The sequence below is a fragment of the Spirosoma flavus genome, assembly GCF_054778555.1.
In genome coordinates, this window is record NZ_BAAGZL010000001.1 from 2,018,503 (window position 1) to 2,076,173 (window position 57,671).

Here is a 57,671-nt window from a genome sequence, read left to right on the forward strand (position 1 = left end):
CGACAAACCAGTTTTTGATAACCCGGAATGGCAATTTCGGTCAGTTCGGGGCGGGTTTCGTTCCAGTTCAGAAACCAGTTATATATGTCAACGGGTGGCGTTTCGCTTTCTTTCAGGTCGTAGAATTCCTCGCTGGTGAGCGAAATGAGCAACTTATCTTCCACTTCCTTGCGCGTCCGAAACCGGGCCGTTAGCTTGCTATCGTCGTATCGCTCGAAATTGACCATGCCCAGGTCACGTACCACAAACTCGGTCATGTTGACGCTTCGGTTGCCGAAAAACAGGTATTTCACCATCATGCCTTCGGCCTCGAAATTCATTTTCACAACTGTTTCATGCGTGGTCAGCGACGTAACAACTTCGCCAAAATCAAGCTCCTGCATGGCATATTTCACAACGCCTTCTTTTTTCTCTTTGGCTAACGGCCTGATTTCTTCGGGTTCCAGCGGCAGCAGTTCCAGCAGTTCAGGCTTCGTGAATACGCTCAGCGCATCGACGCCAAAGGCTTCGTGCCGGGGCGATAGTCGATCAATAAACCCGGCTGAAACCAACGTATCGACAGCCGCCGGTAAGTCAGTTATTTCGTTATACTGTAGTTTATTAATCCGAAAAAAGAGTCCTTTGCGATTGCTGAATCGTACGTACAGACATTGTGCGTCGAGGCTAAGCGCTTCGAATCGACGCACAAAATCCCATTCGGCGTCGTTTAATAAACCACCGTACAGTCGTTTGACAAAATCCAGTACGTAGCGGAAATTGTCGAGATAATAACGGGGAGTAAGTATAACTTTCTGTCGTCCGACCATACTTAATGAACAAAAAAACAAGCGTTTATGTCCCCCAACGACGTATTAAACGAGCTTCATAAACAAGGCATTTTAGACACTAAACAGCAAGCTCAAATCGCCGATATTGAGCAGAAAAAGCCGTTTTCGCTGCATTGGGAGCTTCGATCGATGCTCTACATCGGCATCCTGCTGTTCAGTGGTGGTGTGGGACTTCTGGTTTACGATAACTTCGATCAGATTGGGCACGGCGCCTTACTGGTTGCCATTGCCGTAGCCTGTGCCGGATGCTTCTACTTCGCCTGGCGAAACCGCCCCGACTGGACACCTTCCGAAAGCAAAAGCCGGTCAACATTCGGCGATTACGCACTAATTCTAGGCTGTCTCCTTTTTCTGACGCTGGAAGGCTACGCACAGTATGCCTACAACGTATTCGGCACGCGCTACGGACTGGTAACCCTGCTGCCTGCTTTGTTGTTTTTGCCGCTGGCATATCGTTTCGATCACCGGGGCGTATTGGGTATGGCGTTGACTGCTCTGATTTCGTGGGTGGGCGTAACGGTCAGACCGCTGGAGCTGTATTTCAAAACCAACTTTTTCGATCAGGGAACCGTCTTTTCAGCCATTGGTTTGTCGCTCATTTTGCTTGGTACGGCCTTCTTGCTGGAGCGCCGACGTATCAAACCGCATTTCACATATACGTACCTGACCATCGCAGGCAATCTGCTCATGGTAGCAATGTTGGGCGGGCTTTTCAATTTTGACGGAATACGACTTGGTTTTGCGGCCGGAATAGCCGTTGCCTGCGTTGCCCTTGACCGCTATGCCCGACGCGAAAAATCCTTTCTGTTTTTGCTGATGAGCGTTGTGTATGGCTACATCGCTGTTACGTACCTGTTTATTCATTACATTGATCCTCAAGACGATGGAGCCTATTACTGGTATTTTATCCTGACCGGCATTGGCGTTGTTTACTACCTGATGACGCAATTGCCGAAACGTGGAAAATCGTGATTCGCCAACGTAGCGAGCCCTAACTTTTCGCCTTTTCTATGAAAGCTTATAATGAAAAATGGATTTATAATCGCTCAATTCTCGAACAGGCTGAGCGGTGGCACCGGCAAGGTTTGTTGACTGACGAGCAAGTGGCACAGCTGCAGAAAGAATATCCGGTGGAGTTCAGACAGACGAATGGGTTTATCGAAATCGGTCTATTTCTGTTTACGACCGTTGCGATTCTGGCCTGTTACATGTTTCCCGCCAACGTTTTCTGGAACGACATTAAGAGTAAGTATGGCTACGCTATTTTCAATATTGTGTCGGGCATTGCGGTGGGCGTTATCGGTCAGATGCTCATTAACAGGCGATTGCTTTATCGAAATGGTATCGACAACGCTTTTGCCGCTACGTTGGCCGGTCTCCTGGCGTTCGGTCTGAATCAGCTTATGCCTGACGAGTGGTCAGTTGCTACGCACTGTTTTGCTACGTTGCCACTGTTGCTGCTGATACTTTGGTACTATGGCGATACGTTGATTGCCTTCTTTACGCTGGCCGTATTTTATGCTGCTATTTTCGATAGTCTGCTAAAATACAACTGGGGCAAAGACGCGTTGCCTTTCGTGATGATGGCCGTCTCAGGATTGCTCTATGTGCTTGTGAGACAGTATTTTCGCCGTTACCCAAAAGAGACGTACTACGTCGATCCGCTGAACCTGATGCAATGGATAGCCTTAATGATGCTGGCTGCCAGTAGTAATTATTTTGTCGTTCGTGAACTGAACGGGGTATTGCTAGGCCCACACCTACGTAGCGGTACGTTAGCAACCCCCGAAATTTCGCTGTCGGGTCTGTTCTGGGTACTGACTTTTTTGATTCCGGGTATTTATCTGGCGGAAGGATTGAAGAAACGAGACCGAATGCTGGTTATTCTGGGGGCGCTTGGCCTGATTGCGGCTGTCGTTACGTTGCATGAATACGTAGCGCTGGTGCCGCTCAACGTAGCCATGACCATCGGCGGACTTATTCTGATCGGTCTTGCCGTAGCTGGAATTCGCTATTTACAAAAACCAAAACATGGCTTCACCGACGCGCCAGATGAAGATTCGCCTAACGAGTTTCTGACCAACGTAGCAACCGTGGCCGCCGTTCATGCTACGGGAGTTGCTCAACAAACGCACAAAAATGACCTGCGTTTTGGGGGCGGTGATTTCGGCGGTGGAGGCAGTGAAGGGAAGTACTGATGTGTATAAAATTGATTATTTTTGTGTATAACCTATCAGTGAGCTATGCGAACAAATATTGATATAAATGATGAGTTGATCCAGGAAGCGATGGAAATCAGCCATACAAAAACGAAGAAAGCTACTGTTGAGCTGGCTTTACATGAATACATCAAAATGATGCGTCGCAGAGACCTGCTTAACTTAAGGGGAAAAGTCCAATGGGAAGGCGATTTGGATCAAATGCGTACGGATGATACTCCAAATGGATGGGACAAATAATTGTTGATACGTCTGTATGGATTGATTTCTTACGGGATATACAAAATGCAAAAACTGACTTAGTAGCTGAAAATGTAGGAATAAAAGACTGGCTATGTATTTCACCCACAATTTTACAGGAAGTACTACAAGGTGTGGCTACAGACAGTCAGTTTGAGCGGATAAAAGAGAATTTGCTTGCCTGCAGGGTATTACAAATCAACCCCGTTGAAGCTGCTGTTGGCGCGGCTGAATTGTATAGAACGCTACGTAAAAAAGGCGTTACGATTCGAAAGCCGAATGACTGCCTAATAGCTTATTACGCCATTTTCTATAACGTACCGATTCTACACAGTGATGCCGATTTTGATCAGATTGCCCGCTTCACGGCCTTACGTATCGCAGGAGAATAGACACTACGTTGCTGAAATGTTCTAAACTTTGATAAGGCTTACAACATCCATCTGCTGAAAAACCGCTAAGTTTGGCCCCGCAAACCAACGACCAAACGTAGTCGCATGAAAACCGTAGATTCCTACAATTTCGCTGGAAAAAAAGCCCTCGTTCGGGTAGATTTCAACGTACCGCTCGATAAAGACTTCAACATCACCGACGATACCCGCATCAAGGCTACCATCCCAACCGTCATGAAAATTGTGAATGATGGTGGATCGGCCATTCTGATGTCGCACCTGGGTCGGCCGAAGGGTGGACCCGAAGAAAAATATTCGCTGAAACATTTATTACCCGCGCTCAAGGAAGCGTTTGGGCGTGACATAAAATTCGCGGACGATTGTATTGGTCAGTCGGCTACCGATCTGGCTGCCAGCCTGCAACCCGGTGAAATTCTGCTGCTCGAGAATCTGCGTTTTTACAAGGAAGAAGAAAAAGGCGACGTAGCGTTTGCCGAAAAACTGGCTAAACTAGGCGATGTATGGGTAAACGATGCCTTCGGAACGGCTCACCGTGCACACGCTAGTACGGCCGTTATGGGGCAATTCTTCGACGACCGCGTGGCTGGTTACGTCATGCAGGCCGAACTCGACAATGCCAAAAAGATACTGGAAAATGCCGAACGTCCTTTTACGGCTATTATGGGCGGAGCCAAAATTTCCGACAAAATCCTGATCATCGAAAAACTGCTCGATAAGGTCGACAACCTCATTATCGGTGGTGGCATGACGTATACATTTACCAAAGCGCAGGGCGGTCAAATCGGTAAATCGCTGCTCGAAGCCGACAAACAGGATTTAGCGCTCGAGCTGTTGAAAAAAGCAGAAGAAAAAGGCGTAAAAATTTACATGCCGCTCGATAATGTCTGCGCCGACGGCTTCTCGAACGATGCTAATCAACAGGTTGTCAAGACAGGCGAAATTCCTGATGGTTGGGAGGGGCTCGACATTGGCCCCGAAACGATCAAGTTGTTTACTGACGTAGTACTGCAATCGAAAACGATTCTCTGGAACGGCCCGATGGGTGTGTTCGAGTTCGAAAATTTCGCCAAAGGGACCGACGCCATCGCGGAAGCGGTAGTAAAAGCCACTGAAGAAAATGGTGCTTTCTCGCTCATCGGCGGTGGGGATTCAGCATCGGCCATTAATCAGGCTGGTTATGGTGATCGTGTCAGCTACGTATCGACCGGCGGTGGTGCCTTGCTCGAATATATGGAAGGAAAAACGTTGCCTGGAGTAGCCGCGCTGCAATAGAGACTGGTCCGCCGTTGCGGGGCATGCCTTGTCTCTACAATTGACTTAACCCCGCTCGTGCTTTGTTATCTACGCTGTTTTTGTATTCGTGGTGCTTAAAACTCAGGGCTTTCTGGAAAAACGATCGGGCGCGGGCTCGGTCGTTTTTTTGTTTATAAATATAGCCCAGTTGTAAGGCCGCTGTGGCCCCGAACGAGAGTTGGTTTGGTTCGCTTAGGGATAGGGCACGATTTAGATAGGGAATAGCGACATCCGGATCGTTTCGGCGTTGATAGATGCGTCCCAGTCGGTAATTATATTCCGCTTTTTCGACGGCTTCCGGAAATTTCGCTTCACTAAATGGACGTAAGTACGCCAGTGCACTGTCGGTAAAACCACCATCGGAAGCTAGTCGGGCGCGCATCAGCACTTTCTGATTGGGCGAAGTGCCCCGTTTCAGATAAGCCTCAGCAAATTTCTGAGCTGCTTTATCCGACTCGACCGTAGTACGTCCTGTGCTCAATACCTTCTGCAAAAAAGGCCTTGACTGGCCATCGGATTGATTGTCCAGCCAGTGGCAGAGGAATAGTTTATAGTACGTGTCTTTCACGAAATTCCGGCCTTTGTAATTGGTCAGGAAAAGCTGAAAGTGTCTCGTTGCCGTTACGTACTCACCTTTTTGCAGATAAATATCACCCAGTATATTTTCTATAATTGGTAGGGATTGATACGTATTTCCAGCAGGGCGTTTAGTTAAGTAGTTGAGCGCCTGTTCACTATGCCCGTTTTTCTGCTCGATAGTTGCACCGAAGAAGTGCAGGAGCAGATTGTCGGGGTGGTCATGAACGAGCCGTTTTAAGGCCTGACTATCGACATCCGTAAACGTTACTACGTAGGCACGTACCATCAGATCAATCAGCCGGGCTTCCAGGCCGAACGTAGCATCTTTTTGGGCACGTAGTAACTCCTGCTGTCCCTGACTCACACTGCCATGCAAGCCAAGCAATCGCGCTACCCAGGTATAATTATCTGGAACTGAACCGATCATGACATGAAGCGTTCCCAGCGATTTATACGTTGGCAGGAAATCTGGAAAACGTTTCTGGTTCTCGGCCAGTAGTTTGTACGCGCGGATAACGTCCCAACTAGCGCTGATTTCCTTACCAAACTTTAGTTTGGCGAAAGCCCAGTGAAGGCGGACTTCAGCCTGCAACACCCGTTTCCAGGGCGAAGTATCGTCCAGCGCTTTCAGGGCGTCGAGTCGCTCATCCTCTCGTTCACTAAGGCTGGCAAAGGCTTTATCGTCATCGGACGTAACGAGCGTGAGCATATCGACGTAATTATCCAGAAAAATACGGATGCCATTACTCGCCTGCTCAGCCGACAGAGTCTGTTGAGCCGACTGTATTTTCAGCTTTTGCAGATCGGTGTAGGCACGTAACTGCTCTGAGGTCCAGGCAAAATCCTGCGCGGAAGCCAACAGTGGGATCAGCCATACTATAAACAAAAGCACCGGGTTGCGGCCCGGTGCTTTTCTGAAGATATATCTCATACGTAACGTATTGCTTACCGACCACGGCCAACCGGAGCTGGCTCGGGAACACCTTCGACATCAGCGAAAATCCGGCCACAATGTTCGCAGACGATGATCTTCTTTTTATCTTTAATATCGGCCTGACGCTGAGGAGGTACTACGTTAAAGCAACCGCCACAGGCACCACGCTTCACCATCACAACGGCCAGGCCGTTGAGTGCGTTACCACGGATTTTATTATATGAATTCAACAGGCGAGGCTCGATCGTAGCAGCCTGTTCTTCCCGCTGTCTGATAAACTCTTTTTCTTCTTCCTGACTCTCCGACGTAATTTGATCGAGTTCCTGTTTTTTCGCTTTCAGGTCTTCTTTTCGTTCGTTGAGAGCCGCCTGCGTCGTTTTGATTTCTTCTTCCTTGCCCCGAACGCGGAAGGAAGCTTCGTTAGCCCGTTTTTCAACCAGTTCGATTTCAAGCGATTGCAGTTCAATTTCTTTCGAAATAGCGTCGAACTCGCGATTGTTCCGCACGTTCATCTGCTGATCTTTGTACTTGGTAATCAGCTTTTCGGCGTCTTTTTTAGCTACCCGATTGCGTTCGATATCTTCTTCAAGAGACTTGATTTCACTCTGAAATTTGCCAATCCGTGTTTCAAAGCCAGCGATATCGTCTTCCAGGTCGCGGACTTCTTCGGGCAGACCTCCACGAATTTTTATGAGTTCGTCTAATTGAGAATCAATGGATTGCAGTTTCAGAAGAGCGTCTAATTTTTGCGCAATCGTAAGTTCCATTCGGAGAATTGTTAGTGCTATATGAAGTAACGGACTGGATTCGTGTCCGTTTCAGATAAAATTACCGCAAAAGTAGTGAATTTTTTTGCCAAATGCTGATAAAAAAGCTCTTTCGTAAAGACTTCGCTCTCATAATGACCAATATCGCAGATACAAATACGCCCGTCGGCGTCGAAAAACTCGTGGTATTTGTAGTCAGCGGTAACGAAAATGTCGGCTCCGGCACGTATCGCATCAGGTAGGAGAAAGCTCCCAACGCCCCCACAAACAGCCACGCGTTTGATCGGCCGGTCGGGTAAATCGGTGTGTCGAATCAGATTCAGTCGCATGCTTTCTTTCAGATACGAAAGCCACTGATTACTTTCCATCGGCTCTGCCAGTTCACCCACGGCGCCCGAGCCAACTTCCTGATTCTGATTGTCTAACGTAGTGAGGTAGTACGCAACTTCTTCGTAAGGATGGGCTTTTCTAAGGGCAGTTAATACGTTGTTTTGCTGATACGTTGGAATAATAACTTCGATTCGATTTTCAGGCTCTTCATGGTATTCTCCCACTTCACCAATAACCGGATTTGCTCCTTCACTGGGTTGATACGTTCCGGTACCATTTACCCGAAAACTGCAATTTTTATAGTCGCCAATCTGACCGGCACCAGTTGCATAGAGCGCGTCCAGCACACGCTGCGTATCAGCTACGGGAACGAACGTAACGAGCTTGCTCAACACCTGCGTTTTGGGTGCCAGAATTCGAATATTCTGAAGTTTCAGTTTTTCGGCAATCTTGAAATTTACGCCACCCGCTACGTTGTCCAGGTTGGTGTGAGCCGCATAAATCGCTACGTTGTTTCGGATGGCTTTAATAATGGTACGTTCTACGTAGGTTTTGCCATTCAGTTTTTTTAACCCTTTAAAAACGATTGGATGGTGGGCCACCACTACGTTGCAACCCTTGGCAATGGCCTCATCGACAACGGCTTCGGTGGCGTCGAGCGAAATCAGAACGCCTTTAATTTCATCATTCGGATCACCGATGATTAAACCAGCGTTGTCATAAGATTCCTGATAAGCGAGGGGCGCAAAGGCTTCGAGATAAGCCGTAAGTTGACGTATTTGAACCATAGTAATTGCAGTCGAACCGCAAAGATAGCTTATGTAAGGTCATCACCTCTTTCGCTACGTTATCTGATCAATGTCTACGGTCTTAGGTTTGCGGGTTAGTAAGTGAATAATTACCCATGCGGTCAGATACGTAAATCCGCAGATGGTGAACAGGATGTTGTAGCCTCCGCCCAGATTTCCAACGGCTTTATACGAATCGAGCAGGCTACCGACCAGCATCGGGAAGAGAATGCCACCAACGGCGCCAGCCATTCCGGCAATACCGGCAGCCGAACTGACGGCTTGTTTGGGAAATAAATCGGAAGCCATCGTAAACACGTTGGTTGCCCAGGCTTGGTGAACGGCAACTGCCAGACTGATCAAGCCAACGGCTACCCAGACATCGGTAACAAACTGAATCAGGATGACAGACAGCTCAATTATAGCAAAGGCAAACAGCACTGTTTTACGAGCTTTCAGCGTCGGCCAGCCACGTTTGATGAGCCACGACGACAGGTACCCTCCGCCAATGCTACCGACGGTAGTTGCCAGATAGATCAGCATGAGTTCAAGGCTGGGCTTTTTCAAATCGAGTTTGAACATGGACGAAAAATAGGAGGGGAGCCAGAACAGAAAAAACCAATAGATTGGGTCGATGAGCCCTTTGCCCGTAATGAGTGCCCAGGTTTGCGGCAACGTAAACAATTTGAACCAGTTAACGCTGGTTTTAACTTCGGGTTCGGTTTCCTGATCGCTGGTAATGTATGCGTATTCTTCGGACGTCAATCGTTGTTGGCGAGTCGGTACGTCGTAAAAAATGACCCAGAAAATCAGCCAGACGAAGCCCAACGCACCCGTTATCCAGAAAACTTCCTGCCAGCCATAATTACTTAAAATCCAGGGTACAATCAAAAGTGCGGCCACTACGCCAACACTTGTTCCGGCGTTGAAAAGCCCTGTTGCCAGCGCCCGCTCTTTTTTGGGAAACCACTCCGCAACGGTCTTCACGGCGGCCGGATAGTTACCTGCTTCGCCTAATCCTAATCCTACCCGAGCAATACCAAAGCCAATCGCACTACGGGCGACGGCATGGAGCATACCCGCTACGCTCCAGAAAATAATTGTCAGAGAATAGCCGACTTTGGTGCCGACTTTATCAATGAACCAGCCCAGCAGCAACAATCCAGCCGCGTAAGCCGCCTGAAACGCCATAACAATGCGGGCAAAATCGGTTTCGCTCCAGCCAAATTCGACTTCCAGAATGGGTTTCAATAAGCCAATAATCTGGCGGTCAAGGTAGTTGATGGTTGTTGCCAGAAACAGTAGTACAACAATGACCCAACGGTAGTTACGGATTTTCAAAACGGTACGGGTTTAGGTATTAAAAGGCCCTGACAGGCTCCGGCTGTCAGAGTCGCGATAGCGACTAACTAAATACCATCCGGCAATTCCGACAGCCGGAGCCTGTCGGGGCCTACTGCCTCCTCAATTACTACGTAGCTGGTGGACAAATTCCTGAAAGTGTGCTGTCAATCCAGCCCAGTCTTTTTTGCTAATGAGGTTCTTGTCAAATAGATGACTCCCGATCCCCAATCCATCCGCACCAGCTTTCAGGAAATCAGTCATGTTCTTAAGGTCGACTCCGCCCGTTGGGACTAGTTTTATCTGGTTGAGCGGGGCTTTCAAATCTTTGATATAACCCGGGCCTAAGGTCGTCGTCGGAAAAACTTTTACCATACTGGCGCCTAATTTCCAGGCTTTGTAGACTTCAGAAGGTGTGAACGCACCTGGAAAAATTGGTACGTTAGCCTTCACGCAGGATTTGATCACTTTTTTGTCGAGAATGGGCGTAACGATGAATTGTGCCCCGGCGTCAAGGGCTTTCTTAAGGTCGTCTTTCGTACAAACGGTGCCCGCGCCGATGTTCAATCCTTCCGCGTAATGCTCCCGCGCGTAACGTATCACTTCCTCAGCGCCCGGCGTATTCATAGTTATCTCAATGGTTGTGAGGCCAGATTCCCGGTAGATTGGAAGAATCTGCTGGATGTCGTCAACTGCTACGTTACGGATGATACCCACAATGGGCATTTGGGTGAACAATTCCCATGAAAAAGAAGATTGATTCATTTTGCGGGCACTTTGGCGGTCTGGTTCTGGAATAAATTGATTTGCCCAATACTGGCAACCCGATCAATGACATCGGGCGGAATAGTAATGGTACGATGCAGCAGATTCAGCTCGGCGAGCGCCAGTTCATAAAAAACGGACAGGTTACTGCCACTGCACAATACCAGCGACGAGTTTTTTTGATTGAGCAGTGGATTTAATTCGGAGCCGATAAGTAAGCCGCTCAGATACAGCGCATTTTGTTTTTTTGTCAGCTTATCGAAAAGCTGATTCGTGCGAATAGTGAACAGACTATTGAGGATGGGCGACGTAGTAGAACGCCTTACCCCCCGCCTGAATGCATCTTTGTCGCTATCGGTAAAATGAGTGAGATGGGACGTATCGACCGAGTCTTTTAGAATGCTTTGGTGCGCCATTAATTCGAATAATTCGCCAGTCATATACGTATCAAAACCAACGAGTTGGTCGCCCTGAATGGCCATATGTTTTGAATGAGTTCCCGGAAAAATGCAGATCGCGTCTTGTGGTTTGTCGCCCGAAAGCTGGAGCAAGGCAATCAGGCCCACGAGCTGCGTTTCTTCACCGCGCATTACGTCCTGATCACTGCTTACGCCCGAAATCAGCATAATCTCGTGTGGAAAATTGGCCTGCGCATCGAAATGTCGCACACTAGCCTGACTGCCATCGACTGCAAACGGTAATGTAGCGTACGGAAGTTCGTCCATCCCGATCGAGGATGAAGCCATGCCGGAAATAACTACCGGAATGCCGCTCAAAGACATATTGACTTTTTCAGCCAATCGGTCAATTTGCTTCTTTAGTTGCTGACGAAAAAACTGGTCGCGCGAGATGCCCTGCGATTCGCCACTGTTTTGCCAGCCAGTAAACGTACCGGCTACACCCGTTTGTGAATGAATTTCGCCGAGACTCTGATAGTCAGAGACATCCATCAATCGAAGTCGAAAGAAGGAAGTGCCCCAGTCACAACACAATAAAAAATTGACCATCAGTTTATAGGTTAAGATTAATGGATAAGAGGTAAAAGAAACGGAGCCTGTCTTGGTTGAATCAGCGGTTTGCAAATACTCATTCGCAAGCTTCGTTCGATATGTATCATGCGTTATTTAGACGTTTGTGGCAATGCGAAGGCTACATACGAACCGCCTGATTTCAAGCCGTATCGACTTCCGCCACAGGCAATTGCTACGTACTGCCGCCCATCAATCATGTACGTAATGGGCGTAGCAAAACCACCCGCCGGCAGTTTGTACTCCCAGACAATCTTGCCGGTTTTCTGGTCGAAAGCGCGCAGTTTTTCGTCATACGTAGCGGCAATAAAAACAAGCCCGCCCGCCGTTACGACTGGCCCACCGTGGTTTTCGGTTCCGGTTGTCGGTAAGCCTTTTTTGGACAATTCCGGGTATTCCCCCAGCGGCACCTGCCACAGAAAGTTGCCCGTGTTCAGATCGATGGCATTCAGTGTTCCCCAGGGCGTTTTCAGCGCAGGATAGTTTTCCTGGTCGCGGAATTGCGTGTTGCCGTTGTTTAAAAAAGGTGGTGAATACGGAAAATCAGCATTTTTCGACGTAGCAGCCGTGACTCCCGACGCGTGTACGTCGACAACAGCAGGCGCGTTTGACGGGGTTGTTGGCTTCTCTTTTTTGAGTAGAAAATTGACGATAGCGTCCCGATCTTCTTTCGACAAATGCCCAAACGACGGCATCCGACCCCGACCCGTTGCCAGTATGCTATGAATCTGCTCGCCCGACAAACGACTGCCTACATCTGTCAGATCAGGATAGGCTTGATTGGCTGCATTGGCGACTGGCTTCGACTTGCTTTTATCGCCCAATCCATGACATACCGAGCAGTTGGAATTGAACAAAGCCGTACCCCGTGTGATGGCAACCCCCTGATTCTGACGGACGTCGCGCATCTTGAGCCACCACAGCATGTTGTTTGAATTCACGTAGAAAACCCCACTTGGGTCGGCGGCTGTACCACCCCATTCGGCTCCGCCACCCATCCCGAAATATAGACTGCCTTCCTCGCTGGGCGGCATGTATTTGCTGCCTTTCCTGCTGTTGCGGTAACGTTCCAGTACGTAGGCGCGGGCTTCGGGAGTCCGGTCGGTGATGTTGGCTTCGGTTAATTCCTGCATACAAAACGGAGCCGGTTTGGTCGGGACTGGCTGCGTTGGCCAGGGCTTTTCGCCGGGTAGCGCCGGACTGGTTGGTACCGGAACTTCTTTCACCGGAAAGAGCGGTTTACCCGTATCGCGATCAAAGACAAACACGTAGCCGTCTTTGGTGGCCTGCGCTACCGCATCGACCATCTTACCGTTGTGTTTCACCCGAATCAAATTGGGCGGACAGGGTAAATCGCGGTCCCACATATCGTGGTGGACAGTCTGGAAATGCCAGACACGTTTGCCGGTTTGGGCGTTAATCGCGATCACACAATTCGCAAACAGATTCTGACCAGCGCGCGCACCACCGTAAAAATCGACAGACGGCGAACCGGTACCGGCGTAAACGATGCCTCGCTTTTCGTCAATGACCATGCCCGCCCAGCAGTTGGCCCCACCAATTTTTTTGTAAGCATCTTTCGGCCAAGTATCGTAGCCATATTCACCCGGCAACGGAATGGTTCGGAACACCCAAGCCAGTTTGCCCGTGCGCACGTTGAACGCCCGAATGTAACCCGGGGGCGCATCGCCCCCCTCCGATACACTGGCTCCCGTGATGAGCAAGTCTTTGAAAATAACGCCGGGCGTCGTCATGCGAATGGACAGGTTTGCCATATCATGCCCCATCGTTGCGGCATCACCCATGCCTTCATGCAGGTCAACTTCACCGTTGGTGCCAAAACTGAAAACAGGCTTACCGGTCTGTGCATCAATGGCGTATAACGTAGCACCAACGGAATAAAGAATACGTTTATCGTTGCCATCTTCCCAATAAACAACGCCACGTAGCGGATGAAAGCGGGGACGTCTTCCGGGATCAGCAAACGGGTCGAACTGCCAGAGCTGCTTACCCGTAGCAGCTTCAATGGCAAATAATTTCATGCGGGGCGACGTACCATAGAGAACACCTTTAATCACAATCGGCTGACACTGAATGTCATTGCCGCGCTGATTGGGATTCGTATTATCGCCGGTTTCGTAGGTCCAGGCTAGTTGTAGATTTTTTACGTTCTGCGTACTGATCTGCGTTAATGGAGAGTAACGGTTGCCCGCGTTGTTTCCGCCGTAGGTCGGCCAGTCGTTGCTGGGCCCCTCAGCCTGATACGTAGTAACGACCTGTTTCTCCCAACGTAGCGGCCAGTAAATTCCGAGCGCCAGCAGACCCAAACAGACTTTTAAGAGCGAATGCATAGATTCGTAACTATGTTAAGTTTTAGGAAAAGTTTTTACGTGAGCGATTGCCCTAAACGTTGCTGGGGTTATTTGGTATAAAATTCATACGTTATCGTCCAGCTTATTTCCTGGCCGGGCGCTGCCGACAAACGGATGTACGGCTCCGGGCAAGACGTAGTGGAACAGGCCCAGTAGACCAGTTTTTCGAGCGGTTTGTCGCCCCTGATACGTACACCAGCCCCCGTTTTCTGATTTTCGATACGTATGTCGTAATCCGTCGACGTAGCACCGAAGCCCTGTAAACCAGCGCTATAGACCTGTTCTTTTTTCTCCAGATCGCGCGAATACGCTAGTTTATTTCCCTGCGCAACAATGGTACTGCCAAACCCTTTGCCCTCACCTTTCACCTCGAACGGAAACTGCACATTTACGGTGGGGCCAGTGGGTTGCTTGTCGATGATGAAAAAGTTGTGATTATACGTACTGGTTTCAATGGGTAGTTTGCCTGTGTTTTTCAGGCGATGCTCCAGCACCAGTTCGGGTTTGCCTTTCGTGAGTTTTACCGTTTTCTGATACTCGTACCCATAGCCCGACGTAGCGTCGTTCAGTTTGTGCGAGAAATCAACCTGATCTTTCGATTTCTTGATGGACCGTTCGCCGGGATTCGCGATTTCGTAATACTTGGCAAAAGCATACGGTTTTTCATCGGGTTTACGTAGTACGCCCACGCCGATTTTTACGAACGTACTGCCCGGTTGTGCTTCGGCATAGCCCAGCGGTACAAACTCCTCCGCCGGACCGCTAATAGCGTCGTGCAGTTTTGGGTCGTAGTTCTCGAACCACGGTTCGATAAAACTATGTCCCTTGTAATCAAGATTTTTAAACGAACCCGCCCAATCGAAGCGCGTACCCTGGTAATATCCCTGACTGGCATCGGGCAGGTACAACGTAGTCTGGATAGCCCCGTTCGAGAGTTCGGCTTGCGGGAAATCGGCCAGGGGGAGGGTGACGCTGCACAATCCTCCAAGCGCACAAAGAGAAAGAATGGTTGTTTTCAACATCGTATCAATTGTTAAATGGACCGCACCGGCGGACCGGCAGATTTTTATGATCTTAATAAATCATAAAAATCTGCGGTCCATATACCTACTCTAATTCAAGTTCGGATTGATCGACGTATCGGTATAAGGCAATGGAAACCAGTAATTGGCTTTCGTAATCGGCTTGATTGGTTGCAGATCATCAGGGCTTTTGGCCGCATTAGCGGCTTCTACCCGTTCGAGACGTATCAGATCGAACCAGCGGGTGCGCTCGCAGGCGAATTCCCAGGCACGTTCCTGTACAACTTCATCGGCAAACTGCGTGGCTGTCAGACCATCGGCTGGCGATAGCGCTTTCGTACCCGTTGCCCGGCCCCGTAAACGTACCGCGTTCAGGGCATCATAAGCTGCCTGATCTGGACCACCCGTACCCCGTGCTTTGGCTTCAGCATAAATGGTAAGTACGTGCGGGTAGCGCATCATGACCGATGGCAGCGAAATACTCGACGTAACGACATTGCCTTTTATGTACCATTTCTGGTAATATGGGTGCCGGGTCAGGCTTTTGTCCCAGGGCGTTTTGGTAGTGCCCAGCCCAAATTCGGTACGGAACGTAGCATCTTTACGGGGGCCAGCCGGAAAATCACGGAAGAAATTCAGTTCGGCAAACATATCATCCCAACCGCCTTCTTCGCCCGGCATTGTTGTATTACCATACGTAGCGTTGGCCGTTCCGCTTCCACCCGTGAAGCCGTTAATCTGGAAAACCGATTCTGGAATGCTAGCTACCGCCGGATCGTTTTCGAAAACGGCAGCAAACGTAGGCATCAACTGAAAACCATACGTAGCGCGGTTGTCGATCACCTCTTTAGCTTTGGCAGCAGCCAGATCATAGTTGGCAGTTAATTTCAGCGGCCAGCCAGCCATCGTCAGATAGACATCAGCTAGAAACGCCTTCGCCGAACCCACGTTTGGCCGACCTGGATCGCGCCGGGTGTTGGGTAGCATAGTTTCGGCTTTCTTCAAATCCTCTACAATTAACGCATACACTTCGGCGGGCGTCGACTTCTTGATCGTGAGTAGATCAGCCGAATATTCACCTACCAAAACCAATGGAATACTGCCGTAAAAGCGCGTTAACCAGTAATACGAAAACGCACGAATGAAGTAAGCTTCACCGGCAATGATGTCGATGGTTGCTTTGGTGCCAACCGTTTTCTGGTAATTGTTTATTACGTTGTTCGCGCCCTGAATGGCTTTGTAACAACCATTGTAAACGGCTCCTGAGCGCTGGTTGGTGGTCGATACGTTAAACTGATCAAATTCGCGCCAGTCGGCTTTGTTGCTGGCTGGGTGTGTCGTTACATCGTCGCTGCCGATAGTCGCGGCATTGGCCGATGGATGCAGGAATCCGTATGTCCACTGGTTGCCCAGGCCCCGGTACGCGCCGGTCAGGGCTGATTCAAGACCGTCCTGCGTGGATAGTACGTTTCCGCCGTACAGCAATCCGGTTGTGTTTTCTTCGAGGTAACTTTTGCAGCCGAAAGTAAGCGTTGCCGCCAGGGCTACTATGACTAATTTTTTCATGATCGTTCAGTTTTTAGAAGCCCAGATTGATGCCAAGTGTGTATTGTTTGGCGTTTGGATAGGAACCGTAATCGATACCGATGGCCGTATCGGTGCCCGAACCAACACGCGCTGACTCTGGATCTGGACCTTTGTATTTTGTGATCGTAAACAGGTTCGTGGCGCTGGCAAACACGCGAATGTTCGCTTTGTTCTTGATGAAACCGTTCGGTACGTTATACGAAAGGCTGACGTTTTTCAACCGAACAAAGCCACCATCTTCCAGGAATCGACTTGATTGCGTAAATGGCTGATACGTTTTCGTGAAAGCCGGTACGTCGGACGTTTCGTTGCCGGGGCGGTAGTAATCCCGAATTTCAGACAGGATAAATTGCCGCGCATCGCCTGAACCTGACAAGGCGGCCGCCCGCGTGTAGTTGAGCTTGTCAACACCAAATACACCGTTGAAGAATACGTTCAGCGTCAAGCCTTTGTACGTAAAGGTGTTGTTCCAGCCCGCTGTTCCTTTTGGGAAAGCCCGGCCAATAATCTGGAAGTCATCCGTCGTAATGGCATTGTCGCCGTTAATATCCTGATAGTGCGGATCGCCCGGTACGCGTCCTTGTCTGGCAGCCTGATCAGCTTCATTCGGTTTCCAGGTTCCGAGGTATTTCAGACCCCAGTACGAACCCAGCGGCTCGCCCGGAATCAGCATAAACTCGTTGGTAGTCGACATACCGCCCCCTACGCCTGTTCCCTGACCCAGTCGTGGCAGACCGCCCAGACTGATAACCCGGTTCTGGAGCGTCGAGTAGTTGAGGTTGGTTTCCCAACGGAATCCGCCTTTGTCGAAGGGCGTAGCACCGATCGAAAACTCAAAGCCTTTGTTCTCGATTTCCCCGACGTTACGTGCCTGCGTACCACCACCTGCGTAACTTGGAATTGCTACGTTCAGCAACAGATCGGTCGTGTTTTTCTTAAAATAATCGGCTTCGATACGTATCCGGCCGTTCAGGAATTCCATCTCCAAACCAACGTCGACCTGTTTTGTGGTTTCCCATTTGAGGTCAGGGTTGCCGGGGTTGCCCAGGATTACGCCAGCCGTAGCCGCCGTGTTGTTGAAGGCCGAAACGATACTTCCGTAGGTCGACAACGTAGCGTATGGGTTGATGGCCTGACTTCCGGTCATACCCCAGCTTCCGCGCAGTTTCAGGTTGCTGAATACGTTCATGTTCTTGATGAACTCTTCTTCCGATAACCGCCAGCCGAGAGCCACCGACGGGAATACGCTATACCGGTTAGCTGCGCCAAACTTCGACGAACCATCACGCCGAACGGCAGCCGTAACGAGGTATTTGTCTTTGTAGCCGTAGTTTACCCGGCCGAGCAACGATAAAAGCGTCCATTTCTGAAAGCCTGAGGCTACGGTAGCAGCTGTGTTACCACCAATGTTGTCGTAGCCCAACTGCGGGAAACGCAGGCCCGATGCGCTGGCTGTAAAGTTCTGATCGGTGAACTGTTGCGTTTCCAGAACGGCAACCGCGTTGATTGAGTGATCGCCAACTTTGAGGTCGTAATTCAGCGTGTTGGTGTTTTGCAGCGTAAACTGTTCGGCCGAATAGCGGCTGGCGGTTGGGTTGTTGTTCGATAACCGTTTGCCATTCAGGTTGAGGTTTTGCGCGTTCAGGTAGTTAACCGCGTACTGCAAATCAAGCGAAAGTCCTTTGATTGGAAGCTTATAATTCAGGCCGCCAATGAGGTTTAGGCCCGTCCGGTTCTGATCGACCGACTGATCATACAGGTAGTCTAACGGGTTCCGATATACCGAACCGATTGGATCTGTAAACGTCGGTTGACCGTCAGAACCATACGCGGGCGTGGTGGGTGCCCAGGCCAGCGCCTGAACGATAGCGCCACCGTCGAGCGTGTTGTGGTTTTGCGACCGTGTGCCCCATAGATTCAGCCGGAACGAGAGTTTGTCGTTGATTTGGGTATTCAGGTTGGTACGTAGAATGTACCGCTTGAATCCGCTGTTATTGACAATCCCATTCTGATTCAGGTAGTTGCCCGAAACCAGGAACGTAGTTTTGTCATTTCCGCCCGAAACAGTAATCTGGTGTTGCTGTCCGCTTCCTTTCCGAAAAACCAGACTTTGCCAATCGGTGCCTCCATTCTGCTTGTATTGCGCAATCTGATCAGCCGTAAAAGGCAAACCGGAACCAACCGCCGTAGCCCGCGCATTCACGATTTCGGCAAATTCACCGGCGGGCAATACGTCGTAGCGTTTGATGTTTTCCGACGTACTGAACTGTCCTTCGTAATTCACTTTCAGGCCTTTCGAGCCTTTTTTGGTCGTGATAATCACGACGCCATTCGCACCCCGGCTTCCGTAAATCGACGTAGAAGCGGCATCTTTCAGCACCTGAAGCGTCTCAATATCACTTGGGTTAACGAAGTTGAAGTTGGCTCCCACGAACCCATCCACTACGTAGAGTGGGTCGTTATTTCCCAATACGGAGTTGGCGCCCCGAATCCGGATGCGGGCATCACCACCGGGCGCACCGTTGGTCTGCGTTACCTGCACACCAGCCGCGCGGCCCTGTAATACCTGATCAAGACGAGTAATCGGTTGTTGCGCAAATTCTTTGTTCGAAATCGCCGTCAACGCACCCGTTACGTCGGTTTTCCGCTGCGTACCATACCCCACGACCACCACTTCACTTAACGTTTTCAAATCTTCGGCCAATTGCACGTTAATCTCACTACGTCCATTGATGGCAACCGTCTGGCTCGTATAGCCAATGTTCGAAAAGACCAACGTAGCATTGCTGGCTGCATTCACTGCGTAATTCCCCGACCCATCGGTCGACGTACCCGTTGTCGTTCCGTTCACCTGAACGTTCACGCCAGGAAGCCCCTGGTTATCGGGCCCGGTTACCTTTCCGGTAATCCGGCTACTTTGTGCAAAGGCAACGCTCGAACTGAGCCCCCATGCCAGCAGGAAAAGTTTTAGATAGTTTTTCATTTGTACTTGGGTTTATTAAGAAATCAGAACCGGGATTTAACAGATTTAGGGATTAGCAGGATTTTGTTTAAGATGGGACTGAGTTGAGTGACAGGCTTCAGAACCGGGATTTAGCTGATTTAAGGATTTATATGATTTTGTTTTCATCAGATTAATGCGCTTCGAAGAAGCGAGAAACAAAATCCTGAAAATCCTTAAATCAGCTAAATCCCGGTTCTGACTACCAGTCCACAACCGAGCCATCCAAAGCGTTATACGACTCGGGGTTTTTCCAGTCGTGACCGATTTTGTCTTTCATCAGGGCTTCATCCAGTTCGATGCCGAGGCCCGGTCCCTGCGGAATCATCACGGTACCGTCTTTTTGCAGTTTGAATGGATTTTTGATGTAACCTTCACCCAGCGAAACCTGCTCCTGCACCAGAAAATTGGGCACACTGGCCGCCAGATGAAGCCCCGCTGCCAGCGAAATTGGTCCCATCGGATTGTGCGGTGCCACCGGAACGTAGTACGCTTCGGCCATACCGGCGATGATACGTCCTTCGGTGATGCCACCCGCATGGCAGAGGTCGGGTTGGACAATGCTGACGGCTCGTTTTTCGAGTAGTTCGCGGAATCCCCATTTCGTGAAAATCCGCTCACCGGCGGCAATGGGTAGGTGCGTACCACGTGCAATGTCGGCCAGAACATCTACGTTTTGCGCCTGAACGGGTTCCTCGATAAACATCGGCTGAAAAGGCTCCAATTGCTTGATAAGCACTTTAGATGTTTGCGGAGAAATGTTCCCGTGAAAGTCGATGGCAATATCCATGTCGGGACCACCGGCTTCACGTAATGATGCGAAGTTGTCTACGGCGTACTTGATGAATTGCGGATTTTCGACAATATTGGCTGGATTCTTATGCGCCACGCCCGTTTTGATGACGGTATAGCCTTCTGCTTTCCGTTTTTTCATATCCTCGGCGTTGCTGGCGCGTCCGTAAATCCGCACCCGGTCGCGGGTTGGACCTCCGAACAGTTCGTAAACCGGTACGTTCAGGAGTTTGCCTTTAATATCCCATAGGGCGTGATCGATACCGCTCAGGGCGCTCGTCAGAATAGGGCCGCCCCGGTAGAATGCGTGGCGATAAATAGCCTGCCAGTGATGCACGACCTGACGCGGATCTTTACCGATCAGATACGGTTCAATTTCCTTGATGGCGGTCTGAATGGTTAGCGCACGTCCTTCAAGCAGGGGTTCGCCCAGACCGTGAATGCCCACATCGGTGTGAATTTTCAGGAAAATCCAGCGTGGTTTTACCAGGAATGTTTCCATTTTCGTGATTTTGACTTTCCCATAATCGCGGAAGGGTTCAGGTTTGGCCGCATACGACGATTCTGGCAACGTCAGACTCAAACCCGTTCCGGCTAGCCCAAGAACGGACTGAATAGCGCTACGTCGGGATACGCCTGTTTTTTTCATTTGTTAGTCGGTTAGAGGTTCGGTTAATCGTTTAAGCAAACAATGAAAATGAAAGGCTAACAAATTGGATTCCAACCCATCCAGAAAGCTTTCTGAATGGGTTGGCGGGGTTATTAAGGCCGAATAATGGTTCCATCCATTTTCCGAACCTGCCAGTTCGATTTCGTGCTGATCGGGTATTTAGCCGCTTCTTTTTCGTTGATGTCGACACCCAGACCTGGCACTTCGTTTACCGACATATATCCTTTGTCCATCGTTGGGCAGCCGCTGAACACTTCTTTCATTTTGTCGGAAAACTGTACCGCTTCCTGAATCCCGAAATTCCAGACAGCCAGGTCAATATGGGCGTGGGCCGCGTGACCTACGGGCGATACGTCGCCCGGTCCATGCCACGCGGTACGTACGTTGAACCACTCGCCCAACCGAGCTACTTTCATAGCTGGCGTAATTCCACCAATCTGCGATACGTGAATCCGGATGTAGTCGAACCACTGGTTCACCATCGGCTCTTTAAATTCATTGATATTGTTGAACAATTCGCCCATCGCAATCGGCACGGACGTGACCTGACGCAGTTGCGCGAACCATTTCATGTTTTCTGGTGAGAAGGGATCTTCGATGAAGAAAGGCCGGTAATCTTCCAGCTTTTTGATCATGTTGATGGCTTCCATCGGTTGTACACGTTCGTGGATGTCGTGGAGCAGTTCGATCTCTTCACCGCACTGTTTACGTACTACGTCGAACATTTTGGGCACCGATTTCAGATAGCCCTGTACGTTCATGTAGGCGTCACCTTCGTACCCAAAATTAGCCGTTTTGAAATCAGGCTTATCGGTGGTTGAGCCCACTGCTCCGTAGCCTCCCTGCTGAATCCGAATGTATTTATAGCCTTGCTCCATGAATTTTTTCACGCTCTCGGCTGCGGCCTCAGGCGTGTTGCCGCCAGCGTGGGTGTAGCAGGGAATGGCAAAGCGGACTTTACCGCCAAGAAGTTGATAAACAGGCATTTTGGCGCGCTTGCCTTTGATATCCCACAGCGCCTGATCCAGACCAGAGAGGGCATTGTTCAGCACCGGTCCATTGCGCCAATACGAACTGACGTAGGCCGACTGCCACATGTCTTCAATATTATCGACGTCTTTACCGACGCAAAACTCATTCAGGTACGTATTGATTGCCACAACAACAGCCGCTGCCCGTTGGGTGAACGTAGCACAGCCCAGCCCGTACAGACCCGGCTCCGTAGTCTCTACTTTCACTACAATCAGGTTTGAGCCTTGTGGAGCAGTCGCAATGGCTTTGACACTTTTAATTTTTACGGCGGGTGCACCAACCGCATACTGGGGCTTACCTTGCTGTTCACGTGCTTCGGCGGTAGATGGCCCACCAAAGAGACCAAGAAGGCCAGCCGAAGAGCCAAAACCCAGCATTTTTAACGTTTCACGGCGGCTTTGATCAGGTTTATTCATAAAATTTGGTAAAAGAGTTGAGTTTTGAATGACTTTTTTGACAGGATTTGCACAATCAATTTAGAGGGAATCACCCATCAATTATGTAAATCCTGTCATGGGAAAATCTACTTCTTATCCCACCACACGCGTGTATCAAGTGTGTTTGGCCCCTGCCGGGTGATGGCTTCGTTTAGTTTGCCGGAGTTTACAATGATCTCACTATCAGGGTAAGGCAACCGGCGGATGAAATCGCCTTTCACTTCAGAACCGGGGTACGGATTTTTCTTTAACGCTGGGAAACCACTACGTCGGAAATTGGCCCAGGCTTCGTTGCCATCCAGGAAACTAGCAACCCAGTACTGCGTATTGATCAGGTCTAGCCCATTCGCTGCACTATACGGATGAGCATCCAGATACGCTTTGATCGAAGCCTCGGGAATGGTTGTGCCGTAAGAAGCCATCTGCTCCAGATTTGCCCGGATACCTCTCGCATAATAGTCGGCCGCTGTGCCCGTTACCCAACCGCGTGTGGCCGCTTCGGCAAGTAGTAGCAGGGTTTGCGCATACGTAACGTGGAATTCGGGCGAATCCAGTTTTAGCACCGTATTGAGGTTCACCTGGGTATAGTCCCACAAACTCACCACTTTGTTGGCCGCAAACGTAGTGGCAATCGATACGTCGTTGTAACCCATCGGCATCCCGATCTGAACCGCCGGGTCTGACGAAGCCCGGGGGGCAGTCTGCTCCTGGCCACCTTTCGCACCTACGTAACGTACCGCGAAAATGGGCAAACGCGGGTCGTTATTGGTTTTCAGGTAATCGACGAAAGGAGCGGCCAGGTAGAAATTCGTTTTCTCGCGAGCCTGTAAGTGATTGGCAATGTAGTTGTTATAAAGCGACGTATGCCGAAGCGTCGAATTGTCCGCGTTTGATTGGAACACGCCACCCGCTACTGCTTTTTTCACGTAAGTCTCCGCCATGGCCGGGTCAACTTTGGTTAGGCGCATACCGGCACGTAGCATCAGTGAGTAACCCAGCTTTTTCCATTTCGCTACGTCGCCACCGTACAAGATATCGGTAACAACGGCGGCTTGGGCGGTGGTCAGAGCAGCCGAAGCCTCGTCCAATTCCTTTAGAATATCTTTGTAGATATCCTGTTGTGCGTCGTACTTAGGCGTGATAATTTCGGTGGTATACCCCTGTCCTGCTTCCGAATACGGGACATCACCATACGTATCGGTCAGAATCATAAACACATATGCGCGCCAGATACGGGCTGCCTGATACGTATTGATTTGCAGTGGATCAGACTTGGTCTGATCGAGTACCGACACAAGTTGTTTCACTACGTTGCGGTAGAAATTCTGCCAGACCAACGGCGTATTGCTGTTGTTCACCTGATCGTAATTAGCGCCGGAAAGCGAGCTACCATACGGCGTAATGATCTGTTGCACAATGCCAAAGTTGTAGGTCAGCATGCCCAACGTACCGAATCCGTCGAGGTAACTGGTATTAATGATGGCCTTGTTCAGCACCATCGAAGCAGCCAGCGACGTTGGGTCAACCTTGTTGGTATTGACCTCCGTAAAGCCCTTATCGCAGCTTGTCAACAAGCCCAGCGAGAGTGATACCGTGAGGATATATTTGAGATATTTTTTCATGTCTTTAAGTCTTTACTGCGACCAGATTTAGAATCGAACATTGAGGTTGAAGCCCATCGTACGGGTTGGCGGTAAGCCCGGCCAGAAATCAAGACCAACCGAATTGTCCGACGATACCATCGCTTCTTCAGGGTCCATATTCTCGGTCCACTTCTTGATAACCAGTACGTTGTTGGCTACAAAACTCAGTTTTATACCCTTGATGAACAGGCTTTCGGGAAGCAGCTTGGTGAAATCGTAGCCTAGTGTGATCTGCCGCAGTTTCCAGAAACCGGCGTTGTTCACAAAATCTTCGTGGATGCCCAGCGGGTTGAGTGATTCGTAGAAAGGTTGTACAGCCGCCCGCGTTTTGTTGATTTCGCCGTTCGGATTCACGCCATCGCCAATTACATAGCCCACATCACGACCCGGCAGCGTACGTTTCGACAGACCGTGACGCAGGTAGTTGATGTTACGTCCCGAAATCAGTTTGTGACCCAGTTTGAAGTCGATCAGCGCCGACAACGTAATGCCTTTGAACGTAAACGTATTGGTAATTCCGCCGAAGTACGAAGGCAATGCATTCCCTACGTCTACCAGTGTGTTGTTACGTAGTGGCATCCCACTATTGGCATCATACACTTTACGGCCTTGAGCATCACGCAGATACAAGAACGTATACAGTTGCCCGATAGGTTTGCCTACCACCTGATTCAGTACCCGGCCACTACCACCGCTAACCGTAATCACCGTATCGTTCGGCGACAGGCCCAGTTGAAGTACTTTCGACGTATTGTATGATACGTTGGCGTTGACGTCCCAGCGGAACGCGTTCGTATTTACCGGCGAGAAGTTGAGAGCCAACTCAAGTCCCTGGTTCATGCTACGTCCTACGTTAATCAGCTTGTTGGTATACGATGACGCATCCGAAACCTGGGCGGCCAGAATCTGGTCGTTGGTGGTTTTGTGATAATACGTGAAATCTACGCCGAGTTTGTTGTTGAACAGCTTGAGTTCCAGGCCAACCTCAGCTTCCTCGATACGTAGCGGACGCAGGTTTTTGTTCGGAACCGTCGACGCGTTAATACCGCCCACCGGCACAAGTTGACCAGCTGGATTCGGGAACGAGTTGTTGTCAACCTGGTAGTAAAGCGCGTTTGAATAGGGCGCTACGTTATCGGAACCAACCTGTGCGTAGGCCGCCCGAATTTTACCGAAAGATACCCATTCCGGCAGCTTGGGGAAGGCTTGCGAGAACACGAAACTACCCGTTACGGATGGATATAGAATGCTCCGATTCGACTCGGCAAGGGTTGAGAACCAGTCGTTACGTGCCGTTGCGGTCAGGAAGAGGTAATCGCGGTAGGAGAACGTAGCAGATCCAAACAGCGAATTGATTTTCTTTTCGGAAAGCTGATAAATTGGATTTTTGACGCGTCCGTTCGCTACGGTATAGAGTCCCGGCTGTACGAAATCCTGTACCGTTACGCTGTTGTAATCGTTACGTGCGTAACGAGCATTGCCACCCAACGTTACGTCGACACCAATTTTACCGAAGGTTTTATTGCCGCCTAAGATGAAGTCGATGTTGCGTTCGGTGTTCTGGCGTACGTCCTGCGTGTACGAACCATTCACATAACCCGTTGGCGCTTTAGCAATAGGCGCGTAGCCGTTCGGGATGTTATAGTCCTGATTTCGAATGTAGTAATCCTGCGCGATACGTCCCTGAACATACAACCAGTCGGTCAATTGGTAGCGAAGGGCGAGGTTACCAAAAATCCGGTCGCGGAGGATGTTTTCGAAGTGGTAATTCATCGAATAGTACGGATTGTTACGTACCAGAAAGCGCGAGAACACAAATTCGTCGCCGTTGGGCAGGGTCTGATTTTCACGTAGCGCCTGGAACGGCATGGAGTTCGCCAGCGTGAAAATCACCGTCGAAACCGAGAAATCCTGCGCGTTTAACTGAGGTGGGTTGATGTTATTCTCTTTGGAATAGTTAATGTTTCCCGAAGCGGTCAGGCGGCTATTGATGTTCTGCGAAAAACCCAGGTTAATCACCTTCCGATTGAAGGTGTTGTTTTCCATAATCCCTTTATTGTCAGTGTTGCTGAACGATAAGTTGAACCCTCCATTTGCCCCATTGTTAGACACTGCTACTGTGTTGGTAAAGTTGGTACCGGTCCGGTAAAACTGCTTCACGCGGTTGCGAACGGGTTCATAAGGCCAAGTCTCGTTGTCGAATAACGTCTGTGTCATACCCGGCTGGAATTTCTCGCCAAAGCTCCAAACGCCTGATGTTGGGTTGGCAGCGGTAGGCCGCAAGCCACCCTCGCCCTGGCCATACTCATACTGAAAATCTGTAAAATCCAGTGCTGTTTCAGTGGTAAAGTTCGTGTTATACGTAACGCCGAATCCTTTGCCTGCACCCCGGCTTTTGGTGGTAATCATCACCACGCCGTCTTTCGCGCGGGAGCCGTAAAGAGCGGCAGCCGTACCGCCTTTCAGCACGGTCATCGTTTCAATATCGTCGGGGTTGATACTGCTCAAGCCGTCGCCACCGTCGGAGTTGTTCATGGCGCGTGAACCGAAATCACCGCCGAGCGAGTAGTTGGAGTTGTCGATGGGAACGCCGTTTACCACAATCAGCGGATTATTCTGACCACTAAACGACGATTGTCCGCGAATCCGAATCTTCGCTGTTCCGGCGGGTCCAGAACCCATCGTCGTGATGTTGACGCCCGCCATTTTGCCCTGTAAACCGCTCACAAAGTTATTAGTACGGTTCACCGAGATCTGTTCCGAGTTAACCGTAGCCGTGGCATACCCCAGTGTTTTAGCTTCCCGCTTGATACCCAAAGCCGTGACGACAACTTCGTCGATAGCTTTGGCATCCTCGGCCAGTTTCACATTAAGCACCGAACGATTGTTTACCGGAATGGTCTGGCTAACGTAGCTAATAAATGAGAAAATGAGCGACGCATTGGCCGGTACGTTGATGGCGTAATTTCCGTCGGCATCGGTGGTTGTTCCGGTCGACGTACCACCAACGACTACGTTTACACCGGGCAATCCCTGGTCATTGGCACCGGTTACCTTACCGGTCACTCGGTTACTCTGCGCAAAGCCATAACCCTGGCTGAGCAACAGCAATAACAGGAGCAGTTTTAGATGTTTTTTCATGATTTAGGAATGTAAGAGTTATTAAATGGGCACTTGAAAAGGGCAACAAATCTGATAAAAGAGAAAGGCGGTAGAAACGATTAAGGGATAGGAATAGCTTTTTTGTTTACAACATTTTTCTAACCACGCCTTTTCTCTTTTATCAGGTAGTGACTTGATTACCAATTGTGAATAGAGCCATCCGGAGCTTTCAAAATTGGGTGCGGGAACTTCGTGTTTTCTTTCACTTCGAAAAGGAACGTAGCTTTTTTTGGGTCGAACTTCACACCTAAACCGGGTTCCGGATTGAGGTACAGTTTGCCGTTTTTGAAGTTGACAAAATCTTCATTGAAATAGGCCGGGCGTTCGGGCTCACCACCCCCTAATTCCATCAGGCAGCGCATAGGGCTGCTAGAGCCCAAGACATGCACTAACGTAGCAGTTGCCAGCGGGCCGGTAAAGTGCGGAATCATACCAACGTAGTGCGTTTCGCACATCGACGCCAGTTTTTTGAATTCCGAAATGCCGCCCGTATTTGGCAGCGTAAAACGTGTATAATCAATGAGATGTTGCTCAATGAACGTATTACTATCCCAACGATCGCCGAATTGCTCACCGACGGCAATCGGTACGTTCGTCATCTGACGTACTGTTTTGTAAACATCCGGATTTTCGGAACGTACTATATCCTCCACGAAGTAAGGCTCCAGATTTTCCAGCGCTTTGCAGATTTTGATGCCTTCGGTGGTATCGAAACGCGTGTGCAGGTCGATGGCCCATTTGCCACCACCGCCAACGGCCGCGTCGATACGTTTGCAGAACTCGATTGTCTTCTTGGCATTATCGTAAAAATCGAACGGCTGGTCGCCATTACCACCGGTCGGGCCAATCCGATACGCTCGTAAACCCGCTTCGATGCAGTCGCGGGCGCGTTCTTCTTCGGTTTTGGCTTTGGATGCCCGGAAGCCGGTCGCGTAACATTCGACGTAATCGCGGGTAGCACCACCGAGCAGTTCGTAGACGGGTACACCGAGCGCTTTGCCCTTAAGATCCCACAAGGCCATATCGAGTGCGCCCTGCGCGTGCAGTTTCTCGCGGCCTGGTGGATAGAACATGCCCCGGTAGAGATTCTGCCAGATGTGTTCGATGCGGAACGGATTTTCGCCGATCATCATCTGGGCCAGTTGCTCAATCATATCTTTGGAGCCGCCCTCTCCGATGCCGATAATGCCGCCGTCGGTTTCAATCTCGACAATGCCTCTGGCCTGATTAAAAAGAGGTTTGTTGTATCCCGGAGCCGCATAATACCGGATTTTGGTAATCTTGAGTTTAGGAATAGCCGCTTCCGTTTTAAAAAGGGGAACACCCGCCAACATTGCTGTCGAACCAAGCATAGCCGATTTCAGAAAATTTCTCCGTTGCATGGGATTATCGTAAAATGTAAAGCAGAAAAAGGGTTGTTTAAACGATTAAGCAATACGCTAAATGTCAATTTTCTAGGATTTTGGTAATTTCCTCCGCGACGAATCACGGGCAATCAACTGTGCTTCCATTAAAACCTGCTTTTGTGGCTCCTGTGGGTGCTTCAGCTTATTTGCCAAGACACTAACCGCCATTTTTCCCAGATCGTCCATAGGCTGTTGCAGGTACGTTATTGGGCAATAATATAAATCAAATGCTTCGGCCTGCCCGAAACTGACAATAGCCAGATCATCAGGTACTTTTAAGCCCAACTCGTTTATGTATTTCAACCCACTAATGGCCAGCCGATACGTAGCAAAAATCAGCGCATTAATCGGAGCTTGCGAAGCCAGCATCGCGTCGATACCCGCTTTCACTTCCTGTTCAATCGTATCGAATCCTACTTCAATAAGCCATTCAGGTCGGAACGTAACACCGTGTTGTTCAAGCGCTTCACGGTATCCCCGAATCCGCTCCTTCATGTGAAATAGACCTGATTTATAGGCAATTAACCCAATGTTCTTATAGCCATTTTCGAGCAGATGTACACCAGCGTCGAGGGCAGCTTTGTAATTATTGAGCGAAACAAAATCGGTTTGTATTTCTGGAAAATGTCGGTCTAGCAGCACGAACGATACATTCTTATCTTTTAAATAATGCACCTGTTCATCAGAAGCTTCCGCTGATACGATGATAAATCCGTCTACCTGTCGATTCAGAAAGACACTGATCAAATCCCAGGATTTATCGGCGGTTTCGTCCGAACTACCGATGATCACGGTGTACCCAATTTTCTTGGCTTCATCCTCAACGATGCGGGCGATGTTAGCAAAAAATGGGTTTGATATATCGGCAATGATCAGACCAATGGTCTGCGTTTTTCCGCTACGTAAACTCTTGGCCAGATAGCTTGGCTGATAGTTTAAATCCCGTGCAATCTGCCTGATTTTTAGGGCAATTTCCTGCCCAACCCGACTCTCTTTTTCTTTGCCATTCAGTACGTAGGATACCAGCGCCGTAGAAACGCCCGCCTGCTGAGCAATATCCTTTATCGATACTTTTTTTTGGCTCATACGATGTATGATGACTCAATTGAATTACAAAAAACGGTGGATTTGGTGCAGATAAAGAAGTGATGAGTCAAATGTAAGCTTAATCGTTTAAATAAAGAAAGAGTTGTACGATTTTTTTATTTATTTTCATTAAAAGAGTACAGTACAGTTGATTTTACGGTAAATTTTATTTTAATATAAGAGGCTAACAAAGAGTTTATTGGGTATTAATACTAAAGTTGTTTCTTTCTCTGGCTGAACGCTACAGGCTGGAGAGCACGTGACAGACAGGCGTGTACTACGTAGTAAAATCCGTCAAATAGTTTATGAAACTCCTTCTTCTAACCATTTGCTTAGGGTTATTTTCGCAAGCTTATATTGTTGAACCGCTGGCTCCTAAAGTCGATAAATGGCAGTCACTTTTCAACGGGAAAGATCTCACGGGTTGGGAAACGTACCTGGACCGGGCCGACCAGAAAAATAAGCAACTGCCGCCGATCGGCTTGAATAAAGATCCAAATCAGGTTTTTTCGGTTGTCACGGAAGATGGGAAGCCCGCTATCCGGATTTCCGGGGAGATTTTTGGCGGCATCAATACGTTGGCCGAATTTGAGAACTACCACCTGCGTCTGGAGTTCAAATGGGGAAAGCAGAAGTGGGCACCCAAGCTTGATCAGCCCCGCGACAGCGGTTTACTCTACCATTGCGTTGGTCCGAACGGTACGAAAATGCTTTGGATGGAGTCGTTTGAATTTCAAATTCAGGAGGGCGATACAGGCGATTATTGGGGCGTTATGGACGTAGTGGCCGATATACCGGCCCGGCAGAATGAGAAAGGAAGATATGTTTATCAGGCTGGGGGCGCGCCTGTTACGTTCCAGGATAAAACGCAGATTGGGCGTTCATGCCTGAAGGGACTCGATAACGAAAAACCGTCGGGTGAGTGGAATACGGTGGATTTGTATTGTTTGGGAGGAACGTCGCTGCACGTAATCAACGGAAAGGTCAATATGGTGTTAACGAACACGCGCCATCTGGTGAATGGTCAGGTTGAGCCGTTGACTAAAGGAAAAATACAGATTCAGTCTGAAGGAGCTGAGGTATTTTACCGGAATCTTCAAGTTGAAAAAATCACGAATCTGCCAACTGAACTGCTACGTTAGTTTACCCACCCGATACGTTTAAATAAAAACCGCTACGTGTCAAAATGATACGTAGCGGTTTTTATTTAAATATTCGAAATGTAACCCGTAACTGTGCGAACGTAACGCTGGGACGCCAGTCGTGTTACGTTAGTTCATTGCTTTAGCGACTTCCAGTTCCTGTGGTTTTTTCGGCGTTACTTTTTTCTTGGTAAACCGAGCGACAATCCGGTCAACAACCAGATATACAGACGGTACAACCAAAAGCGTCAGTAGGAGGGAGGAGGTCAATCCGCCGATAATAACCCACGCCATACCATTTTTGGTTTCGGCACCCGAACCGCTGGCCAGGGCAAGCGGCAACATACCGAACACCATCGCCAGCGTCGTCATCAGAATAGGGCGTAACCGTTCTTTACCGGCATCAATTAAGGCGTGAATTACGTCGTGACCTTCGGCTTTGAGTTGATTCGCAAAGTCGACAATCAGGATAGCATTTTTCGCCACCAGACCCAGCAACATAATCATACCTACAATCGAGAACACCGTCAGGCTTTGCATGGCCAAGGCCAGTGCCAGCAAGGCGCCAATCAGGGCCACGGGAATCGAGAACAATACCACGAACGGATAAACCACGCTTTCGTAGAGCGCCACCATGATGAAGTACACCAGCAGAATAGCGATTCCCAACGCCAGACCTAAGCTACCGAACGCGTCGGATTGCTGTTGCAACTGGCCTAAGTACTGAATCGAAATGCCTTCTGGTAACTTAAGTTGCGCCACTTTTGCCTGAATGTCAGCACCAACCGTACCAACCGGACGACCGATGACCTGCGAGTTAATCGTGATCGAGGAAAGACGGTCGATACGCTCCAGCACGCTTTCGCCGGTTTGTTCCTGAACTTTGGCAAATTGCGATAGCTCAAACGATTGGCCCTGGTTATTCACGAACGTTAACCGACTGACATCCTGTGGATTCGTGCGGTCGAATCGGTCGAGGCTAACCAGAATATCGTACTCGTTACCATTCTGCTTGAACTTCGACAGGTCATTACCCCGGAACGCGTTCTGTAAGGCAATCCCTACGTCCGATGCGCTAATACCTAACTGCGCCATTTTTTCACGGTTAAGGCTCACCGTTACTTCAGGTTTCGGATCTTTTACCGAAAACTTAACATCCTGCGTACCCGGAACCGTCGTTACTACGTCCTTAATCTGATTGGCCGCCTGACGAATATTCGCCATGTTGGTACCTTTTACGGCAATCTGAATCGGAGCCTGCGACGCGCCCACAATACCTACCGGGCTGACCGTAACTTTTATACCTGGAATCTGAGCGACGTCTTTTTTGAGGAGCTGCCCAAATTCTTCCGTTGATATGGTACGTTGCTTTTTATCGACCAGCTTCACGTTCAAATCGACAATGTTACTGTTCGACGACGTAGCAATACCGCTGCTGGTGTACCCAACGTTCGTGAATACATTGCTCACTTCGGGGTGCTTCATAATGATCTGCTCAGCCCGTTGCGAAACCGCATTCGACTGATAAATAGACGCCGTAGGAGCCAGCTCCAACTGGACGCTCATCTCACCCTGATCGCTTTGCGGCATGAAGGCAGCCCCAATAAATCCGGTCGGTACTAACGCGATGGAGCCAATCAGCAGGGCAATAACGGCCAGAAAAACCCAGCGTTTATGTCCCAGTACGCTTTCCAGAATACGTCCATAAGCCGCTGTGATATTGTCCAATATCCGCTCGAAGCCGAGATTCAGACGACCCCATAAGGAGTTGGGATTCAAGGCTTCCTGTTTGCCAAAACGTGATACCAGTAAAGGTGTCAGTGTAAAGGATACGAGCAGGCTCATCAACGTAGAGAACACAACCACCAGCGAGAACTCGCGCAGGATATTACCAATCAAACCGCCCGTCAGGGCCAGTGGGACGAATACCACTACGTCGACCAGCGTAATAGCCAGCGCCGTAAAGCCGATTTCGTTACGTCCGTCCAGCGATGCTTTTACGCGATCTTTCCCCATTTCGAGGTGGCGGTTGATGTTTTCCAGGACCACAATCGAGTCATCGACCAGAATACCAACGACCAGCGACAGTGCCATCAGCGTCATCAGATTCAGCGAGAAACCCGATACGTACATCAGTACGAACGTCGGAATCATGGACGATGGTAGCGCCACCAGCACGAACAGTGACGACCGGAAGCTATGCAAAAACAGCAGCATTACCACCGATACGATCAGTACGGCCAGGAAAAGGTCATCCACAACGGCATGGGCCGACGCCAGCGTATACGTCGATTGGTCGGAGGCAATATTAAATTTGAGTTTGATGTCGCTGTGCTGTTTTTCCAACGTAGCGATACGTGCCCGAACCAGCTCACTTACTGATACGGCGTTGGCGTCCGATTGTTTCTGAATCTGCATCCCGATGGAAGGCAGTGCGTTGATGTGGTTGATAGCCGTTGGTTTCGCCGTAGCATCAACTACTTCTGCTACGTCTTTCAGCAATACCTGGCTGCCGTCTTGCCGACGGGCAATTACCAGATTACGTAACCGGTTAGTGGTTTCAACCGAAGCATCGAATCGAATGGAATACTGTGACTCGCGCGTTTCTACCTGTCCGGCTGGATAGCTGGTGTTTGCTACGTTGATGGCCTGCGAAACCTGACCAATCGATAGGCCGTAGCCCCGTAGTTTCTCTGAGTTGACATTGACCTGAATCTGCCGCTGATTACCACCTATTACGTTCACCTGACCCACACCCGCTACGTTCGAAAGTTGTGGTTTCAAGTCATTATCAATCAGGTCGTAAAGTTTAGTGGGCGAGAGGTTCGCCGTTACGCCCATACGTAGCACCGGTATCTCGTCTGTCGAGAACTTGTTAAGAATCGGGCGATCAACTTCGTCGGGTAAGAGGTTGATAATCTGCTCGATCTTACGTTGTGCGTCCTGTTGGGCCAGCGTTACGTCGACGCCGTTTTTCAACTGGATAATCACAATCGAAGCCCCTTCCTGCGACGTAGCAGTCATGCGATCGAGCCCCTCCAGCGCTGACAGCGCGTCTTCAATACGTTTCGTTACGTTTGTTTCGACCTCATCGGCAGAAGCGCCCCGATACGTAGTGGCCACACTGATGACGTTGGCTTCAAATTTCGGAAGCAGGTTGTACGACAATTGCTTGTAACTGAGAAAGCCAAACAAAATCAGTACGGTAAAAATGGTCGTTACCAGCAACGGCCGCTTAATGGCTATTTCGGTTATTGACATGATCTAAAGAGTGAAAGTGTGAAAGAGCGAAATTGTAGAGCATATGCGCTCTTTCGCTCTTTCACTCATTTATTTGGTGATTTGCACAGTTTTGCCTTCGCTGAGGTTCAGTTGGCCAGTGGTAACGACTACGTCGCCAGCGGATAAACCGCCTATTACTTCGATAGTGTCGCCAAAGTCGCGGCCTACCGAAATCTTACGTTGGTGTACTACGTTGTTTTCCACCACGTAGACGTACGGATTTTTAATACTTTCGACCAGCGCGATACGTGGAATCTGTAAGGTTTTCTGGTTCGATTTCTGCGAGAAATCAACGTTTACGAACGTACCGGCTCTTAGTCCGCTTGCATTGGCGATCGTGATTTCAACCGGATAGTTGTGCTCATCTGAGCCCTGTGGTGAGATGTACGAAATCTGGCCAGTGATCGTACGGCCTGGAAACACGTCGGCTGTCACTTTTACGGATTGGCCGATACGTAGTTGATACACATCACTTTCGTTAACTAATACGTTCACTTTCAACCGTGCTACGTCTAAGACTTTGCCCAGCGTGCTACCTACCGTGATATACACGCCCGGCTCGATGGCTTTCTGAACAATCTGTCCACTGATTGGGGATTTTACGTTCGCATCCTGAATCTGCTTCTGAATCTGTTCGGCCTGATTCACCGCGTTTTCGTAATTGTATTTCGTTTCGTTTACCTGAATCTCCGTGGTAGCGTTACCGGCCAATAGCGTATTGTAACGCGTTACGTCCTTTTTCAACTTATCAATGTTAAGCTGCGTGGCCTGTAACGAAAGCTCTTTCAAGCGATTATCAATCTCAATCAGCGTCTGACCCTGACGAACCGACGTGCCCAGGTTAAAATTAACTTTCGTCACCTTGCCAGCCGTAGTTGCGGTGATATTGGCTTCGCGAAACGGAATCAGATTACCCGTTTTAACAAGCTGCTGACTGACAGCGGCTTCCTCAACCTGAATCGTCGTCACCGGAATTGCTACGTTGGTGTTAACGACGGGCTTTTTCTGGGCATCAATTTTCTCTTTGTTCGACGCCAGCCGGAAGCCAATCAGCGCAATGATGGCCACAGCGGACGTTAGAATTATTAGTGTTGTCTTTTTCATGGCTTTGATTGTATTGCCTGCTAACGACCGGTTAAAGTTGATTATAGAAAGTAAGTAGTGTACCCTTGGATTGTTCTAAATCAAGGCGTGCCTGATATAGATTAATGAGGGAATTGATGTAATCCGATTGCGCCTGCCGATAGGACGTATCGGCGTTGACAAGATCGGTCAGCGATTTAACGCCCTGTTTGTATTGCAGCGTCGTGATGTTATAAACCTCCTGAGCCAGCTTAACATTTCGGTCGCCGTTCACTACGTTCGACTGTGCACGCTGAATCTGCGACTGCGCGTTGTTGAACTGAAGCCGATAAGCTGCTACGTTCAGGCGTTGTTGTTCTTCCTGCGTCAGTACCGTAAGCCGTTGCTGTTTTATCTGCGCATCACGTTGCAGACCGTCGAAAATCGGGATATTCAAACGCAGTCCGACGCTTCCAAAACCGGCAAACCGGTCGAACAACTGATTAAGCTGCTGCGCATTTAGGTTAAGCGTACCGTAATTGGCCGTCAGGCTGACCGTTGGCAGATAACCCGCCTGAATTCGCTTCAGTTGCAGTCGTTGTAAGTCCAGATTGGTAGCGGCCTGCTGGAACGAAACCAGATTCTGAGCTTCAAACGAGGCTTGTTCAATGGTCGGAAGCTGCTTTGTCAACGTAGAATCGGACAAAACCAGGTTTTCGTCCTGAGACAAACCCATCTGATATTTAAGTCGGTTCAGCGCCAGATTGTAATCGTTTTCAGCCAGCGTCAACTGCGATTGCGTACTATTGTAATTGACTTCTGTACGCGTGTAATCGACTGGTTGAATTACGCCATTATCGCGCTGTAACTTCAAGATATTCAGTACTTGCTGCGTCCGCTGAAGGTTGTCGCGAAGGAGGGCAATTTGCTGCTGTGTGATGAAAACCTGATAGTAATTGCTGGCGATGTTGTAAATAATGTCTTCGCGCGTTTGGCGTGTGTTCAGTTCGGCCAGTTGCTGATTTGGCTTGGCTGCCCTAAGACCTAATATCAACGACCGGTCATAAATGGGTTGCGTGGCCTGTGCGGTAACGTTTAACTGGTATTTCTGACCAATAATTAACACCCGCGGCTCTGGACTGAACAATCCGGCCGGAATGATGCTCTGTTGTAACTTCAGGTTGTCGATTGCTGTACCGGTTGCCGAAACCTGCGGTAAATACAAGCCCCGCGCCTGACGAGCCTGCTCATTCGCATTTTCTACCTGATACTGAGCAATACGTACCGTTCCAAAATGCTGGAGACCGTAGTCAATGCAATCCTTCAATCGGAAGCTGCTCGTAGACTGGGCCCAGCTACTTTGAGCCAGTATCAAAAATAAACCCAGTGCAATTTTATGTTTCATAAGTAAAATCAAGTTGATGTGTCTACTGTAGATATATCAACTAATTGTTTAAAAAATTGCTACTTTTCTAGTAACAATGAAATTTTACGTAGTGTAAGTCTGAATGCCTCCAGTTCCTCTGCACTTAATTGGTCAGTTACCTGCTTGTCAATCTGTTCGGCCGTCTCGATAATCTTCTCAACCACCATTTTGCCAGCAGGAGTAAGCTGAATCAGATTCTTTCGCCGGTCGATCTCGTCCGAAACGATACGTAGGTAACCGTCTCGTTCTAAGGTTCGTATAGATCGTTGAATTCCCGATTTATCTTTCTGAATTAAATTTGCAATCTCTTGTTGTGATGGTAAATCGGTGCCCGAGAAGTAGACTGTGAACAAAATTGGTAACTGCTCTATCTGTAATTTAAAGCCCGACCGGATCAATTCACGATTCGCTTTTTTGCCCATCAGATGACCGACGTGGTTGATCGTAAAAATGGACAAGCGGCCCATCCGTTCTGAAATCTTCCCACGTAATTCTGTTTCCTTGTCCGTAAGCATGGCGCAAATGTATTACTTAGTTGATATATCAACCAAATAAAATGATGAAAAGTTTTCTAATTTTTAAATCATGTATGATACGTCCTGATCAAGCTTGAAATTGTGCTGTTTTGAATCCATACGAGACGCATTAACTGTCAAGCCTGGCTGCTCGATACCGATAAATCAAAACGCCGAACCATTAGGTTCGGCGTTTCTATAATTACTCACTACAGGTTATTTAAACGACTGCCAGTTCTTTTCGTTCGCCGATTTGCTGGCGCCACATCGCGTAGTAAAGCCCTTTCTGATCGAGTAGTTCCTCATGACGCCCCTGTTCGACAACCTGGCCTTGCTCCAGCACAAAGATGCGATCGGCGTGGAGGATAGTGCTTAGTCGGTGGGCAATCAGAATGGTGATATGCTGATGCGAACCCGATAACTGGCGCACGGTACGTCCAATTTCCTCTTCCGTGAGCGAATCCAGCGCCGACGTAGCTTCATCGAATACTAATAGAGCCGGTTTGCGCAGAAGCGCCCGGGCAATGCTAAGGCGCTGTTTCTCACCACCAGATACTTTTACGCCACCTTCGCCAATAACCGTATCAAGACCTTGTGGGGCACGTTTAAGCAACGAATCTGCCGCTGCCTGATGCAACGCTTTCAGACATTCTTCGTCGGTAGCGTCGGGCGCTACGAAACGCAGGTTTTCACGTATCGTCCCGGCGAAAAGTTGGGTATCCTGCGTCACAAAACCGATTTGTTCGCGCAGTTCATCCAGATTGACGTCAGAACCGGGAATGCCGTTGTACAGAATCTGCCCGTTCAGGGGCTTATACAATCCAACAAGCAATTTCACCAGCGTCGTTTTGCCCGAACCACTAGGGCCGACAAACGCAATGGTTTCACCAACCTGGGCATCAAACGAAATACCGTCGAGGGCGGGTTTTTCGGCCGTGAGGTGTTTAAAATGAACATCGTCGAAGGCCAGCGTTTGCAACGTATCGACGGGTTGCGGATGAGCCGGTTTTGTATCGCGAGGGGTGTTCAGAATCTGTTGAAAATTCGCCAGTGATGCTTCCGTTTCACGGTATACGTTGATAATGTTACCAAGCTCCTGAAGCGGACCAAAAATGGCAAACGAATAAATAAAGAGCGAGAAAAATTCGCCTACCGTAATCTGCTCCTTCACCACCAAAAACAGCATCAACAGCATAATGGCGTTACGTAGCAGGTTGACAAACGTACCTTGCACAAACGACAGCGACCGGATGTAACGAACTTTTTTGAGTTCGAGCTTCAGAATTTTACCAGTTGTGGCATTAAGCCGTTCGGTTTCCTGCTGGGCCAGCCCGAGACTTTTTACTAACTCAATATTACGTAGACTTTCGGTCGTAGATCCCGCCAGCGCCGTGGTTTCGGCAACAATGGTTTTCTGAACGGTCTTGATTTTTTTACTGAGCAGTGAACTCACAAATCCCAGTAGCGGAATCGTCAGGAAGTAAGCCGGCGCGATGGGCCAGTAGACTGTAGCGGCATACCACATCACGAATACAATGCCTACCACCGACGTAAACAATACGTTCACAAACGATTGAATCAGTTTCTCTACGTCGGTACGTACCTTCTGAAGTTTCCCCAACGTTTCGCCCGAACGCTGATCTTCAAACACCTGATACGGGAGGTCGAGCGAGTGGCGAAGACCATCGGTATAGAGTTGGGCGCCAAGTCGTTGCGTGATCACATTAACGTAGTAATCCTGAAAGTTTTTGGCAATGCGGCTTACCATTGCCACGCCGAGCGCCTGTAAAATCAATAAACCGGCGCCGTTTTGTAGAAAATCCCAGAAGCTCAGCGGACGTAGCGAACCATCGGGTTTAACTACGTATTGGTCGATGATTTTTCGAAAAATGTACGGATCAAGCAGGGAGAAAATCTGGTTGATGGCGGCTAGCAGCAGCGCAAGTGCCAACAGGCCCCAATAGCGCCGTAAATAGCTGTAAAGAAGTTGCATAGAATTGTTGTTAGTAGATGAACAGCGGAGAAAGAAGCAAACTCGCCTTTAAAATGAACACAAAAAAATTGATTTTAGGTCACGGAGCAGAAGGTTTTGGGCATGGGGTATAGGGATTATGTTGATTACTGTTTTTGCTCTCTGCCCTCTGCCAATTAATTACGAACTTTACCGCATGAAAAACGCATACGTACTTGTTCTGGCTGCTGGTCTGTTAACTGCTTGCGGAGGTAGTGAAAAAAAAGAAAGTGCTACGTCCGCTGGAGATTCGACGGTGGTAACAGCTTCTGCCCCAGAACCAAAGAATTGTCAGACTGTAATCGGAGCTGATAAACTAGGTAAATCCAACGAATATCAGGAGTCGGCTAAACCGATGAAATTCACGCTGACACTCGAACAGGATACCAGCGCTACGTCGACTGAAAAAGGTTGTTATTTTAACAATAACGTAACAGTACTGGCCGTGAAAAAATCGGGAAGCCGGGTATTCAAACGAACACTGGCCAAAGACGACATTGCGTATTTCTCAAAAAACGACGATGTGATTGCGCGTTCTATCCTAAAAAACGCTACGTATAAACCAACGTTCAACGGCCAACGCTACGTTACGGTGACGGTTCGGCTGGTTGATCCGGTTAACGAAAAGACGTCTGAGTATCTGGTCTATATGAACTATTTTGGTGAGATTGTAAAAGTAAAGTAGTCGTCTGATTTAAATTGACGCTACGTATTCAATCTGGCGGCTGCCTGTGATCAAAACACAGGCAGCCGTTTTTATTTCTGACGTACTAAAGGCCCCGACAGGCTCTGGCTGTCGGTTGTAATTACTGGGTTAGTCGCTGGCGCGACTCCGACAGCCAGAGCCTGTCGGGGCCCACCATTTACCCCGCAATAGTTCATAACACGATTTGTTCAGTTCAGTACATATTTTGAACAGTTGAAGCGGATTCCCATTTCTCGTCGGGCCGTAGCCGCCCAATTTCGTGGCGTCGTTTGTCGGCAAGGCGCCGATATACCGACGTACAATCCTCTTTTTAAACAACATTTAAAATACTTTATGAACACCACACGAATTTTGACAGCAACAGCCGTAACTGCATTGCTGTTCGGCTGTAAAACGATAGAAGAACAGGGGCCTAATCCTGGAAACAAACCCACTAACACAACCGGCTATGCGCTTGGCTTAAATGCTCAGAAAGAAGACCTGACCGACGCCCCGTATGCCATCAAATTTGGCGCTGTTAAAGCTGACAATCTGCCTGCTTCGTTTGATATGACCCAGTATCTGCCACCCGTCGGCGATCAGGGTCCTTATGGCACTTGTGCAGTCTGGGCAACGGGTTACTACGCAAAAACGGCTATTGAAGGTATTGCTAAAGGCTATACAACTACCCAGTTAAGTAGTTCTTCTTACCAGATCAGCCCGCGCGACTTGTTTACCGCTATTGATCCGAAAGAAAAGGGCGATAACTGTAATGGGACGAATTTTGAACCCATTATGGATGTACTTATGGCACGGGGCGGTGCTACGTTAGCGGTGGCTCCTTATACCAATTTAGGGGATTGCAGTAAAGCGACGGCATCGGCCAGCTGGGATACCGAAGCGGCTAAACATAAAATTAAAGCGTATCGTCTGGTCGACCCGACCGTTACGGCTGTTAAGCAGCAGTTGGTCAATAAAGTACCGGTTATAATTGGGGCCGAACTCGCCGACAATTTTATGACCTGGAACAGCGACAACGTACTGTCATCGAACACTACGTATGATAAAGTAGGTATGCACGCAGGCCACGCGCTGACAATTGTTGGCTATGATGACAAAAAAGGGCCGAATGGCGCTTTCAAAGTCATCAACTCCTGGGGAACAACCTGGGGCAGCAAAGGATTTATCTGGATCGACTACAATTTCATGCTTAACACATTTTTGATTCCTACGAAGGATGGAGGAAAAGAACTGTTTGTGATGAGCGAAACTGCGGTTAAACCGAACGACGATCCGCAACCCAACCCTAATCCACAGCCTGATCCTGGCACTGATGACGTTGATTTAGTGGCGTGGGTGAATTCGGATGCGTCTGATTATGAATCAACTGGTATAGCATCGGCCAGAGCGGTTGAATTCAATATCTACAACGGTGGTAGTTCTGACGCTATGTCTAAAACACCCTGGACAGCGTACTACATTTACTACAATGCAAAAAATGCTAATGACTACGGGGTACTGTTTCAACATACGTATTCAAACAAAAAGCTGCCAGCGAACAAGTTTAATTGTGCGAATGGAAACTGCGATCTGAACATAAACATTCCAGCCTACAGCAGCCTGTCAGAAGTATTGTTCGGAACCGACGATGGGGTACGTGCTACGTATAAAACGCCATCAAATCTGAGCGGCTCGTATTACCTGGTCTTGATGGTGGATGCCGACGATACGTTCGATGAATACGATGAAGAGGATAACTACTTCTACACGACGGATCGGCCGATCAAATTTAGAAACGGTTATGCCGCTCGTGAAGGCTATGACCAGGCAGGGACGGCTTTCTCGTTCAAAAACAAACTGACCATCAAAAGCCCCAAAAATACGCGTAAGCAGTTTGCTACAGCGGTTAATGCCGAACACCTGAACGCGTATGCTCCGCAGGAGATTTTTAACTTCCTACGTCAGCAGAAGAAAAGTGGTGCCCTGGCTCAGAAAGTTAAACAATATGTACAAGGTCAATCAACCCAGTTACTTAAAGGTGCTAAATCTAAATAATCTGGTTGCGATGCTGATGCTTTGCGTGGGTTGCCTGGCCTGTACGGCCACGGCAACCGACACAAAACCCATCCCGGCACGTAGCGTTCTGGAAAAAATCAGCAAGGGAGAGCCCGTTTTTATCGAAAACAAAACGATTGAAGGCGACCTGGATTTCACTACGTTGGCAACATATCCGCAAACGGAATCGATACGTAGCGTTGCGATTGAATCGTCGGTTTACTTCAAAAACTGCGTATTCACGGGAAAAGTAACGGCATTCAGCCAACGTAACGGTCAGACAATTCTCTGCGATTTTGGGAAAAACCTGACGTTTCTGAACTGCAAACTCAACGGCGAAACCAGTTTTCAATCGATTGCGGTACGTGGTATCAGCTCATTTGCGAACAGCCAGTTTAACCGGAACGTAACGTTTGAGGGTGCCCGGTTTGGTTCGGAAGCCTATTTCGACGGAACTCTGTTTGCCATGGAAGCGCGCTTTCAAACGGCCCATTTTGCGAAGATGGCCAGCTTCTGGAAAACCATCTGGGCAGGCGTTGTTTACTTCCAGAGTGCGGTGTTTGCGGGAGATGCCCGTTTCAATCTGGGTGATTTCAGAAGCAATCTGGATTTCTCGATGTGCACCACCGACGGTCTGTTGACGTTCAACCACGCGAACTGTACGGGCCGGAATATTTTTGACAATTGCCGGTTTCGTAACGCCGTTGATTTCGCAAATACTACGTTGAAAGAAGCGAGTTTTAAGGAAGCTTTCTTCGATACAAAAGCAACGTTCATTGGCGTAAAAAGCGAATCGCTGTCATTTGAAAATGCGTTTTTTCTGTCGCAGAAGCCCCTGCTCGATTCTGCTGGTTCATCGAATAATACGCTGAACGTAACGGGCGCAAGATTGGCTACGGCCAGTGTTATTTCTGCCAAGCGTTAAAAGCAAACACCCCGAAAGCTAAAAACTTTCGGGGTGTTTGGCTTTAAATAGTAACAGCTTCAAAACTGACTGGGAGGTTTTTATGATCAGCAGGACGAAAATTCAATTTTTCAAAACCAATTACTTCCCCCTGCGCATTTTTCATCAGAATGAGCTCTTCACCCGTTTCTTCGCTAATCGTTTCGTCCTGACGATTGCCAAACCATACGGTTAATGTATTACCTACCGTATCGTGAAAAACACTTATTTTATCCATATTATTTCGCCCTCCTTAAGCGCATCTGTTGGATAAGCTGTAATCAAGAAATTCCTTTCGTCAAGTTGATTCTTAACCACAGCACAAGCCCAACGTTTTTTCTTTATTGTTCTATAAAACAAATATACCGATTCATCGGATTTGCTTCTTCGAATTTCGTCAGGTTGTTGCAATGTATCCTTAATTAACTCTTCCTGACCAGCTAAAATGGGATGCTTTTGTGTGACAATTAGTTCCCAGCGTTGTTTGTCAATTGTTACGATAAAACCTAAAGGAGTTTCGACCGAGAATAAAATAGTGTTCATAAATAAACTGGCCCGGTTCGCCTATCATCCAGCTTTGCGTCAATAAAAAAGCTGTTCAGATACTGGTTGGAATAAGCCATTTAGTTATCCAACCAAATCAGAACAGCCTCTTTGCCTGATTGGCAATTACGTAACAATACTAGTTAATTTAAGAACAAGAAACAATAGAGTTAATAGATCCCTGTTGGTCCTTCCGCAAATTAAATCGATGGAAAATTTACAACGCCCCCGCCTTTATCTCATCCACCACCGCCGGGTCGAGCAACGTAGTGGTATCGCCTAAGTTGCTGGTGTCGCCTTCCGCGATTTTGCGTAGGATTCGGCGCATGATTTTGCCAGAACGTGTTTTTGGCAAGCCCGCTACAAATTGAATTTTGTCAGGTTTGGCAATAGGACCGATGATACGACTTACCGTAGCCAGAATGTCTCGTTTGGTTAATTCATCATCATGACCGCCACTGTTATTTTCAGTAATGACATAGGCGTAAATTCCCTGGCCCTTGATGTCGTGCGGGTAACCTACAACGGCGCTTTCCACTACGCCCGTATGCATGTTAATGGCGTTTTCGACTTCGGCAGTGCCGATGCGGTGGCCTGATACGTTCAGTACATCATCGACGCGGCCCGTGATGCGGTAGTAGCCGTCTTTGTCGCGGAGGCAGCCGTCGCCGGTGAAATACAGTCCCGGATACGTAGCGAAGTACGTCTGACGGCAGCGCTCGTGATCGCCATACGTAGTACGTAATATGCCCGGCCACGGAAACTTCATGCAAAGGTTACCACTAACGCCGTTCCCTTCAATCTCTTTCCCATTTTCATCGACCAGAACCGGCTGTACGCCCGGTAGGGGCAACGTAGCATAAGTCGGTTTCGTTTTGGTGATGCCCGCCAGGGGGGAAATCAGCATACCGCCGGTTTCGGTCTGCCACCACGTATCGACAATGGGACAACGGTTTTTGCCGATATTGTCGTTATACCAATACCAGGCTTCTTCGTTAATGGGCTCACCTACAGAGCCTAACACCTGCAAGCTGCTCAGGTCGTGATTCTCAACTTTTTCAAGTCCAAAACCCATTAACGAACGGATAGCAGTTGGAGCCGTGTACAGAATGTTGACCTTGTATTTATCGACAATATCCCAGAAGCGACCGCAATCGGGGTACGTCGGAACGCCTTCGAAAATGATCGACGTAGCACCGCAGGCCAGTGGGCCATAAACGATGTAACTATGACCCGTAATCCAGCCAATGTCGGCGGTGCAGAAATGGATTTGACCTGGTTCATACTGAAATACATTTTCAAAGGTGTAAGCTGTATAAACCATGTAACCACCACAGGTATGGACTACACCTTTGGGTTTACCCGTTGAGCCGGATGTGTACAAAATGAACAGCATATCTTCGGCGTCCATTTCTTCGGCGGGGCAATCGGCGGTAACCTGTTTCAGTTCCTGTTCCCACCACACATCGCGACCTTTCAGCATCGAAACCGGCGTGCGTGTGCGTGTCATCACAATTACTTTCTGCACACTCGGGCAACCGATCAGGGCATCATCGACCGTACTTTTCAGGCCGATTTCTTTATTTCCCCGATACGCTCCATCGGCTGTAACTACTACTTTACACTGGGCATCATTGATACGGTCGGCAATACTCTGCGCCGAAAAACCACCGAAAACCACCGAATGAACCGCTCCGATACGGGCGCAGGCCAGTACGGCAATGGCCAGTTCGGGCACCATCGGCATATAAATACAAACCCGGTCGCCTTTCACGACGCCATTACGTTTCAATACGTTGGCAAAGCGGCAAACCTGATCGTGAAGCATCCTGTAAGTCAACGTAACACCCGCTTCGTTGGGGTCGTTGGGTTCCCAGATGATGGCTGGTTGATCACCCCGTTCGGCCAGGTGACGGTCTAGGCAGTTTTCGGTAATATTAAGTTTACCACCTACGAACCACTTTACATCGGGTTCGGTAAAATTCCACTGAAGCGTTTTGGTCCAGGGTTTGCGCCACTGGAAATTCTGAGCAATCTCGGCCCAGAATCCTTCCGGGTCGTCAACACTTTTCTGATAAGCTGTCTGGTATTCGTCAAAGGTTCGGATACGCATGAGTCGTAAAAGGATAAAAACGAATAAGAACGTAAAGGTAAAATTTGTACGATTATGGCAGCTATTAAAATGCGCTTTCTAACCGTATATCGGTCGCGCTACGTCCGTTTTTACTTGACTAACGTTCTGATTTGTTTTTCGATGTCGGCGGCTTTTGCCTGCGCTTCGGGGAGGGGTTGACCCATAGCCATACCGGGTCGTTTGTGGCCTGTCGCAGTCAGCCAGGCATCTTTCATCAGGTTTTGCCGATCGGCGATGAGCTTGCTGATTTGGGCCGAATTAGGAATTGAAGCAATCGAAGATTTCAAATCTGTAGCCGATGCTACACTTTTTTCGCCAATACCGAGCAGTATACTTTTAGCCATAACCCAATGGCCAACATCGCCGGGATGAATACCATCTTCGGCCAGCGCAAAAGCAGTAATACCGAACGTAGCGTCTACTTTTCGGTGGGCTTCCAGCAATTTTTTCATGGGGTAATGGATGTCCACTACGTTCCACTTTTGAACTGTTTTCTGTTCAAGCAGCCAATCCGCGTAACGGTCGAGGACAGCAGCATATCCGATTTTGCCGCCCTTTAACTCGTCGTAATCGGGTGGCGTGATGTGGATGATAGGGACTCCCGTTTTCACTACTTCGTCGTGCAGCCACTGAATACCTTCTTTGAATTTCGCGAATCGGCTTTCATCAAAGGGCAAATAAATGCCGTCGTTCATGCCGTAGCAGGCGAAGACTAAATCGGGCTTTGTTTGCGCCAGAACGCGGGCCAGGCGTTCGTGCAAATCAGGGCGGGGGAACTTTCCGTCGGCATGGCCTTCTTCCGAAAGTCCCGAAACGGTTTCGCTCGGCAGCCCGACGTTGATGAATTCAATCGGCTGGTTTGGGTAGTGTGTTACGTAGTACGTTTCAATGGCCGTTACGTACTTGCCCGCATACGTAATACTATTTCCCAGAAACAGAACGCGCTTAATATTTGCCGGAAATAACGATTGCCCAAACGCTACGTTGCTCAACGGCGAAAGAACGGTCAGCAGAAAAATGGCTAACCAACGTAACATTAGGCTTCCTATCTTACGAATCATATTCGCCATCCAGTGCGTATTTCCCGAACAAAATCAGACCGCCGACCACGATGGGAGTAAGCACCAGCAAAACTACCCAACCAAAGACACGGTCTTCCAATTGTGAGCTGTCGATTTTTGTCAGGCTGTCGGTAATCCGGTCGTAGCCAACGTAGAGGCCGAGTCCAATCCATACTACGCCGAGGTATTTTTTAAGAAGTTCCATAGTATGTCTGGGCCAAGCTCCAGTTTGGCCCGTTTGAATTTTGCTATGGCCAAACTGGAGCTTGGCCTAAACAGAAGATTAATCCTCTGCCGTGGTGTAGCTTTTATTATTCAGATATAAAATTCCAATGACAAAGCAGACACCCGCCACCAGAATAGGATACCAAAGTCCTTCAAGATAAGGCTTATCAACCGAACCAGGTACGGCCTGGTTGGCTTTTGTCGCCGTGGCAACCAGCGCCGTAGCGACAAATGGCGTCAATCCACCAAACACGCCGTTACCGATATGGTAGGGCAGCGACATTGATGTATAGCGAATACGGGTCGGAAACAACTCTACCAGAAAGGCGGCAATCGGCCCGTAAACCATCGTTACGTAAGCAACCTGCACAAATACCAGCAGAACCATCAGCCAGAAACTGCCGTCGGGCAACGTAACGGATTTGCTCAATTCCGGCTTAGCGGACGCTACGGTTTTTTCAACGTCTTTGGCGATTAACCCATCCGTGTAGATATGGGTCGTCGTTGTTGTTACCTGAGTATCACCGTTGCCTAGTTTGACTTGTTTTCGGTCGATGGTGCGGGCATCGGTAACTTCCTGCTGTTTCGATAAATCGGTCAGACTGTACATTTTATCATAAATTGGGCGATACGTAATGATGCCCAGCAGCATTCCCGCCAGCATGATCGACTTCCGTCCAATTCGGTCCGATAATCCGCCAAAGACTACAAAAAGGGGCGTAGCAGCCAGTAGCGCAATCGCTACAATCAGGTTCGATTGCACAAACTCTACGTTACAGGCTTTCTGAATGAACGATAACGCGTAAAATTGGCCTGTATACCAGATTACGCCCTGACCAGCCGTGGCTCCGAACAAGGCCAGCAAAACCATTTTTAGATTCTGTTTTTTACCAAAACTTTCTGCCAGCGGATTTTTCGAGACTTTTCCCTCCGACTTTAATTTCGAGAACAGGGGCGATTCGGCCATGCGCATACGGATCACAATGGATACGGCGACCAACAGAATCGATAGCAGAAACGGCACACGCCAACCCCATTCGGAAAACGTATCGACGCCTAACGTTTCACGCGTAATCAGAATCACGCCCAGCGAAACGAACAGTCCTAACGTAGCAGTAGTCTGGATAAAACTTGTGTAATAACCCCGCCGGCCTTCGGGTGCGTATTCTGCTACGTACGTAGCGGCTCCGCCATACTCACCTCCAAGAGCCAGCCCTTGAATGAGACGTAGCAAAAGAACCAGTAAGGGGGCCCAGAAGCCAATCGTGGCATAACCGGGAATCAGGCCGATGGCGAACGTAGAGCCGCCCATAAGCACCAGCGTTACCAGAAACGTATATTTTCGGCCTACCAAATCGCCAAGTCTCCCGAAAACCAGTGCACCAAACGGACGTACCACAAAACCGGCGGCAAACGTAGCGAGCGTTGACAGGAGGGCGGCTGTCGGATTATCTTTCGGGAAAAACTGTGAAGAAAGAATGGCGGCCAGGCTGCCAAAAATATAAAAGTCGTACCACTCAATGAGCGTTCCGACCGACGAAGCTGAAATAACACTAAACAGCGTGCGATTCGATACGGCCTGATGCGCTCTGGCTTTACTGCCCGTCATAGGAATGGAGGAAAAGGGAGTTCAGACGTAAAAGAAAGCTGTTTCTGAATTTTACCCGGGTCAAAGAGCGAAAGAGTGAATGAGTGAAAGAGCGAATACCATCCGGCAGGTTCGCTCTTTCACTCATTCACTCTTTCGCTCTTTAAATCAGGGCGACAGCCGCTCAATCATCCAGCTTTCTCCTTCTTTCCGGTACCGAATCCGGTCGTGCAGGCGGCTGGGACGTCCTTGCCAGAACTCCACGACGTTGGGTACGATTCTAAAACCGCCCCAGTAGGGTGGGCGAGGAATTGTTTGATTCTCAAATTGAACTTCGATTTCGTGCTGACGGGTTTCTAATACATCTCGATTCGGAATTACCGAACTTTGGTGCGATGTCCAGGCTCCAATCTGACTTCCGCGAGGGCGACTATTAAAATACGTATCAGATTCTTCTGAACTAACTTTCTCGACCCGACCTTCGACCCGAATCTGCCGTTCCAGTTCAGGATAAAAGAAGGTAAGACTGGCAAAAGGGTGGGCAATTAATTCCTGCCCTTTCCGGCTCTCGTAATTGGTAAAAAAGACGAATCCAGCCTCAGAAACGCCTTTCAGAAGCACAATACGTCCATCGGGCCGACCTTCTGAGGTTACGGTACTGAGGTGCATGGCATTTGGTTCCGGAACCTTTGCCTGAACAGCCGCATCGAACCAGTTTTGAAACTGGGAAACAGGGTTGGGTAGCACATCGGCGATATCCAAGCCGGCCAGTGTGTATTCGTTACGTAAATGACTGATGTCTGAGGACATTATGATTGCTCTATTTATCGCCTTTTCACTGACGCTACTACAAGAAAATCCGTATATAATCGTACTTTTGCAAAAGTAATCGGTACGTTCCCAACATGGCAAACCAAGAACAGGAAATTAACCAGCAACCGGAAACCACGAATCAGGCAACCGATGCGCTGGCAGTGAATACCCCCGAATCCTTTACCCCCTCTGGAGCGGAAGACCTCGTTGCGGCTACGCCCGGCGAATCGGAAGCTGAGAGTGCAGCAGCTACGCCCCAATCGGCGGACGCTACGTCTACGCTCTCTGACGAACCCACAGAGGCCACAGGTGTTACAGAAACAACACCCGTATCATCCGAAACAACAACCAATTTGACTGAGTCTGCCCCTGTTGCGAACGAAGACGTATCAGTAACTCCCGAAGAGGTTTCAGAAACGGACAATACAGCTTCAGATACGGTGAATGAGCCCGTTGCATCGGCAGCAAGTGCTGACACGCCGGCTATGTCGGTAGAAGAACCGGCTATTTCGCCTGAAGCCGATGTACCGGTGCACATAGCGGAAACTGAGGATATGGGTTCATCGGTTTCGGCTGACGAGCCTACGGCTGAAACCTCGGCCGAGACGGTAGCTCAACAAGCGCCGGCTTTAGAACAAACTGAGGCAGAGCCAGCTATAAGCGAAGATATAACCGCCCAATATGCCACTGTGCCGGAACCAGAGGAAGAAGCAGATCAATCTTCTCAGCCTGCTACGGATTATAGCCATTTTTCGAAACAGGATTTTGTAAACCTGCTCGAAACGCAGATGGCGACTATAAGCACGGCAAGTGTAAATCCCAGTGATTTCAAAAAGGCCGATCAAGTGCTCAAAGAAGTTAAGCCCTTGTTCGATCAGATGAAACGCGCTGAACGGGAAGCGGCCCTGCAAACATACGTAGCGGAAACTGGCGCCGAAGAAGGTTTTGAGTATAAGTATGACGATTTGGTACAGCGGTTCGATGAGCTGTATAAGCAAATTAAAAGTCAGAAAAACACGTACTTCCAGAATTTGGATAAGGCGAAGGATAACAATTTTGCCGCCAAAACCGAGCTACTTACCCGCCTGCGCGAACTCGTTGAAAACGACGAAAACAACGCGGGCGATCCGAAAGTGAGCTGGAACGAGTTTAAAAAGATTCAGGACGAGTGGAAAGCGGCTGGAAACATGAATTCCCCGCATAATGCTACGTTGTGGGCTACGTATCATGCTCTGGTAGACCGTTATTACAGCAATCGTAACATTTACTTTGAGCTTAAAGAGCTTGACCGTAAACGTAACGCTACGCTCAAAACGGAGGTTATCGAGAAGGTAGAAGCGATGGCAAAAGCCGTGGGAGAAACGGCTGTCACCCGCCAAACGATTGACGAAGCGAATGCCCTGTTCGAAGAATATAAACACATTGGACCGGCTCCTAAAGCTGAGCAGGAAGTGCTGTGGGGGCGGATGAAAGCGGCTCTGGATGTGCTGTATGATAAGCGTCGCGACCAAACCAATGAGCAGCGGAAAGAATCGGCTCAGTTATATGAAGAAAAATCGGCTATTTATGAAGAGCTGGTCCCGCTAACTTCATTTACGTCGAACAGCATAAATGACTGGAATGACCGGACCAAAGTGGTTATGGGCCTTCAGGATCGTTGGAATGCCATTAAGGGGCCTATGCCGCGTGAGGAAGGTAAAGAGTTAAGCAAAAAATTCTGGGCTGCTCTGAAAACATTCTTCCATAACAAGGGTGAATTTTTCCGGCAGTTAGAAAGCAAGCGAGAAGAAAATCTGCGGGCAAAAGTTCAGCTTTGCGAGCAGGTAGAAGCTATTCTGGCTGCTGGACAGGAATCGCCAGAGATTACGCAGACGGTAATTGAGCTACAGAAGCAGTGGAAAAATATTGGTCAGGTTCCAGAGAAACAGAAGAATTCTATCTTCGACCGATTCAAAGCTGCCTGTGACGCCTTCTTCGATAAAAAACGCTCTAAAAATCAGGAAACTGAGCGTGAATTTGAAGAGAATTTAGCGCAGAAAAATGCTCTGATTGAACGTATCGAAGCCGCAGCTACGGCCAACGCCGACCTCTCTCAACTGAATGAGTTCAAGAAGGAATGGAACGCCATTGGTTTCGTGCCGAAGAAAGATATGCAGTCGACCCAGAAGCGGTATATCAATGCAGTGAATGCTTTGGTTGGCGCAACAGGTAAAATTCCAGCAAAAGATAAAGAGCGAATCATGCTGCAAAGCGAAGCCGAAGCCATTCGTGGCGGACGCGATTCGAACCGGGGAGGCAGCTATCGTGATGGAGGAGATAACAAGCGGGAAAGCGACATCCGTCGACGTATCACGGCGATTGAAAATGATATTGCTACGTATCGGAACAATATCGAATTTTTCGCCCGTTCGAAAAACGCTGACAAGCTCCGCGCTGACATTGACAAAAAAATTGCTGATGCCGAAAAACAACTGGCTGATCTTCGGCATCAGTTGCGGGTAGCACAGGCATAAGCTTACTACGTTTTGATTGCATATATGACAAAAAATAAAATTGCTTTTGCATGTAACGCGCAAAATCGTTAGTTTTGCACCACAATTCAGAAATGGATTAAGGATTGCCAGTGTCGGATAGCGGTCGATTCCGCCTGATTTGTAATCAGGATGCGCAAGCGCGTCGGGGGTTCGAATCCCTCCACTGGCTCATTGATTATCAAGCTCTTACGTTATATGGCGTAAGAGCTTTTTTCTTTAGTTGCACTATATTTTTATAGATAGAATATAGCAACAGATATATGAATAGTTATCAATGATGTTTATAAAGGAGAACTATTCAAAGTGGAGCTGCTACATTTGACTGGACATTTTGTTGAGACTCATTTAACTTAGTTGACCACCAAAACCACTAGAAGATAGTACGACCGCACGGGCAGCCACGGAAGAGTTTAAAAAGATGGCCGTGGAGCTATCCGAGGCAAAAGGTTCTCTAAAAGAGACGGCTCAAGAATTAGGTCCTACTGCCCAGATATTGACCCAATGGCATAGAGAACGAGCGGTGGCTCATGGTGCCGGAACCATCAGCCGAATCCAATCCAGCCAAGAACAACAAGAAATAGTGCGGCTGAAAAAGGAAATCAAACAAGTTGAGTTGGATCGGATCGCCGAAGCGACGCGATACTCTAAAAAGGCAGACGGCACCTTCCCTAGAGGAGACGGTAAATATTCTGATTTATAAAGGCTCACCAAACCGAGTTTCCCGTTGAGACGAAGTGTATAGTAATGCATGTGAGATGTAGTAGCTATTATTAGCTAACCCAGTGACCCACCAAAAGGAACATTGAAAATCAGACTATTATACAGTTAATCGGTGGCTTATTCACCTCAGTATAAATATGTAAACCCTAAAATTACTCAAGACCTTCATGCTCAGGGTATAAAAGTATCCAGACCTCGCGTAGTCCGACTTATGAAACATGCTAACCTGAAAGGTATCATTCAGAAGAAATATGTGGTGACAACCACTTATTCAAAGCACACTTACCCGCAGGCTTACAACCATTTGAGCTTAATTTGAGGAAATATTAAATGGGCTAGAAATGTTTGAGTTAGGCGTACCCTCTCCAATGGAAAATTTACATTCAACTGGCCTCATGCTTGTCCATTATTAGACTAATGCGAAGCGTTATCTTGTGAGGAGGTAAGTTGTAGTTCATAACGTCTGAACTACATTAATCCGGTTTTGTAATGGCTAAGTTTTAACCTTTTTGGTTAGTTTCGCAATGGGTATCCGAACCAACATATGACTTCACCTTCAACACCTCCTCATCAGAATGGAGAAGCCGAAAACGAACGGTTGCGCTTTGCTCTACAAGCCGCCGGAATCGGTACTTGGGATATTAACCTACACACTCAAGTAGCTTGGTGGGATCAACGCACTCAGGAGCTCTATGGAATAACCGGTTTCGACACCCGTACTTTTTCCCAACCTCAGGCCCTACTGAGCTATGTCCATCCTGGCGATCAGCAACCCATTGAGCAGGCCATGCAGTGGGCTTTGAATCCAAAATCCGGAGGTAAATACGAAATTGAATTCCGCATCAACCGCCGGGACAATGGTCAGCTGCGCTGGCTACAGGCGATTGGTCAAGCTTATTTTGATGAGCATGGACAGCCTATCCGCCTGTCAGGTACTGCCCAGGATATTACTAAGGCGGTTATGGAACGGCAACTTACCCAACAAGTTCAGGAAGATCTGCAACGAGCCATTGAACTGGCCCAATTGGGAACATGGCAATATGATCTGGCTACAGGCCAAATTGATTATTCCCCACGACTACGGGCCTGGCACGGCATTGAAGCAGATCAGCTTATTACTACTGAGCTAGCTTTTCAGTTTGTTCATTCTGAAGATTGGGCTCGGGTACGGGCATCGATGCAAGCGGCTACCGCTTCGGGATCAGATGGCCATTATGAGGTTGAATACCGAGTCCGCTTAGGCCTTAATGAAGCTGAACGGATTTTTTATTCGTTGGGGAAATCGTATTTTACCCCTCAGGGCCAGGCCTACAAGATTAGTGGCATGGTGCAGGAAGTAACCCAACAACGACAGGGACAACTGGCCCTTGAGCAGCAGGTGATTCAGCGAACTCAGCAGTTGGAATCGTCCTTGGCGGAGTTACGACGCTCCAATGAGCGTCTGCAGCAATTTGCGTATGTGGCTAGCCATGATTTGCAAGAACCTTTACGGAAAATCCAGCAATTTGGCGACCTGTTGCAGCAAAAACATGGTGGCCAGCTAGGTGCAGATAGTAGTTATTTATCGCGTATGCAAGTGGCTGCCAATCGGATGTCCCGTTTAATAAAGGACTTGTTGGCTTACTCGCGCATTGGAACTCAGCCACACCAGGTTAAAGCCGTCAGTCTGACCTCCCTTATGGATGCACTGATTCAGGATTTCGAGCTACCTATTCAGGAAACAGGAGCTCAACTGATATTGGACGACCTGCCGACCGTGCGAGGAGACGAATCCCAATTAAACCTGCTATTTCGCAACTTACTGAGTAACGCACTCAAATTCCATCCCATCCCGGCGTTAGACGAGTTGGTCGTACCCCAAGTTAGAGTGTTTGCTGCACAGGTCCTGGCTGAAGACTTACCTGCCGAAGTTCATCCGGCTGAAGCATCGTTTGCTTATTACCGAATTGATGTACAGGATAACGGGATTGGTTTTGATGCAAAATATTTGGACCGCATCTTTACGGTGTTTCAACGGCTACATGCAGCTAAGGTGTATGCGGGTACAGGCATTGGGCTGGCCATTTGCGAGAGAGTAGTAACCAATCATGGCGGATGGATAACCGCTCAAAGTCAACCTGGGCAGGGGGCAACTTTCAGTGTGTATTTACCTGTCTAGACACACACTACAGACCAGATAAAACTGTTATCATATAAAAATTTTTAACAGTTTAAGCTGTTATAAGTATCGTTTGCTGCCAAGTAATTACAATAGCATTTTGTAAAGTAACCAATTCTTCCAGGCCTGGAAGAATTGGTTACTAGTGCTGAGCTAAAAAGACTGGGAAATTAAGACCGGGTAATTTCGCATTGCTGTTGACGAACGTATTTTTTTAAGAAGTCTGCTTTGTTATCTCGATAAGACGCTACGGCTCCAAGTTTATATAAGCTGTAGATATATACCCAGGCCAGATCCAATTGAAACGGAAGAAAACCGGCACGAGCACTGCTTGGATATAGATGATGATTATTATGCCATTCCCCAGAAAAAATGCCTGGACGTGTCTGATTCACCGATAGATTCCGACGGTCGAAATCAACACCCTCCACGTGTTTGACCTCCCCTTTGCCATGCCCCGTATAATTAAAGGCGCGCACTAGAACGAACCAAAACAAGGCCCCTGTAAACAAAGCACAGGCTAATCCGTGGCCACCAATCAAAAAAAAGACACCATACCAGAACGACCAATTTAGTAACCATAAGCCAGCGGTATAATAGGGACAGGCGATAGAGCCCCAGTTTTGGTACATTGCGTAGTTGTTAACTCGAATACCCGTATGCGTTAAGAAACCAGAAGCCTTCGTATATTCTTCTTCAGTCAGATCTTTGGCAATGCTCTGATGATTGACATCCGATAACATGCAATACATTAGGCCACCTTTGGCATTATAAGGATCGCCAGGCTGATCTGATTTTGAATGGTGTACATGGTGTGATACTACATAAATTTCTTCGGGAAAAGTTCGTAGTACTAGATTTTGCGTTATAAATCGCCAGACCGGATGGCTAAACGTGTATGCTTTATGAGTACTGTATCGATGAAACCAAATAGTAGCATGGGTACTCATAATGAGAATGCCATATAGAAACCCAAGGGCAAATAATTGAATGGTAAAGTACTTCAGGAAAGCCAGTAGAACAAAAGGGACCAGGCATAATGCCATCAGCCAGCTCATGGCGGAAACCCAATTCTTTTTGGTTTGAAACACATTGATTCGGGAAAAAGCTTCTCGATAGAGTTGTTTAGTTGTCGGAATAATTAACTCACCATTTTGATCACTCCATCCATAGGAAGGTTGTTGAAGAACTTTATCAATAAATGCCATTTTGAAAGCGATGAGTTTTATTAAGTACAATACGTAACGATTAGCCAGATTGAAATAGGTTAACTTACCTTTTTACGATCCGGTAAAACAATGATTTCGGCTGATATTCGGTTGGTATCAACAATGGCTTTGGCAAAAATGGAGTGGCCTTTGGGAGTCATCAAAAATAATTGGCCACCGCGCAGTCGGGCTAATTGATGAAGCAGTTTCAGCTTAACGGTTAATTCTTCCGTTTCCTTTGTTTTAAGGACGATTTCAAAATAAGATGTTTGGTCACCTTGTTGCCCGCTTACATCCGGAACAAATGACTTTCCATCACCTTGTCGCCCATAGCTAGCTGGCATTGAATAACCTTCTGCATTGGCTTTAATATCCGTATACCCATTTAGTCTAACCCAGTTAATTACGTTCTGAATATAGGCTTGTTTGTTCATAGAAAGAATAGCATAAAGAAATCTATCGTTGAAGTTAATTCATTAGTAAAAACCGTACTACACCCTTGTTTAGCCTCTGAACAAGTAAGTCAGAATGAAACATATTTTGAAAGAAGTGAGTATGGCTTACCAAATCTGCCTGATTAACAATCAGTAGGCATAAATTGAGGAATCAAATCCGTGCGCTTTGCCGCTTGCTCGTAGGTGAGGTAAAGCACTGTCTTGGGCATGTTTCGGACTAGGTAAGGTTTTTTACTGGCTTCAGTTGCTTGGTGAGCAATTCGTTGTCGATCTTTTGCCGTTGTTTTTTGCATTTAGTTTGCCAAAATAAGTGATCCGTTAACAGTATTTTTCGAATCGAGACAAGGCTGTCTATGCCATTCCATTTAAATCGGTAAGCACGGTCAGATTCGTTGAGTTTTTCACAGCTACGAGGAAACAAAGTGGTTTAAAAGCTACCAAAAGCGTTACCTTAGACTAATGGGGAAGGTAACAACAATCTGTTTTATAAGCAGGCTTCACAAATATGCTTAAGCTGCTTACAAGCATTCCTTGTTAAACTGAAGAGTCGAGTGACATGTATGACGGTTAAGTGAATACAACCGCCAGTTTATTTAAGTGGAGAGCGTATCCGGGTGAAACTAAAACCCTAATGATCTAATAAGTTAACGTGTGTAGAGGTTAACTATTGTGACCACATTGGCAATGTAGAAGCTGACCCCAATTGTAAGTTAACGAAGCTTCCGGATGTCGATGGCGCTTAGTCCCTTAGGGGTCGTTTCAACCTGGAAGCTCACAACATCATTCAGACGGATTTGATCGATTAGTCCGCTTTTATGGAAAAAGATTGTCTGATGAGCGTGCGCTTCTTTGATGAAACCATAGCCTTTTGATTCTGTGTACGAACTGATAATACCCTCCCGGTTTGCTCGATCAGGGGCATTTTCTTGCCTGCTAACCTGAATTACAATATCTTCAATGGCTATCTCTTTCCTGCGTTGCAGGTCAGGGGGGGTATGGGTAAGATTGCCATTCTCATCTACATATGCCAGCATGGTATCTAGGCTCTGTCCTTTAGTGAGATTGGCTTTGCGCACCTCTTTTTTCTTTTCTTTATCTTGTCTTTTTTTATCTCTAGCTTTTTCTTTCTCTTTTTTAGAAAATGTTTCCTGCGATCTACCCATTGGTCATTTGGTTTGGTGATCAATCAACAAAAGTTCTCAGCTAAATACTGGACTAAAAACAATATGGCCCGAATCAGTTGAAACCTGGTTACCTGTTTCGACTGATTCGGGCCACATCTACTGGTAGAACCCAAAGAATCCCTAATTAGTTGCGTCCATGGTTTAAATATTATATATGCTGGTATGAATTTATAAAATTCAATAAAATACAACA

The 57,671-nt window shown here is 48.3% G+C and carries 44 protein-coding genes, 1 tRNA gene and 1 pseudogene (1 of these 46 running past the window's edge); 14 read left to right on the top strand and 32 right to left on the bottom strand.

Annotation, left to right across the window (positions count from 1 at the left end; translation table 11 throughout):
• Positions 1-806, bottom strand: the beginning of a protein-coding gene (locus tag ACYVF1_RS07865; RefSeq protein WP_461077296.1) for a VRR-NUC domain-containing protein. It extends 883 nt beyond the left edge of the window; 806 of the gene's 1,689 nt are visible here — the first part of the coding sequence; the start codon lies at positions 804-806; its stop codon lies beyond the left edge, outside the window.
• 27 nt (positions 807-833) lie between these two features.
• Between ACYVF1_RS07865 and ACYVF1_RS07870 the strand changes: the two genes are divergently transcribed.
• From ACYVF1_RS07870 to ACYVF1_RS07890, 5 genes are all read left to right on the top strand, one after another.
• On the top strand, positions 834-1,799 hold the full coding sequence (locus ACYVF1_RS07870) for a DUF2157 domain-containing protein (RefSeq protein WP_461077298.1): 966 nt from the start codon (positions 834-836) through the stop codon (positions 1,797-1,799).
• A 38-nt stretch (positions 1,800-1,837) separates the two neighbouring features.
• Positions 1,838-3,025 (top strand): hypothetical protein, encoded by a 1,188-nt coding sequence (locus ACYVF1_RS07875; RefSeq protein WP_461077300.1) that lies wholly within the window; start codon positions 1,838-1,840, stop codon positions 3,023-3,025.
• A 45-nt stretch (positions 3,026-3,070) separates the two neighbouring features.
• On the top strand, positions 3,071-3,286 hold the full coding sequence (locus ACYVF1_RS07880) for a type II toxin-antitoxin system VapB family antitoxin (protein ID WP_461077302.1): 216 nt from the start codon (positions 3,071-3,073) through the stop codon (positions 3,284-3,286).
• Complete coding sequence (gene vapC, locus ACYVF1_RS07885) at positions 3,274-3,678, top strand: type II toxin-antitoxin system VapC family toxin (protein WP_461077304.1); 405 nt, start codon at positions 3,274-3,276, stop codon at positions 3,676-3,678. Before ACYVF1_RS07880 ends, vapC begins: the two co-directional genes overlap by 13 nt.
• A gap of 105 nt (positions 3,679-3,783) precedes the next feature.
• Positions 3,784-4,971 carry a phosphoglycerate kinase gene (locus ACYVF1_RS07890; protein ID WP_461077306.1) on the top strand — a complete coding sequence of 396 codons (1,188 nt, stop codon included), beginning with the start codon at positions 3,784-3,786 and terminating at the stop codon, positions 4,969-4,971.
• A 34-nt stretch (positions 4,972-5,005) separates the two neighbouring features.
• On the opposite strand, the gene ACYVF1_RS07895 is transcribed toward ACYVF1_RS07890, so the two are convergent.
• The 16 genes from ACYVF1_RS07895 to ACYVF1_RS07970 form a co-directional block, all read right to left on the bottom strand.
• Positions 5,006-6,502: a tetratricopeptide repeat protein gene (locus ACYVF1_RS07895; RefSeq protein WP_461077308.1), complete on the bottom strand. Its 1,497-nt coding sequence runs from the start codon at positions 6,500-6,502 to the stop codon at positions 5,006-5,008.
• Between the two features lie 14 nt (positions 6,503-6,516).
• Positions 6,517-7,272, bottom strand: coding sequence for a zinc ribbon domain-containing protein (locus ACYVF1_RS07900; RefSeq protein WP_461077310.1), 756 nt, complete (start codon positions 7,270-7,272; stop codon positions 6,517-6,519).
• A 17-nt stretch (positions 7,273-7,289) separates the two neighbouring features.
• Positions 7,290-8,390 carry a Nif3-like dinuclear metal center hexameric protein gene (locus ACYVF1_RS07905; protein WP_461077312.1) on the bottom strand — a complete coding sequence of 367 codons (1,101 nt, stop codon included), beginning with the start codon at positions 8,388-8,390 and terminating at the stop codon, positions 7,290-7,292.
• Positions 8,391-8,444: 54 nt separating this feature from the next.
• Positions 8,445-9,731 (bottom strand): MFS transporter, encoded by a 1,287-nt coding sequence (locus ACYVF1_RS07910; RefSeq protein ID WP_461077314.1) that lies wholly within the window; start codon positions 9,729-9,731, stop codon positions 8,445-8,447.
• A gap of 123 nt (positions 9,732-9,854) precedes the next feature.
• Positions 9,855-10,496 (bottom strand): bifunctional 4-hydroxy-2-oxoglutarate aldolase/2-dehydro-3-deoxy-phosphogluconate aldolase, encoded by a 642-nt coding sequence (locus tag ACYVF1_RS07915; RefSeq protein ID WP_461077316.1) that lies wholly within the window; start codon positions 10,494-10,496, stop codon positions 9,855-9,857.
• On the bottom strand, positions 10,493-11,503 hold the full coding sequence (locus ACYVF1_RS07920) for a 2-dehydro-3-deoxygalactonokinase (RefSeq protein ID WP_461077318.1): 1,011 nt from the start codon (positions 11,501-11,503) through the stop codon (positions 10,493-10,495). The genes ACYVF1_RS07915 and ACYVF1_RS07920 overlap by 4 nt, the downstream gene beginning before the upstream one ends.
• Before the next feature lie 113 nt (positions 11,504-11,616).
• Positions 11,617-13,875: an outer membrane protein assembly factor BamB family protein gene (locus ACYVF1_RS07925; protein WP_461077320.1), complete on the bottom strand. Its 2,259-nt coding sequence runs from the start codon at positions 13,873-13,875 to the stop codon at positions 11,617-11,619.
• A 68-nt stretch (positions 13,876-13,943) separates the two neighbouring features.
• The gene (locus ACYVF1_RS07930) at positions 13,944-14,918 is read right to left on the bottom strand and encodes a hypothetical protein (protein ID WP_461077322.1); all 975 of its coding nucleotides are present in this window, start codon (positions 14,916-14,918) and stop codon (positions 13,944-13,946) included.
• A 90-nt stretch (positions 14,919-15,008) separates the two neighbouring features.
• Positions 15,009-16,484, bottom strand: a complete 1,476-nt coding sequence (locus ACYVF1_RS07935) for a RagB/SusD family nutrient uptake outer membrane protein (RefSeq protein ID WP_461077324.1) — start codon at positions 16,482-16,484, stop codon at positions 15,009-15,011.
• A gap of 13 nt (positions 16,485-16,497) precedes the next feature.
• Positions 16,498-19,488 (bottom strand): SusC/RagA family TonB-linked outer membrane protein, encoded by a 2,991-nt coding sequence (locus ACYVF1_RS07940; protein WP_461077326.1) that lies wholly within the window; start codon positions 19,486-19,488, stop codon positions 16,498-16,500.
• A 220-nt stretch (positions 19,489-19,708) separates the two neighbouring features.
• A complete protein-coding gene (gene dgoD / locus ACYVF1_RS07945; RefSeq protein WP_461077328.1) occupies positions 19,709-20,947 on the bottom strand; it encodes a galactonate dehydratase in 1,239 nt (412 codons plus the stop codon).
• A 113-nt stretch (positions 20,948-21,060) separates the two neighbouring features.
• Positions 21,061-22,416 carry an enolase C-terminal domain-like protein gene (locus ACYVF1_RS07950; RefSeq protein ID WP_461077330.1) on the bottom strand — a complete coding sequence of 452 codons (1,356 nt, stop codon included), beginning with the start codon at positions 22,414-22,416 and terminating at the stop codon, positions 21,061-21,063.
• Between the two features lie 107 nt (positions 22,417-22,523).
• Positions 22,524-24,059 carry a SusD/RagB family nutrient-binding outer membrane lipoprotein gene (locus ACYVF1_RS07955; RefSeq protein WP_461077332.1) on the bottom strand — a complete coding sequence of 512 codons (1,536 nt, stop codon included), beginning with the start codon at positions 24,057-24,059 and terminating at the stop codon, positions 22,524-22,526.
• A gap of 27 nt (positions 24,060-24,086) precedes the next feature.
• Positions 24,087-27,221, bottom strand: a complete 3,135-nt coding sequence (locus ACYVF1_RS07960) for a SusC/RagA family TonB-linked outer membrane protein (protein WP_461077334.1) — start codon at positions 27,219-27,221, stop codon at positions 24,087-24,089.
• A 158-nt stretch (positions 27,222-27,379) separates the two neighbouring features.
• Entirely contained in the window at positions 27,380-28,624 is a 1,245-nt protein-coding gene (locus ACYVF1_RS07965; RefSeq protein ID WP_461077336.1) for a mandelate racemase/muconate lactonizing enzyme family protein, read from the bottom strand.
• A 72-nt stretch (positions 28,625-28,696) separates the two neighbouring features.
• Positions 28,697-29,734: a LacI family DNA-binding transcriptional regulator gene (locus tag ACYVF1_RS07970; protein ID WP_461077338.1), complete on the bottom strand. Its 1,038-nt coding sequence runs from the start codon at positions 29,732-29,734 to the stop codon at positions 28,697-28,699.
• A gap of 305 nt (positions 29,735-30,039) precedes the next feature.
• On the opposite strand from ACYVF1_RS07970, the gene ACYVF1_RS07975 reads away from it, so the two are divergent.
• Complete coding sequence (locus ACYVF1_RS07975; RefSeq protein ID WP_461077340.1) at positions 30,040-30,876, top strand: 3-keto-disaccharide hydrolase; 837 nt, start codon at positions 30,040-30,042, stop codon at positions 30,874-30,876.
• 129 nt (positions 30,877-31,005) lie between these two features.
• Here ACYVF1_RS07975 and ACYVF1_RS07980 read toward each other — a convergent pair whose 3' ends face one another.
• The 5 genes from ACYVF1_RS07980 to ACYVF1_RS08000 all read right to left on the bottom strand — a co-directional run bounded on the left by ACYVF1_RS07980 (position 31,006) and on the right by ACYVF1_RS08000 (position 39,154).
• A complete protein-coding gene (locus ACYVF1_RS07980) occupies positions 31,006-34,137 on the bottom strand; it encodes an efflux RND transporter permease subunit (protein ID WP_461077342.1) in 3,132 nt (1,043 codons plus the stop codon).
• Positions 34,138-34,206: 69 nt separating this feature from the next.
• Positions 34,207-35,262 carry an efflux RND transporter periplasmic adaptor subunit gene (locus ACYVF1_RS07985; RefSeq protein ID WP_461077343.1) on the bottom strand — a complete coding sequence of 352 codons (1,056 nt, stop codon included), beginning with the start codon at positions 35,260-35,262 and terminating at the stop codon, positions 34,207-34,209.
• Between the two features lie 31 nt (positions 35,263-35,293).
• Positions 35,294-36,625 carry a TolC family protein gene (locus tag ACYVF1_RS07990; RefSeq protein ID WP_461077345.1) on the bottom strand — a complete coding sequence of 444 codons (1,332 nt, stop codon included), beginning with the start codon at positions 36,623-36,625 and terminating at the stop codon, positions 35,294-35,296.
• A 59-nt stretch (positions 36,626-36,684) separates the two neighbouring features.
• Positions 36,685-37,161 carry a MarR family winged helix-turn-helix transcriptional regulator gene (locus ACYVF1_RS07995; RefSeq protein ID WP_461077347.1) on the bottom strand — a complete coding sequence of 159 codons (477 nt, stop codon included), beginning with the start codon at positions 37,159-37,161 and terminating at the stop codon, positions 36,685-36,687.
• A gap of 220 nt (positions 37,162-37,381) precedes the next feature.
• On the bottom strand, positions 37,382-39,154 hold the full coding sequence (locus ACYVF1_RS08000; protein WP_461077349.1) for an ABC transporter ATP-binding protein: 1,773 nt from the start codon (positions 39,152-39,154) through the stop codon (positions 37,382-37,384).
• Between the two features lie 175 nt (positions 39,155-39,329).
• Between ACYVF1_RS08000 and ACYVF1_RS08005 the strand changes: the two genes are divergently transcribed.
• The 3 genes from ACYVF1_RS08005 to ACYVF1_RS08015 all read left to right on the top strand — a co-directional run bounded on the left by ACYVF1_RS08005 (position 39,330) and on the right by ACYVF1_RS08015 (position 42,837).
• Positions 39,330-39,857 carry a hypothetical protein gene (locus ACYVF1_RS08005; protein ID WP_461077351.1) on the top strand — a complete coding sequence of 176 codons (528 nt, stop codon included), beginning with the start codon at positions 39,330-39,332 and terminating at the stop codon, positions 39,855-39,857.
• Between the two features lie 354 nt (positions 39,858-40,211).
• Positions 40,212-41,912: a C1 family peptidase gene (locus ACYVF1_RS08010; protein WP_461077353.1), complete on the top strand. Its 1,701-nt coding sequence runs from the start codon at positions 40,212-40,214 to the stop codon at positions 41,910-41,912.
• Positions 41,896-42,837, top strand: a complete 942-nt coding sequence (locus tag ACYVF1_RS08015) for a pentapeptide repeat-containing protein (protein ID WP_461077355.1) — start codon at positions 41,896-41,898, stop codon at positions 42,835-42,837. The genes ACYVF1_RS08010 and ACYVF1_RS08015 overlap by 17 nt, the downstream gene beginning before the upstream one ends.
• Positions 42,838-42,880: 43 nt before the next feature.
• On the opposite strand, the gene ACYVF1_RS08020 is transcribed toward ACYVF1_RS08015, so the two are convergent.
• The 7 genes from ACYVF1_RS08020 to pdxH form a co-directional block, all read right to left on the bottom strand.
• Positions 42,881-43,093, bottom strand: coding sequence for a DUF2283 domain-containing protein (locus tag ACYVF1_RS08020; protein WP_461077357.1), 213 nt, complete (start codon positions 43,091-43,093; stop codon positions 42,881-42,883).
• The gene (locus ACYVF1_RS08025) at positions 43,081-43,398 is read right to left on the bottom strand and encodes a hypothetical protein (RefSeq protein WP_461077359.1); all 318 of its coding nucleotides are present in this window, start codon (positions 43,396-43,398) and stop codon (positions 43,081-43,083) included. Before ACYVF1_RS08025 ends, ACYVF1_RS08020 begins: the two co-directional genes overlap by 13 nt.
• A 217-nt stretch (positions 43,399-43,615) precedes the next feature.
• Positions 43,616-45,511 (bottom strand): acetate--CoA ligase, encoded by a 1,896-nt coding sequence (acs, locus tag ACYVF1_RS08030; protein WP_461077361.1) that lies wholly within the window; start codon positions 45,509-45,511, stop codon positions 43,616-43,618.
• Between the two features lie 110 nt (positions 45,512-45,621).
• On the bottom strand, positions 45,622-46,569 hold the full coding sequence (locus ACYVF1_RS08035; RefSeq protein WP_461077363.1) for an SGNH/GDSL hydrolase family protein: 948 nt from the start codon (positions 46,567-46,569) through the stop codon (positions 45,622-45,624).
• A gap of 13 nt (positions 46,570-46,582) precedes the next feature.
• Positions 46,583-46,798 (bottom strand): DUF6814 family protein, encoded by a 216-nt coding sequence (locus tag ACYVF1_RS08040; protein WP_461077365.1) that lies wholly within the window; start codon positions 46,796-46,798, stop codon positions 46,583-46,585.
• Between the two features lie 78 nt (positions 46,799-46,876).
• Entirely contained in the window at positions 46,877-48,427 is a 1,551-nt protein-coding gene (locus tag ACYVF1_RS08045) for an MFS transporter (protein ID WP_461077367.1), read from the bottom strand.
• Between the two features lie 147 nt (positions 48,428-48,574).
• Positions 48,575-49,216: a pyridoxamine 5'-phosphate oxidase gene (pdxH, locus tag ACYVF1_RS08050; RefSeq protein WP_461077369.1), complete on the bottom strand. Its 642-nt coding sequence runs from the start codon at positions 49,214-49,216 to the stop codon at positions 48,575-48,577.
• A 95-nt stretch (positions 49,217-49,311) separates the two neighbouring features.
• Between pdxH and ACYVF1_RS08055 the strand changes: the two genes are divergently transcribed.
• The 5 genes and pseudogenes from ACYVF1_RS08055 to ACYVF1_RS08075 all read left to right on the top strand — a co-directional run bounded on the left by ACYVF1_RS08055 (position 49,312) and on the right by ACYVF1_RS08075 (position 54,631).
• Complete coding sequence (locus ACYVF1_RS08055) at positions 49,312-51,732, top strand: DUF349 domain-containing protein (protein ID WP_461077371.1); 2,421 nt, start codon at positions 49,312-49,314, stop codon at positions 51,730-51,732.
• 106 nt (positions 51,733-51,838) lie between these two features.
• Positions 51,839-51,922 (top strand) — tRNA-Thr (locus tag ACYVF1_RS08060).
• Between the two features lie 243 nt (positions 51,923-52,165).
• Positions 52,166-52,453: pseudogene (locus ACYVF1_RS08065) on the top strand (transposase); the annotation flags it as partial.
• A 132-nt stretch (positions 52,454-52,585) separates the two neighbouring features.
• Positions 52,586-52,792, top strand: coding sequence for a transposase (locus ACYVF1_RS08070; protein ID WP_461077373.1), 207 nt, complete (start codon positions 52,586-52,588; stop codon positions 52,790-52,792).
• Between the two features lie 225 nt (positions 52,793-53,017).
• Positions 53,018-54,631: a sensor histidine kinase gene (locus ACYVF1_RS08075; RefSeq protein WP_461077375.1), complete on the top strand. Its 1,614-nt coding sequence runs from the start codon at positions 53,018-53,020 to the stop codon at positions 54,629-54,631.
• Between the two features lie 170 nt (positions 54,632-54,801).
• On the opposite strand, the gene ACYVF1_RS08080 is transcribed toward ACYVF1_RS08075, so the two are convergent.
• The 3 genes from ACYVF1_RS08080 to ACYVF1_RS08090 form a co-directional block, all read right to left on the bottom strand.
• Positions 54,802-55,839, bottom strand: a complete 1,038-nt coding sequence (locus ACYVF1_RS08080) for a fatty acid desaturase (protein ID WP_461077377.1) — start codon at positions 55,837-55,839, stop codon at positions 54,802-54,804.
• 59 nt (positions 55,840-55,898) lie between these two features.
• A complete protein-coding gene (locus ACYVF1_RS08085) occupies positions 55,899-56,273 on the bottom strand; it encodes a hypothetical protein (protein ID WP_461077379.1) in 375 nt (124 codons plus the stop codon).
• Between the two features lie 731 nt (positions 56,274-57,004).
• Entirely contained in the window at positions 57,005-57,457 is a 453-nt protein-coding gene (locus ACYVF1_RS08090) for a cold-shock protein (RefSeq protein ID WP_461077381.1), read from the bottom strand.
• Positions 57,458-57,671: the final 214 nt, after the last annotated feature.

What these genes read in the sequence shown, in the direction of transcription:
- ACYVF1_RS07870 (WP_461077298.1), top strand. Translation starts at nt 834, where the DNA reads ATGTCCCCCAACGACGTATTAAACGAGCTTCATAAACAAGGCATTTTA.
- ACYVF1_RS07875 (WP_461077300.1), top strand. Translation starts at nt 1,838, where the DNA reads ATGAAAGCTTATAATGAAAAATGGATTTATAATCGCTCAATTCTCGAA.
- ACYVF1_RS07880 (WP_461077302.1), top strand. Translation starts at nt 3,071, where the DNA reads ATGCGAACAAATATTGATATAAATGATGAGTTGATCCAGGAAGCGATG.
- vapC (WP_461077304.1), top strand. Translation starts at nt 3,274, where the DNA reads ATGGGACAAATAATTGTTGATACGTCTGTATGGATTGATTTCTTACGG.
- ACYVF1_RS07890 (WP_461077306.1), top strand. Translation starts at nt 3,784, where the DNA reads ATGAAAACCGTAGATTCCTACAATTTCGCTGGAAAAAAAGCCCTCGTT.
- ACYVF1_RS07895 (WP_461077308.1), bottom strand. Translation starts at nt 6,502, where the DNA reads ATGAGATATATCTTCAGAAAAGCACCGGGCCGCAACCCGGTGCTTTTG.
- ACYVF1_RS07900 (WP_461077310.1), bottom strand. Translation starts at nt 7,272, where the DNA reads ATGGAACTTACGATTGCGCAAAAATTAGACGCTCTTCTGAAACTGCAA.
- ACYVF1_RS07905 (WP_461077312.1), bottom strand. Translation starts at nt 8,390, where the DNA reads ATGGTTCAAATACGTCAACTTACGGCTTATCTCGAAGCCTTTGCGCCC.
- ACYVF1_RS07915 (WP_461077316.1), bottom strand. Translation starts at nt 10,496, where the DNA reads ATGAATCAATCTTCTTTTTCATGGGAATTGTTCACCCAAATGCCCATT.
- ACYVF1_RS07920 (WP_461077318.1), bottom strand. Translation starts at nt 11,503, where the DNA reads ATGGTCAATTTTTTATTGTGTTGTGACTGGGGCACTTCCTTCTTTCGA.
- ACYVF1_RS07925 (WP_461077320.1), bottom strand. Translation starts at nt 13,875, where the DNA reads ATGCATTCGCTCTTAAAAGTCTGTTTGGGTCTGCTGGCGCTCGGAATT.
- ACYVF1_RS07930 (WP_461077322.1), bottom strand. Translation starts at nt 14,918, where the DNA reads ATGTTGAAAACAACCATTCTTTCTCTTTGTGCGCTTGGAGGATTGTGC.
- ACYVF1_RS07935 (WP_461077324.1), bottom strand. Translation starts at nt 16,484, where the DNA reads ATGAAAAAATTAGTCATAGTAGCCCTGGCGGCAACGCTTACTTTCGGC.
- ACYVF1_RS07940 (WP_461077326.1), bottom strand. Translation starts at nt 19,488, where the DNA reads ATGAAAAACTATCTAAAACTTTTCCTGCTGGCATGGGGGCTCAGTTCG.
- dgoD (WP_461077328.1), bottom strand. Translation starts at nt 20,947, where the DNA reads ATGAAAAAAACAGGCGTATCCCGACGTAGCGCTATTCAGTCCGTTCTT.
- ACYVF1_RS07950 (WP_461077330.1), bottom strand. Translation starts at nt 22,416, where the DNA reads ATGAATAAACCTGATCAAAGCCGCCGTGAAACGTTAAAAATGCTGGGT.
- ACYVF1_RS07955 (WP_461077332.1), bottom strand. Translation starts at nt 24,059, where the DNA reads ATGAAAAAATATCTCAAATATATCCTCACGGTATCACTCTCGCTGGGC.
- ACYVF1_RS07960 (WP_461077334.1), bottom strand. Translation starts at nt 27,221, where the DNA reads ATGAAAAAACATCTAAAACTGCTCCTGTTATTGCTGTTGCTCAGCCAG.
- ACYVF1_RS07965 (WP_461077336.1), bottom strand. Translation starts at nt 28,624, where the DNA reads ATGCAACGGAGAAATTTTCTGAAATCGGCTATGCTTGGTTCGACAGCA.
- ACYVF1_RS07970 (WP_461077338.1), bottom strand. Translation starts at nt 29,734, where the DNA reads ATGAGCCAAAAAAAAGTATCGATAAAGGATATTGCTCAGCAGGCGGGC.
- ACYVF1_RS07975 (WP_461077340.1), top strand. Translation starts at nt 30,040, where the DNA reads ATGAAACTCCTTCTTCTAACCATTTGCTTAGGGTTATTTTCGCAAGCT.
- ACYVF1_RS07980 (WP_461077342.1), bottom strand. Translation starts at nt 34,137, where the DNA reads ATGTCAATAACCGAAATAGCCATTAAGCGGCCGTTGCTGGTAACGACC.
- ACYVF1_RS07985 (WP_461077343.1), bottom strand. Translation starts at nt 35,262, where the DNA reads ATGAAAAAGACAACACTAATAATTCTAACGTCCGCTGTGGCCATCATT.
- ACYVF1_RS07990 (WP_461077345.1), bottom strand. Translation starts at nt 36,625, where the DNA reads ATGAAACATAAAATTGCACTGGGTTTATTTTTGATACTGGCTCAAAGT.
- ACYVF1_RS07995 (WP_461077347.1), bottom strand. Translation starts at nt 37,161, where the DNA reads ATGCTTACGGACAAGGAAACAGAATTACGTGGGAAGATTTCAGAACGG.
- ACYVF1_RS08000 (WP_461077349.1), bottom strand. Translation starts at nt 39,154, where the DNA reads ATGCAACTTCTTTACAGCTATTTACGGCGCTATTGGGGCCTGTTGGCA.
- ACYVF1_RS08005 (WP_461077351.1), top strand. Translation starts at nt 39,330, where the DNA reads ATGAAAAACGCATACGTACTTGTTCTGGCTGCTGGTCTGTTAACTGCT.
- ACYVF1_RS08010 (WP_461077353.1), top strand. Translation starts at nt 40,212, where the DNA reads ATGAACACCACACGAATTTTGACAGCAACAGCCGTAACTGCATTGCTG.
- ACYVF1_RS08020 (WP_461077357.1), bottom strand. Translation starts at nt 43,093, where the DNA reads ATGGATAAAATAAGTGTTTTTCACGATACGGTAGGTAATACATTAACC.
- ACYVF1_RS08025 (WP_461077359.1), bottom strand. Translation starts at nt 43,398, where the DNA reads ATGAACACTATTTTATTCTCGGTCGAAACTCCTTTAGGTTTTATCGTA.
- acs (WP_461077361.1), bottom strand. Translation starts at nt 45,511, where the DNA reads ATGCGTATCCGAACCTTTGACGAATACCAGACAGCTTATCAGAAAAGT.
- ACYVF1_RS08035 (WP_461077363.1), bottom strand. Translation starts at nt 46,569, where the DNA reads ATGTTACGTTGGTTAGCCATTTTTCTGCTGACCGTTCTTTCGCCGTTG.
- ACYVF1_RS08040 (WP_461077365.1), bottom strand. Translation starts at nt 46,798, where the DNA reads ATGGAACTTCTTAAAAAATACCTCGGCGTAGTATGGATTGGACTCGGC.
- ACYVF1_RS08045 (WP_461077367.1), bottom strand. Translation starts at nt 48,427, where the DNA reads ATGACGGGCAGTAAAGCCAGAGCGCATCAGGCCGTATCGAATCGCACG.
- pdxH (WP_461077369.1), bottom strand. Translation starts at nt 49,216, where the DNA reads ATGTCCTCAGACATCAGTCATTTACGTAACGAATACACACTGGCCGGC.
- ACYVF1_RS08055 (WP_461077371.1), top strand. Translation starts at nt 49,312, where the DNA reads ATGGCAAACCAAGAACAGGAAATTAACCAGCAACCGGAAACCACGAAT.
- ACYVF1_RS08075 (WP_461077375.1), top strand. Translation starts at nt 53,018, where the DNA reads ATGACTTCACCTTCAACACCTCCTCATCAGAATGGAGAAGCCGAAAAC.
- ACYVF1_RS08080 (WP_461077377.1), bottom strand. Translation starts at nt 55,839, where the DNA reads ATGGCATTTATTGATAAAGTTCTTCAACAACCTTCCTATGGATGGAGT.
- ACYVF1_RS08085 (WP_461077379.1), bottom strand. Translation starts at nt 56,273, where the DNA reads ATGAACAAACAAGCCTATATTCAGAACGTAATTAACTGGGTTAGACTA.
- ACYVF1_RS08090 (WP_461077381.1), bottom strand. Translation starts at nt 57,457, where the DNA reads ATGGGTAGATCGCAGGAAACATTTTCTAAAAAAGAGAAAGAAAAAGCT.